Annotated in this window: 46 protein-coding genes, 3 tRNA genes and 4 pseudogenes; 23 read left to right on the top strand and 30 right to left on the bottom strand. The window is 51.1% G+C overall.

Annotation, left to right across the window (positions count from 1 at the left end; translation table 11 throughout):
- Positions 1-48: 48 nt before the first annotated feature.
- A pseudogene (locus NQ012_RS07910) lies at positions 49-453 on the top strand (acyl-CoA thioesterase); the annotation flags it as partial.
- Between the two features lie 107 nt (positions 454-560).
- On the opposite strand, the gene NQ012_RS07905 reads toward NQ012_RS07910, so the two are convergent.
- Together NQ012_RS07905 and NQ012_RS07900 are read right to left on the bottom strand one after the other, a co-directional pair.
- Positions 561-635 (bottom strand) — tRNA-Glu (locus tag NQ012_RS07905).
- A 14-nt stretch (positions 636-649) separates the two neighbouring features.
- Positions 650-726: transfer RNA gene (locus NQ012_RS07900), tRNA-Arg, on the bottom strand.
- 103 nt (positions 727-829) lie between these two features.
- Between NQ012_RS07900 and NQ012_RS07895 the strand changes: the two genes are divergently transcribed.
- From NQ012_RS07895 to NQ012_RS07870, 6 genes and pseudogenes are all read left to right on the top strand, one after another.
- Entirely contained in the window at positions 830-2,227 is a 1,398-nt protein-coding gene (locus tag NQ012_RS07895; RefSeq protein WP_257067059.1) for an exonuclease domain-containing protein, read from the top strand.
- A 156-nt stretch (positions 2,228-2,383) separates the two neighbouring features.
- Entirely contained in the window at positions 2,384-3,175 is a 792-nt protein-coding gene (locus NQ012_RS07890; protein ID WP_257067058.1) for a Cof-type HAD-IIB family hydrolase, read from the top strand.
- Positions 3,176-3,520: 345 nt separating this feature from the next.
- The gene (locus NQ012_RS07885) at positions 3,521-4,840 is read left to right on the top strand and encodes an MFS transporter (RefSeq protein ID WP_257067057.1); all 1,320 of its coding nucleotides are present in this window, start codon (positions 3,521-3,523) and stop codon (positions 4,838-4,840) included.
- An 83-nt stretch (positions 4,841-4,923) separates the two neighbouring features.
- Positions 4,924-5,066: pseudogene (locus NQ012_RS07880) on the top strand (lipoprotein signal peptidase).
- A gap of 47 nt (positions 5,067-5,113) precedes the next feature.
- Entirely contained in the window at positions 5,114-6,568 is a 1,455-nt protein-coding gene (locus NQ012_RS07875) for an oligopeptide:H+ symporter (RefSeq protein ID WP_257067056.1), read from the top strand.
- Between the two features lie 52 nt (positions 6,569-6,620).
- Positions 6,621-8,411, top strand: coding sequence for an aminopeptidase P family protein (locus NQ012_RS07870; protein WP_257067055.1), 1,791 nt, complete (start codon positions 6,621-6,623; stop codon positions 8,409-8,411).
- Positions 8,412-8,736: 325 nt separating this feature from the next.
- Here NQ012_RS07870 and NQ012_RS07865 read toward each other — a convergent pair whose 3' ends face one another.
- Positions 8,737-10,524: a 2-isopropylmalate synthase gene (locus tag NQ012_RS07865; protein WP_257067054.1), complete on the bottom strand. Its 1,788-nt coding sequence runs from the start codon at positions 10,522-10,524 to the stop codon at positions 8,737-8,739.
- Between the two features lie 280 nt (positions 10,525-10,804).
- On the opposite strand from NQ012_RS07865, the gene NQ012_RS07860 reads away from it, so the two are divergent.
- Entirely contained in the window at positions 10,805-11,635 is an 831-nt protein-coding gene (locus tag NQ012_RS07860; RefSeq protein WP_257067053.1) for an integrase core domain-containing protein, read from the top strand.
- Here the strand turns inward: NQ012_RS07860 and NQ012_RS07855 are convergent.
- The 13 genes and pseudogenes from NQ012_RS07855 to wecB form a co-directional block, all read right to left on the bottom strand.
- Positions 11,626-11,769, bottom strand: a pseudogene (locus NQ012_RS07855) (lipoprotein signal peptidase). The gene NQ012_RS07860 and the pseudogene NQ012_RS07855 overlap by 10 nt on opposite strands.
- A 37-nt stretch (positions 11,770-11,806) precedes the next feature.
- Positions 11,807-12,631: a crotonase/enoyl-CoA hydratase family protein gene (locus NQ012_RS07850; RefSeq protein ID WP_257067052.1), complete on the bottom strand. Its 825-nt coding sequence runs from the start codon at positions 12,629-12,631 to the stop codon at positions 11,807-11,809.
- A 248-nt stretch (positions 12,632-12,879) separates the two neighbouring features.
- Complete coding sequence (locus NQ012_RS07845; RefSeq protein ID WP_257067051.1) at positions 12,880-13,236, bottom strand: SpoIIAA family protein; 357 nt, start codon at positions 13,234-13,236, stop codon at positions 12,880-12,882.
- 17 nt (positions 13,237-13,253) lie between these two features.
- On the bottom strand, positions 13,254-14,147 hold the full coding sequence (locus tag NQ012_RS07840) for a DMT family transporter (RefSeq protein ID WP_257067050.1): 894 nt from the start codon (positions 14,145-14,147) through the stop codon (positions 13,254-13,256).
- 234 nt (positions 14,148-14,381) lie between these two features.
- Positions 14,382-15,638, bottom strand: a complete 1,257-nt coding sequence (locus NQ012_RS07835) for a capsule biosynthesis protein (protein WP_257067049.1) — start codon at positions 15,636-15,638, stop codon at positions 14,382-14,384.
- A gap of 292 nt (positions 15,639-15,930) precedes the next feature.
- Positions 15,931-17,982: a capsular polysaccharide biosynthesis protein gene (locus NQ012_RS07830; protein ID WP_445013495.1), complete on the bottom strand. Its 2,052-nt coding sequence runs from the start codon at positions 17,980-17,982 to the stop codon at positions 15,931-15,933.
- Positions 17,983-18,073: 91 nt separating this feature from the next.
- Entirely contained in the window at positions 18,074-19,054 is a 981-nt protein-coding gene (locus NQ012_RS07825) for a CgeB family protein (protein ID WP_257067047.1), read from the bottom strand.
- Positions 19,051-20,199, bottom strand: a complete 1,149-nt coding sequence (locus NQ012_RS07820) for a DUF6270 domain-containing protein (protein ID WP_257067046.1) — start codon at positions 20,197-20,199, stop codon at positions 19,051-19,053. The genes NQ012_RS07825 and NQ012_RS07820 overlap by 4 nt, the downstream gene beginning before the upstream one ends.
- A gap of 25 nt (positions 20,200-20,224) precedes the next feature.
- A complete protein-coding gene (locus tag NQ012_RS07815; RefSeq protein ID WP_257067045.1) occupies positions 20,225-21,415 on the bottom strand; it encodes a putative rhamnosyl transferase in 1,191 nt (396 codons plus the stop codon).
- A 23-nt stretch (positions 21,416-21,438) separates the two neighbouring features.
- A complete protein-coding gene (locus NQ012_RS07810) occupies positions 21,439-23,805 on the bottom strand; it encodes a glycosyltransferase (RefSeq protein WP_257067044.1) in 2,367 nt (788 codons plus the stop codon).
- Positions 23,802-25,862, bottom strand: coding sequence for a CgeB family protein (locus NQ012_RS07805; RefSeq protein ID WP_257067043.1), 2,061 nt, complete (start codon positions 25,860-25,862; stop codon positions 23,802-23,804). Before NQ012_RS07805 ends, NQ012_RS07810 begins: the two co-directional genes overlap by 4 nt.
- Before the next feature lie 157 nt (positions 25,863-26,019).
- Positions 26,020-27,288: a UDP-N-acetyl-D-mannosamine dehydrogenase gene (gene wecC / locus NQ012_RS07800; protein WP_257067042.1), complete on the bottom strand. Its 1,269-nt coding sequence runs from the start codon at positions 27,286-27,288 to the stop codon at positions 26,020-26,022.
- A 19-nt stretch (positions 27,289-27,307) separates the two neighbouring features.
- Entirely contained in the window at positions 27,308-28,555 is a 1,248-nt protein-coding gene (gene wecB, locus NQ012_RS07795; protein ID WP_373566645.1) for a non-hydrolyzing UDP-N-acetylglucosamine 2-epimerase, read from the bottom strand.
- Between the two features lie 241 nt (positions 28,556-28,796).
- Here wecB and NQ012_RS07790 point away from each other — a divergent pair, with 241 nt between their 5' ends.
- From NQ012_RS07790 to NQ012_RS07775, 4 genes are read left to right on the top strand one after another with little or no spacing between them, the layout of a single operon-like run.
- Positions 28,797-29,966 carry a polysaccharide biosynthesis/export family protein gene (locus NQ012_RS07790; protein ID WP_257067041.1) on the top strand — a complete coding sequence of 390 codons (1,170 nt, stop codon included), beginning with the start codon at positions 28,797-28,799 and terminating at the stop codon, positions 29,964-29,966.
- 15 nt (positions 29,967-29,981) lie between these two features.
- Positions 29,982-31,187 carry a capsule biosynthesis protein gene (locus NQ012_RS07785; RefSeq protein WP_257067040.1) on the top strand — a complete coding sequence of 402 codons (1,206 nt, stop codon included), beginning with the start codon at positions 29,982-29,984 and terminating at the stop codon, positions 31,185-31,187.
- Positions 31,187-31,984, top strand: coding sequence for an ABC transporter permease (locus tag NQ012_RS07780; RefSeq protein ID WP_257067039.1), 798 nt, complete (start codon positions 31,187-31,189; stop codon positions 31,982-31,984). The genes NQ012_RS07785 and NQ012_RS07780 overlap by 1 nt, the downstream gene beginning before the upstream one ends.
- Complete coding sequence (locus NQ012_RS07775; protein WP_257067038.1) at positions 31,981-32,631, top strand: ABC transporter ATP-binding protein; 651 nt, start codon at positions 31,981-31,983, stop codon at positions 32,629-32,631. Before NQ012_RS07780 ends, NQ012_RS07775 begins: the two co-directional genes overlap by 4 nt.
- 245 nt (positions 32,632-32,876) lie before the next feature.
- Here NQ012_RS07775 and groL read toward each other — a convergent pair whose 3' ends face one another.
- From groL to NQ012_RS07760, 3 genes are all read right to left on the bottom strand, one after another.
- On the bottom strand, positions 32,877-34,517 hold the full coding sequence (gene groL / locus NQ012_RS07770) for a chaperonin GroEL (RefSeq protein ID WP_257067036.1): 1,641 nt from the start codon (positions 34,515-34,517) through the stop codon (positions 32,877-32,879).
- A gap of 85 nt (positions 34,518-34,602) precedes the next feature.
- Positions 34,603-34,890, bottom strand: a complete 288-nt coding sequence (gene groES / locus NQ012_RS07765) for a co-chaperone GroES (RefSeq protein ID WP_257067034.1) — start codon at positions 34,888-34,890, stop codon at positions 34,603-34,605.
- Positions 34,891-35,168: 278 nt separating this feature from the next.
- Positions 35,169-35,789, bottom strand: a complete 621-nt coding sequence (locus tag NQ012_RS07760) for an isochorismatase family protein (protein ID WP_257067033.1) — start codon at positions 35,787-35,789, stop codon at positions 35,169-35,171.
- 352 nt (positions 35,790-36,141) lie between these two features.
- Between NQ012_RS07760 and NQ012_RS07755 the strand changes: the two genes are divergently transcribed.
- The 7 genes from NQ012_RS07755 (at position 36,142) to NQ012_RS07725 (ending at position 42,138) form a co-directional block, all read left to right on the top strand.
- Positions 36,142-36,217, top strand: a tRNA-Phe gene (locus tag NQ012_RS07755).
- Between the two features lie 272 nt (positions 36,218-36,489).
- Positions 36,490-38,169 (top strand): type IV-A pilus assembly ATPase PilB, encoded by a 1,680-nt coding sequence (gene pilB, locus NQ012_RS07750; RefSeq protein WP_257067032.1) that lies wholly within the window; start codon positions 36,490-36,492, stop codon positions 38,167-38,169.
- 162 nt (positions 38,170-38,331) lie between these two features.
- Entirely contained in the window at positions 38,332-39,570 is a 1,239-nt protein-coding gene (locus NQ012_RS07745) for a type II secretion system F family protein (RefSeq protein WP_257067031.1), read from the top strand.
- 1 nt (position 39,571) lies between these two features.
- Positions 39,572-40,435 carry a prepilin peptidase gene (locus tag NQ012_RS07740; RefSeq protein ID WP_257067030.1) on the top strand — a complete coding sequence of 288 codons (864 nt, stop codon included), beginning with the start codon at positions 39,572-39,574 and terminating at the stop codon, positions 40,433-40,435.
- A 113-nt stretch (positions 40,436-40,548) separates the two neighbouring features.
- Positions 40,549-41,169 carry a dephospho-CoA kinase gene (gene coaE / locus NQ012_RS07735; RefSeq protein ID WP_257067029.1) on the top strand — a complete coding sequence of 207 codons (621 nt, stop codon included), beginning with the start codon at positions 40,549-40,551 and terminating at the stop codon, positions 41,167-41,169.
- The gene (gene zapD, locus NQ012_RS07730; protein ID WP_257067028.1) at positions 41,166-41,924 is read left to right on the top strand and encodes a cell division protein ZapD; all 759 of its coding nucleotides are present in this window, start codon (positions 41,166-41,168) and stop codon (positions 41,922-41,924) included. Before coaE ends, zapD begins: the two co-directional genes overlap by 4 nt.
- Positions 41,925-41,934: 10 nt before the next feature.
- On the top strand, positions 41,935-42,138 hold the full coding sequence (locus tag NQ012_RS07725; RefSeq protein ID WP_257067027.1) for a DNA gyrase inhibitor YacG: 204 nt from the start codon (positions 41,935-41,937) through the stop codon (positions 42,136-42,138).
- Positions 42,139-42,718: 580 nt separating this feature from the next.
- Here NQ012_RS07725 and hemW read toward each other — a convergent pair.
- From hemW to NQ012_RS07710, 3 genes are all read right to left on the bottom strand, one after another.
- Entirely contained in the window at positions 42,719-43,912 is a 1,194-nt protein-coding gene (gene hemW / locus NQ012_RS07720) for a radical SAM family heme chaperone HemW (RefSeq protein ID WP_257067026.1), read from the bottom strand.
- Positions 43,913-44,052: 140 nt separating this feature from the next.
- Positions 44,053-44,658 carry an RdgB/HAM1 family non-canonical purine NTP pyrophosphatase gene (gene rdgB, locus NQ012_RS07715; RefSeq protein ID WP_257067025.1) on the bottom strand — a complete coding sequence of 202 codons (606 nt, stop codon included), beginning with the start codon at positions 44,656-44,658 and terminating at the stop codon, positions 44,053-44,055.
- The gene (locus NQ012_RS07710) at positions 44,651-44,890 is read right to left on the bottom strand and encodes an NGO_0222 family membrane protein (protein ID WP_257067024.1); all 240 of its coding nucleotides are present in this window, start codon (positions 44,888-44,890) and stop codon (positions 44,651-44,653) included. The genes rdgB and NQ012_RS07710 overlap by 8 nt, the downstream gene beginning before the upstream one ends.
- Before the next feature lie 276 nt (positions 44,891-45,166).
- On the opposite strand from NQ012_RS07710, the gene rnhA reads away from it, so the two are divergent.
- A complete protein-coding gene (gene rnhA / locus NQ012_RS07705; RefSeq protein WP_257067023.1) occupies positions 45,167-45,625 on the top strand; it encodes a ribonuclease HI in 459 nt (152 codons plus the stop codon).
- A 178-nt stretch (positions 45,626-45,803) separates the two neighbouring features.
- Here rnhA and NQ012_RS07700 read toward each other — a convergent pair whose 3' ends face one another.
- The 5 genes from NQ012_RS07700 to clpP form a co-directional block, all read right to left on the bottom strand.
- A complete protein-coding gene (locus NQ012_RS07700) occupies positions 45,804-46,622 on the bottom strand; it encodes an outer membrane beta-barrel protein (protein ID WP_257067022.1) in 819 nt (272 codons plus the stop codon).
- A gap of 176 nt (positions 46,623-46,798) precedes the next feature.
- On the bottom strand, positions 46,799-47,275 hold the full coding sequence (locus NQ012_RS07695; RefSeq protein WP_257067021.1) for a pyridoxamine 5'-phosphate oxidase family protein: 477 nt from the start codon (positions 47,273-47,275) through the stop codon (positions 46,799-46,801).
- Positions 47,276-47,530: 255 nt separating this feature from the next.
- Entirely contained in the window at positions 47,531-48,949 is a 1,419-nt protein-coding gene (locus NQ012_RS07690) for a sodium:proton antiporter (protein WP_257067020.1), read from the bottom strand.
- A 353-nt stretch (positions 48,950-49,302) separates the two neighbouring features.
- On the bottom strand, positions 49,303-50,847 hold the full coding sequence (gene murJ / locus NQ012_RS07685; protein ID WP_257067019.1) for a murein biosynthesis integral membrane protein MurJ: 1,545 nt from the start codon (positions 50,845-50,847) through the stop codon (positions 49,303-49,305).
- A 262-nt stretch (positions 50,848-51,109) separates the two neighbouring features.
- Positions 51,110-51,736 carry an ATP-dependent Clp endopeptidase proteolytic subunit ClpP gene (gene clpP, locus NQ012_RS07680; protein WP_257067018.1) on the bottom strand — a complete coding sequence of 209 codons (627 nt, stop codon included), beginning with the start codon at positions 51,734-51,736 and terminating at the stop codon, positions 51,110-51,112.
- Positions 51,737-51,759: 23 nt separating this feature from the next.
- Here clpP and NQ012_RS07675 point away from each other — a divergent pair.
- Positions 51,760-51,866: pseudogene (locus NQ012_RS07675) on the top strand (IS5/IS1182 family transposase); the annotation flags it as partial.
- A 69-nt stretch (positions 51,867-51,935) separates the two neighbouring features.
- Here NQ012_RS07675 and tig read toward each other — a convergent pair.
- Together tig and NQ012_RS07665 are read right to left on the bottom strand one after the other, a co-directional pair.
- Positions 51,936-53,246: a trigger factor gene (tig, locus tag NQ012_RS07670; protein ID WP_257067016.1), complete on the bottom strand. Its 1,311-nt coding sequence runs from the start codon at positions 53,244-53,246 to the stop codon at positions 51,936-51,938.
- A 243-nt stretch (positions 53,247-53,489) separates the two neighbouring features.
- Positions 53,490-54,617 carry a PilT/PilU family type 4a pilus ATPase gene (locus NQ012_RS07665; RefSeq protein WP_257067015.1) on the bottom strand — a complete coding sequence of 376 codons (1,128 nt, stop codon included), beginning with the start codon at positions 54,615-54,617 and terminating at the stop codon, positions 53,490-53,492.
- 333 nt (positions 54,618-54,950) lie between these two features.
- Between NQ012_RS07665 and NQ012_RS07660 the strand changes: the two genes are divergently transcribed.
- Complete coding sequence (locus NQ012_RS07660; protein ID WP_257067014.1) at positions 54,951-55,664, top strand: 5'-methylthioadenosine/adenosylhomocysteine nucleosidase; 714 nt, start codon at positions 54,951-54,953, stop codon at positions 55,662-55,664.
- A gap of 176 nt (positions 55,665-55,840) precedes the next feature.
- Positions 55,841-57,310: an anion permease gene (locus NQ012_RS07655; protein ID WP_257067013.1), complete on the top strand. Its 1,470-nt coding sequence runs from the start codon at positions 55,841-55,843 to the stop codon at positions 57,308-57,310.
- Positions 57,311-57,521: 211 nt separating this feature from the next.
- Here NQ012_RS07655 and NQ012_RS07650 read toward each other — a convergent pair.
- Positions 57,522-57,671 (bottom strand): integrase core domain-containing protein (locus tag NQ012_RS07650; RefSeq protein ID WP_257065795.1); only part of this gene is annotated, 150 nt, incomplete at its 5' end.

Genomic DNA, 57,671 nt, shown 5'->3' with positions numbered 1-57,671 from the left:
GCCGGTTGGCAATGGTTTCAAGCTGTTATTTTTGTTTGGAGGGTTTTTATGCCGCGCATCAATCTGCCTTTGCCTGAAAAGGTTTTGTTCCGCACCGGCCTCACGGTGCAAATCGGCGATATCAATTACGGCAACCATCTGGCCAATGATGCGGTGTTGCGTTTGTGCCATGAGTGCCGTATGCGCTGGCTTGCGCGGCACGGTTTCAGCGAGCTGGATGCAGGCGGGGCAGGCTTGATTATGGCGGATGCGGCGGTTCAGTATTTGGCGCAGGCGCATCACGGCGATGAGCTGGCGGTGGAAATGGGCGCAGACGACATCGGCCGCAGCGGCTTTGCGTTGCTTTACCACATCAGCCGCGAAAGCGACGGCCGCAGTATTGCCAAAGTGCAAACGGGTATGGTGTGCTTCGATTATGCCGCGCAGAAAGTCTGCCGTTTGCCGGAAAGGTTGGGGAAGATATGCAGGCCGTCTGAAAAACGGGTTCAGACGGCCTGTTTGGTAATGAATGTGAATGAAAAAACAAAGCCCTTGAAATCTTCAAGGGCTTTGTTTTTATATGGCACGCCCACGGGGAATCGAACCCCGGTTACCGCCGTGAAAGGGCGATGTCCTAACCGCTAGACGATGGGCGCGGATAAATAAACTGTGGCGCACCCGGAGCGATTCGAACGCCCGACCCTCTGGTTCGTAGCCAGATACTCTATCCAACTGAGCTACGGGTGCGTGAAAGATGCGTATTATAGGAATCACGGTTAATGCTGTCAAGCAGCACCCGGCGAAAAAGTGTAGAATGGCGGCCTGTTATTTGAATTTAATCGGAAATATGATGGCGCAAGCCTCTGATCGTTGGCCGCTGTTGGCGGCGTGTTTCGGCCGTTTGGGCGTGTCGGTGGCCGTGGTGGACATCGAATCGACGGGCGGCAATCTGTTTGAAGACCGCATTACCGAGGTGGCGTTGCTGCGCTTTGAAAACGGCAGGGCAGAGCGGCACGAATGGTTGGTGAACCCGCAGCAGCCGCTTTCGGCGTTTATTACCCGTTTAACCGGCATCAGTAATGAGATGGTGGCCGGTGCGCCGCTATTTGCCGACTTGGCGGCCGAATTGCTGCCGCTGTTGCGCGGCTCGCTGCTGGTGGCGCACAACAGCCGTTTCGACTACACCTTTCTGTGCCACGAATTCCGGCGTGCGGGCGTGGATTTCGCCGCGCCGGCTTTGTGCAGCGTGCAATTGTCGCGCCGCCTTTATCCGCAGTTTCACAAGCATAATCTCGACAGCATCATCGAGCGTTTCGGTATTCGGGCGGAAAGCCGCCACCGTGCGATGACCGATGTGTTGGCGTTGGCCGATTTTTTGGAGGCCAGCTTGGCGGAGAAGGGCGGCGAATGGGAAAACCACTGCCGCGCGCTGATGAATCCGAAGCTGCCGCCGGCTTGGTTGGGGGCGGATTTGGCGGAGCAGGTTTATGCGCTGCCCGATACGCCGGGCGTGTCGGTTTGGCTTGACGGCAGGGGGTGTGCGCTGGATATCCGCGTGCATGAAAAGGCGTTTGCCGAAGTGGCGGCGATGCTGCATCTTAAAAAGAACCAGCCGTTTGTGTTGGAAACCGGCAGCCTGCGTTTTATACCGGCGTTGGGGGCGCTTCATGCGCTGTGGCTGAAAGCGCAACTGGCACAACAATACGGCATCAGGCCGTCTGAAAGCGCCAACCGTTATTTAACGGTTCAGTTTGCGCCCGACGAGCAGGCGCGTTTGCAGGCGCGGGTGGTGCCGCTGGCGGAAGGCAGCAGGCGGCAGCCGCCCAACGGTTTGTTTATACACAAAAAAGCCGCCAAACGCGCGCTGGCGGAGTGGGCGCAGGCGCACGGCTTGTGCCCGTCGTCGCTCGATATTCTGCCGCAAACCCATGCCAAAGGCGTGCCGTGTCCTGTGCAGGAAGTGGGGCGTTGCGACGGCGGCTGTGCCACGGCGGACGGCATCGAAGTGCAAAACCGCCGTATCTCTTCGTTGGCGCACAATCTGCCGGTGGCGGATTGGGGCAGGGCGCGTAAAATCGAAATCGTGGAAAGCGACAATCTGTCGGGGCGGTCGGTGGTGTTGCATTGCGAAGGCGGTGCGCTGGCGCTGCCCGACGGGCAATGGTATTTCGACGAAACCCTGCCGCCGCTGTTGAAAGCCAAATTCAAGCAGGGTAAGGCGGCGGTGAGGGTGTTGGAGGCCGTCTGAAAAAGGTTGGCCGGCTTTCAGACGGCCTTCAGTTATTTTGCAAAGGCTCAGGCCTTATCCGCACGATTGTTGCCCGATATCAAACGGGTGCGGTGCGTATCGGGGCAAACTGGCGGTTTCCGGCGGTTTGCCGGAACCCATTCAGAAAGAAACGCTATGCAAACTCCCAAAATCATCTTTTTCGACATTGACGACACGCTTTACCGCAAATACACCGACACGCTTCGTCCGTCGGTGGCCGAAGCCATGAAAGCGTTGAAGGCGCGCGGCATTCTCACCGCCATCGCCACCGGCCGCCCGTATGCCGCGATGCCCGCCAAAGTGCGCGCCGTGGTGGAAGAAGCGGGCATGGATCTGCTGCTCACCATTAACGGCCAGTTTATCCGCTACCGCGGCGAAGTGCTGCAAAAATGCCCGTTGGAAACCGCTAAGGTGGATGCGATGTGCGCCTATTTCGACCGCGAGGGTATTCCCTATGCGTTTGTGGCCGACCACACCATCGCCGTTTCCGAACCTGTGCCTACGGTGGAGGAAGCGATGGCGCATATTCTGCCCGACCACCCGGTGGACAAGGAATTTTACCGCCGCAACGAAGTGTTTCAGATGCTTGGTTTTTATGCGGACGACCGCGAAGCGGAAGTGGCGGCCGAAGCGGCGAAACACGGCTACAAAACCGTGCGCTGGCACGAATTGGCGGTGGATATGCTCGATGCACAAGGTTCGAAGGCGCGCGGTATCCGCACGGCGGTGGCCGAGCTGGGCATTGATATGCAGGACGTGATGGCTTTCGGCGACGGTTTGAACGATATCGAGATGATGAAAGCCGTGGGTTTCGGCGTGGCGATGGGCAACGGTCATCCCGATTTGAAAGCCGAGGCGGACTATATCTGCCCGACAGTAGAGGAAGACGGTGTGTATAACGGATTGAAAGCGTTGGGTATTATCTGATTTTCGTCCCGCTGCGGTCGTGTTGTGGGTGTTTGAAAAACTGCTAAGGGTTTGGCACAGATAAGGCCGTCTGAAACCGTATTTTCAGACGGCTTTATTTTTGCCGATATTTGCAAAACTCATTGAGGCCGTCTGAAATGTTTGATTCCGTCATTATCGGGCTTGCCCCGGGTATCTGTTATTTCTTTTGCAGCAAAAAGATGCTCGGGTCAAGCCCGAGCATGACGCAGGGGTTTTAAGATGCTGAAAGGAATTTTGCAAAGGTCTTTGGCTGTAAGCGGTTGCGGTTCGGTTTGGATATGGGAAAATGTTTGCCGCACACAAGCCAAATTAAGGGAAGGGATCATGGATATTCTCTCGCGCCTGCAAAACCTGCCTGTGGGCAGGTTTCACTATAAATTGTTGGTGTTAATCGGTTTGGGCTGGCTGTTTGACGCCATGGATACCGGCATGGTGTCGTTTGTGCTGGCCACTTTGGGCGAAGAGTGGCAACTGTCGCCCGCAGGGTTGGGCTGGATTGTCAGCACCGGCTTTATCGGCATGGCGCTGGGTGCGGTGTTGAGCGGCAGGATGGCCGACCGCATCGGGCGCAAAAACGTGTTTGCCGGCACCATGCTGCTGTATAGCGTGGCAACGGGTTTGTGCGCGGTGTCGTGGGATTTGGCCAGCCTGCTGTTTTTCCGCTTTTGGGTGGGCTTTGGCTTGGGCGGGCAGCTTCCCGTGGCGGTGTCGCTGGTGAGCGAATATGCGCCGCCGAAAGTGCGCGGGCGGTTTATCGTGCTCCTTGAGAGTTTTTGGGGGCTGGGCTGGCTGGCGGCGGCGCTGGTGTCGTATTTTTTCATTCCGCAATACGGCTGGCACAGCGCGTTTTTAATCGGTGCGCTGCCGGTGTTTTATGCGTTTTATGTGTGGAAAAAACTGCCCGAATCGGTGCCTTATCTGATTCATAAAGGCAGAGTGCGGGAAGCCCATGAAATCGTGTGCGCCTTAGAGCGCGAAGCGGGGCTGCCGGCGGTTCAAACGGCCGAAGTGGCGGGCGTGGAAACCCGCGAAAACGTGCGTTTCGCACAGCTTTGGCAGCCGCCGTTTGCCCGGCGCACGCTGATGCTGTGGCTGATTTGGTTTGGCATTGTGTTTTCGTATTACGGCATTTTTACTTGGCTGCCCAAGTTGCTGGTGGAACAGGGTTATACGGTGGTGAAAACCTTTGAGTATGTGTTGGTGATGATTCTGGCGCAGCTGCCGGGCTATTTCGCCGCCGCCGTGCTGGTGGAAAAAATCGGCCGTAAAGCCACGCTGGCGGGCTTTCTGTTTGCCTGTGCGGTGTGCGCCTATTTCTTCGGCCACAGCGCATCGGCGGCGGAGGTGATTTTTTGGGGCTGCTGGATGTCGTTTTTCAACCTGGGTGCATGGGGCGTGCTTTATACCTACACGCCCGAACTTTATCCGGTGCGTTTCCGCGCATTCGGCTCGGGTTGGGCGGGCGCGGTGGGGCGCATCGGCGGTATCGTGGCGCCGATGGCAGTAGCGGCGATGATGGGCGGCGAAAACGGTTTCGGGCGGATTTTCGTGATGTTTACCGCCGTGCTGGTGGCGGTGGCGGCGGTGATTGTGCTGCTGGGAGAGGAAACCAAAGGCCGCAGCTTGGAAGACATCAGCGGTTAGGTTTTTCAGACGGCCCCGTTTAACGGAAAAACGAATTGTTCCGTATATGCGTTATCTGTTAAATTACAGTAAAACAGAGACCTTTGCAAAACCCTCATCTGTGGCGCATTTCTGCGTTGTGCGCTGCTCGCTCGCTTGCCTATCGTGTGATATGTCTGCGCTCGCTGTGCTGCTACGCCTTGAACTGCATCCACATCTGAGGGTTTTGCAAAGGTCTCAACAATAACAATTAAGTTGGTTTTGTTTCACGATACAACCGCTTTGAGGAGAAAAATGATGGGTAAACCTTTAGAGAGCGAACGCAAGTTTTTCGGGCACCCGTGGCAGCTTTCCTCGCTGTTTCAGATTGAGCTGTGGGAGCGCTTTTCGTTTTACGGCATGCAGGGCATCCTGCTGATTTATCTGTATTATCAAACCACCGAAGGCGGTTTGGGCATCGATAAGGCGGTGGCGGGCGGTATCGTCGGCGCTTACGGCGGCAGCGTTTACCTTTCCACCATTTTGGGCGGTTGGCTGGCCGACCGTTTGTGGGGCGCGGAGCGCACGCTGTTTTATTCGGGCATTATGGTGATGGCGGGGCATATCGCGCTGGCCGTGATTCCGGGCTTGGCTGGTTTGCTGTGCGGTTTGGTGCTGATTGCGCTGGGCAGCGGCGGCGTGAAAGCGTCGGCCAGCTCGATGGTAGGCTCGCTGTATGAAAGCGAAGAATTGCGCCCGCTGCGTGATGCCGGTTTCTCGATTTTTTATATTTCCATCAATATCGGCGGTTTTTTAGGCCCGCTGCTGACCGGCCTGCTGCAAAACCGGTTGGGCTTTCATTACGGCTTCGGCGCGGCGGCGGTGGGCATGGCGTTCGGCCTGCTGCAATATGCGCGCGGACGCAAATCGCTGCCGCCCACGCCTGCGCCGTATCCGCTGCCCGCAGGCCAAGGCAAAACGGTGGCCGCTGTGGCGGCGGCTTTGGTTGCGGCCTTGTCGGTTTCGGTGTGGGCCGGATGGCTGAATTTGGATAATTTCTCGAAAGTGCTGCTGGGTACCGTGATTCTGGCCACTTTGATTTATTTCGTGCGCCTGCTCGGCGGCTCGGGCGTGGAAGCGCAAAACAAGCGCTACATCACCGCCTATATCCCGCTGTTTGCGGTGATCTGCATTTTTTGGGCGCTGTGGTTTCAGGTGTTTACGTCGGTTACGGTGTATTTCGACGAAACGGCCAACCGCAACATCGGCGGTTTCACCATTCCCGTATCGTGGAAAGATTCGCTGCAAAGCCTGTGGGTGGTGCTGTTTTCCGGCCTGATGGCGGCGATGTGGACGAAAATGGGCGAAAAGCAGCCGAAAACGCCGTTGAAATTCGCATTATCGGTGATGGTGCTGGGCGCATCGTATTGGTGTTTCGTGCCGTTTATCGCATCGGGCGCGGTGATGCCGCTGGCAGTGTTTGCGCTGGTGATTTTGGGTATCACCATCGCCGAGTTACTGATTTCGCCGATTTCACTGTCGCTGGCTACCAAAATTGCGCCGTCCCACTTCAAAACCCAAATGGTGGCGTTGAATTTTTTGGCCCTGTCGCTGGGGTTTACGCTGGGCGGTTTGCTGTTTAAAGAATATTTTTCGGTGGAAACCGCCGCTTCGTTTTACCGTTTGATCGGCACGGCAGGTTTGACAACGGGCGCGGCGCTGCTGGCGTTGGTGCCGGTGCTGAACCGCCTGCTCAAAGGCGTGGATTGATGCGCACCGCAGATTAATTGTAGAAAATATCATTTCCCGGAGAATGTTAAGTATGAATACGCCTTCCCAACGTTTGGCCGCCTTGCGCCAAGCCATGAGCGCGCAAGCGTTCGATGCGTGGATTATCCCCTCGGCCGACCCGCATTTGTCGGAATACCTGCCGCAGCACTGGCAGGCGCGGGTGTATGTTTCCGGCTTTACCGGCTCGGTTGGCACGCTGGTGGTGAAAAAAGACAGCGCCGATTTGTGGGCGGACAGCCGCTATTGGGAACAGGCCGCGCAGCAGCTTGCCGGCAGCGGCATCGCCCTGCAAAAGCTCGGTTTCGGCAAAACCCATGTGGAAGATTTGGCCGAAAGCCTGCCTGAAAACGCCCGCGTAGGCGTGGCGCCCGATATGCTGTCGCTGGCTGCCAAGCGCCAGTTGGAAAGCGCGTTTGCGGCAAAAAACATCAGCTTGGTTCACAGCAGCGATATTCTCGCCGCCATTTGGGAAAATCGCGCCGCCTTGCCGCAATCGCCGGTTTACCCACATGATGCCGCCTTTGTGAGCGAAAGTGCTGCGGCAAAACTGGCGCGGGTGCGCGCGGCCATGCAAGAAAAAGGTGCCGATTACCACCTGATTTCTTCGTTGGACGACACCGCCTGGCTTACCAACCTGCGCGGCAGCGACGTACCGTTTAATCCCGTGTTTTTGTCTTACCTGCTGATCGGACAAAATCAGGCCACGCTGTTTGTGGCGCCCGAAGCCTTAACGCCTGCCGCCCGCGCCGTGTTGGCCGAAGCCGGCATCGGCACCGCTGCTTATCATGAAGCGGCGGCGGCCTTGTCGCAGATTGGCGGCAGCCTGCTGCTCGATCCCGCCAAAACGGCGGTAAGCACCTTAGCGCAACTGCCCGACAGCGTGCGGTTGGTGGAAAGCATCAACCCCTCAACCCTGTTCAAATCCATCAAATCCGCCGCCGACATTGCCCATATCCGCGAAACCATGCGCCAAGACGGCGCGGCCTTGTGCGGATTTTTCGCCGAATTGGAGCAGAAGCTGGCAAACGGCGAAACCGTTACCGAGCTGGACATCGATACCCTGCTGCTGGCGCACCGCAGCCGCCGCCCGCATTTTATCTCACCCAGCTTCAACACCATCGCCGGCTACAATGCCAACGGCGCGCTGCCGCATTACAGCGCCACGCCCGAGGCCAACGCCGTCATCAGCGGCAACGGCCTCTTGCTGATTGATTCGGGCGGCCAATATCAGGGCGGCACCACCGACATTACCCGCGTGATGCCTGTCGGCACGCCTACCGCCGCGCAAAAACGCGATTTCACGCTGGTGCTCAAAGCCCATATCGCGCTGGCGCAGGCGGTGTTTCCCGAAAATATTCCCGCACCGATAATCGACGCCATCTGCCGCGCGCCCATGTGGCAGGCGCAATGCGACTACGGCCACGGCACGGGGCACGGCGTGGGCTACTTCCTCAATGTGCACGAAGGGCCGCAGGTGATTTCCTACCACGCCGCCCCCAACCCCAATCACGCCATGAAAGCGGGTATGTTCAGCTCCAACGAACCCGGCCTTTACCGCCCGCAGCAATGGGGCATACGCATTGAAAACCTGGTGGTCAACCAACCGGTGGAAAACCCCGCCGAAACCGCGTTCGGCAGCTTTTTGTGTTTTGAAACCGTTACCCTGTGCCCGATCGACACCCGCTTGGTGGACACGGCATTGATGACGGCCGCCGAAACCGAGTGGCTGAACCGCTACCACGCTGAAGTGCGCGAAAAACTGCTGCCGCTGGTGGAAGGCGCAGCGCGTGTGTGGTTGGAAGAGCGCACCGCTGCGGTTTGAGCCGCTTGTTGAATCTCTGCATAACGTTAAAGGCCGTCTGAAAGCAAGTTGAAGGCTTTCAGACGGCCTGAAACCTTTGTGTCATACTCGGGCTTGACCCGAGCATCTTTCTGTTTCAAAAGAAATAACAGATAGTCGGCTCAAGCCCGAGTATGACGGAATACAAGCATTTTTCAGGAACGAATCGACTTTTTGCAAAGGTCTCGGCCTGAACAACTTGCAAAAGTATCAGAGTGCAAACATTTTCAAGGTTGAACCGGCATTTTATAAAACAACAGGCCGTCTGAAACGTTTCAGACGGCCTGTTTTCAATATGCCTTCACACTCAAATATCGCCTTGTGCTTTCACTTTTTCGGCGCTGAATTCCAGTTTGCTTAAGGCCGAAAGATAGGCTTTGGCGGTGGCGACCAACACATCGGTGTCGGCACCCTGGCCGTTCACCACACGGTTGCCGCGTGCGAGGCGCACGGAGGTTTCCCCTTGGCTTTCGGTGCCTTCAGTTACGGCGTTTACCGAATAAATTTGCAGGGTGGCGCCGCTGTTCACCACGCTTTCGATGGCTTTGAAAATGGCGTCAACGGGGCCTGAGCCGGTGGCTTCGGCCTGTTTTTCTTCGCCTTTCACGCTGAATACGATTTGTGCGCGCGGCTCTTCGCCGGTTTCGGTGGTGATGCGCTGCGAAACGAATTTATAGGCATCTTGGGCGAGGCTGTGCATTTCGTCGGAAACCAGCGCGTGCAGGTCTTCGTCGAAAATTTCGCGTTTTTTGTCGGCCAACTCTTTGAAGCGGGCGAAAGCGGCGTTTAAGGCTTCTTCGCTGCCCAGTTCGATGCCCAAATCGGCAAGTTTGGTTTTAAAGGCGTTGCGGCCGGAAAGTTTGCCCAAGCTCAGGCGGTTGGCTGCCCAGCCCACCGATTCGGCCGACATGATTTCGTAGGTTTCGCGGTGTTTGAGCACGCCGTCTTGGTGGATGCCCGATTCGTGCGCGAAAGCGTTGGCGCCGACGATGGCTTTGTTGGGTTGCACGGGATAGCCGGTTACGGTGGACACGAGTTTGGAAGAGGGCACGATTTGAGTGGTGTCGATGCCGGTTTCCAAACCGAAAACGTCGTTACGGGTTTTCAGAGCCATCACGATTTCTTCGATGGATGCGTTGCCTGCCCGTTCGCCCAAGCCGTTTACGGTGCATTCTACCTGGCGTGCGCCGCCTTTCAATGCGGCCAGCGAGTTGGCGACGGCCAGCCCCAAATCGTTGTGGCAGTGTGCCGACCACACGACTTTGCCGCTGCCGGGGGTTTTGGCAATCAGCTCGCGGAAAAATTCTTCGGTTTTGTGGGGAATCGAATAGCCGACGGTGTCGGGGATATTGATGGTGGTGGCGCCTGCTTCGATTACGGCACCGCAGATTTCTGCCAAAAAGCCGATTTCGGAACGCAGTGCGTCTTCACACGAAAATTCGACGTCGTCGGTATATTCTTTGGCGATTTTCACGGCCTTAACGGCGGCTTCCACCACTTTGGCCGGCTTCATTTTCAGCTTGTGCTCCATGTGGATGGGGCTGGTGGCGATAAAGGTGTGGATGCGGCGGTTGGCGGCGGGGGCAACGGCTTCGCCTGCTTTGCGGATGTCATTTTCAACCGCGCGCGCCAGCGTGCAGACGGTGGCGCGGGTGAGCGTTTTGGCGATTTCGTTCACGGCTTCGAAGTCACCGGGGCTGGCGGCGGCGAAACCGGCTTCGATTACATCAACGCCCAGCTTTTCCAATTGGCGGGCGATGCGGATTTTTTCTTCTTTGGTCATGGCGGCACCGGGCGACTGTTCGCCGTCGCGCAGGGTGGTGTCGAAAATGATAACGCGGTTGTTTTGTGGCATGGTTTGTTTCTCCAACGAGGTTTGTTGCTGTAAAAAGGCGTTCAAATCCAAAGGACGGCCTTGTGCTTCGGCCAGGGCGGTGAGTTTTTGCAGTTGTGCCAGCGGCAGCGAACCGCGGGTGCGCCATTTGTAGATGGCCGCCGTGCTCGCCGCATTTTCGGGATCGTGCGCTTTCAGGGCTTCGGCCAGTGCGTTTACGCCGCCGAAATAGGCGATTAAACGGTCGATGTCTAATTGCATGGGATGCCTTTGTCTAATTTTGTTTCGGTAGGGGTGGATATGGCGGTGATTATACATAAATCAGACAAAACGGCAATAAATTATGAAAAATTTGTTTTTGTCCGGATATTTTTATAAGTTTTAAGACTTTTTGTCTAATTTGCTTTTTTTGGGTTAGTTAACTAGATATTTTTTGGGATGCGGAAGCCGTTTAAAGGCCGTCTGAAAATATTTCGGTTTTCAGACGCCTGAGATGTAGGAAAAGCTAGCGTTGTTTACAGTATTTGAAAGACAATACTGCATGAACATCCATAAAAATACCCGGCTAACCCCGCATAACCGCCAGGCCATTTGGCGCGCTTATACACAAGACAAAATCAGTGTAACTTCGTTGGCACAACAATACCGTGTCAGCAGAGTAACGATTTACCGCATACTCAAAGCTGCCCGGTTGCGGCTGCCCACCCCGCAAAAAAGCACCAACAACCGCTTTAAACAAGCCAAATACGGCATGAAACGCCTGGCTAAAGTTGAGCGGGAAATCGAAGAGAAACTCAAAAAACAGGCAAAGCGTTACAACAAATCCTATCCCGGCGAAATGGTTCATTTCGATACCAAACGGCTGCCTTTGCTACAAAACCAAAAAGCAACCGACCCTCGGGATTATCTGTTTGTTGCCATTGATGATTTTTCCCGTGAGCCGTATGCTGCAATATTGCCGGACCGTACAGCAGCCGGCGCAGCCAAATTTCTTTTGCGCGATGTGACAGATTGTTGTCCCTATACCATCGAATGCGCCTATTCCGACAACGGTGTCGAATATCGCGGCAATGCGGGGCACCCGTTTGGCATTGCCTGTGTGCAAAACAACATAAGCCAAAAATTCACCCGTGTTGCCCGGCCGCAAACCAATGGTAAAGCCGAGCGGGTTATCCGTACCTTAATGGAAATGCGGCATGACAAGCATCCGTTTAAGGATTCGGCACACCGGCAAAAAGAGTTATGTCGTTTTGTTAACTTTTATAACACCGTCAAGCCCCACAAGAGCCTGAAAGGCGACACCCCTTTTGAGGTTTTACAGGCTTCATTCTCAACCTGTTGTGTAAACAACCCGACCTTTTCCTACACCTGAGACCTTTGCAAAACCTCCAGATGTGGATGCAGTTCAAGGCGTAGCAGCGCAGCGAGCGCAGACATAACATGAAGTTAGGCAAGCGAGTGAGCAGCGCACAACGCAGAAATGCGCCGCAGATGGGGGTTTTGCAAAGGTCTCGGGGTCTCTGTAAAGGTTTCAAGCGGTGCATTATCCGGCGAATTTATTGCCCTGTTTGTGCAGCAGGTGCGACATAACCTGTAAATCGCGCTCGGTCAGGTTGAGTGCGGCATCGACCCAGATGGTGGTAATGTCTAACAGCTCCTGATAGGAAACGGGGTTGCAGTAATCTTTCACCCGGCGCATGGCGCGGTAGCTGTTGGGTGATTTTTCGGCACGTTCGATATAGCGCAGCACTTCCTGCCGCCCTTCGCCTTTTTCGGCCAGAATGTCCACCACGCCCATTTCGTAAAGTTGCTCGGCAGTATAGATTTCACCGCCCATCATCATTTTTTCGGCTACGCTGCCGCCCGCTTTGCGTGACAGCATGGAATAAGCCCCCATGCCGGGAAAAAGGTTGAACAGCACTTCGGGCAGCCCCATGCGCACACCTTTTTCGGCTATTAGCACGTTGCCTGCCAGCGCGCCCTCGAAACCGCCGCCCAGCGCGTCGCCCTCAACCAGATTGATGGTGGTCAGCTCGCGGCTAAGATGGGTCATCACTTCGTATAATACTTTGATGCAGTCGGCGGCATAGGCCATCAGGGTGTCGCGGTCGCGGCGCACGATCGCCTGTGCGAACAGCCGTAAATCGCCGCCGAGGTTATACACGCCCGGCACGCCGGAAGTGCCGACGATATAGCGGTATTCGCGGCCGCCTGCATCGATTTCGGCACGTACGTCGCCGAAATACGCCAGCAGGCTGTGCAGCAGCGTTTGCGTGAAGCACGGCACGGGTTGCGCCGCCATCGCCACCCAGGCGGCTTTGTGTTGCGGGTCATACGCAACCTGAAGGTGCGGGTAAGTTTTATCCATACGGTTTCCTTTGTTTTTGACGGCCATAATGGCCTGCCTAACAGTTACTGATGTTTCGTAACGGCAAAAGTTCCGGCCTATCTTGCAGGGCATTATGGTAAAGCAGTTTAAGAAAAAGTACGCACGTCATACTCGGGTCAAGCCCGAGTATGACGGAGCGGGGTTACTAAGCAAGTAGTTTTGCTATAAAAAGGCCGTCTGAAACCATAATCCGGTGTTTCAGACGGCCTGTTGTTTTTGAAGGCGGGTTATGCCGGTTGCGCTTCCTGCAACCAAGCCTGTGCGGATGCGGCATCATCGAAATATTTCGGGTGCTGCTGGGTGATCAGGCTGGAGAGACGGGTGCCGAGTTTGATCCAAACATCGTCAACCACGATGGCGATGCGGCCGAAATCGTTTTCGTGTTCGCGCATGAATTTGAGCTGTTCCACCGCCATATCGATGGTGAAATCTTTCAGCATGGTTAAATCAAGCAGCATATCGGGGCGGTGGACTTTCTGTGTGCATTCCAAAGCGGCGCGCTCGAATTCGTAGAAATCTTCCAGCGTAAATTCGTTATACAGCGCCACATTCAAACCGTAGGCCTGCTCTCTGATGGAAATCATGATGACACTCCTTAGTGTTATGGGGATTTTCGCCGCCACCACGACGGCTTCATGCTGCTTAAAATACCGCTTGCCACAATAATACCCATTCCCAGCGCTTCCTGCCAGCTGATTTTGTCGCCCAAAAACCAAACGCCGGCCAGCGACGAAAACACCACTGTTAAATAGGAAAGCGAGGCCACGGTAAATTTGTTGCCGACCTTGTAGGCACGGGTCAGGCACAGTTGGGCCACCAGCGCCGAAGCGCCGATGCCGATCAGATAGGGCAGGGCGGCGGCGGTTAGCGGGTGCCAGCCGGTAAGGCTTGCCCACACCGCCGATAAGGCCATGCCCACCAGCGAAAGGTAAAACACCACCCGCCAGCCCGGCTCGCCCAAGAGCGAAAGTTCGCGTACCTGCAAATAGGCCCAACCGGCGAGCAGGCCGCCGCACAAACCCACTAAAGCGGCCAGCTCCTGCCCGCTTCGGAAAGAGGGGTTGAGCAACAGCACCACGCCGCCGAAGCCCAGCAGCAACACCGCCAGCGTGTAGGCCGACACCCGTTCTTTCAACACCACAAACGATAACACCGCCAAAAAAATCGAAGAGGTGTAGCCCAGCGTTACGCCGGTTGCCAGCGGCAGGTGCATCACGGCATAGAAAATGCAAAACATGCCCAGTGTGCCGGAAACGCTGCGGTTTAAGTGTGCGCGCCAATGCGGCGTGGCAAAGGTTTTGCCTTGCATTTTGGCGGTGATGCCGAGAAACAGCGCGGCAAAGCCCATGCGCCAGAAAACCAGCTCGCCTGCGCCGAAACCGAAGGTTTGCGCAGCGGCTTTCACCCAGAAATTCATCAGGGTGAAGCCGACGGCGGCGATAATCATCCAGCCTGAGCCGAGCCGGTCCGGGGAAGCGGGAGCAGGGGAAACCATGTATTAAAAAGGGTAAGGTTAAGGCAGAATCTTATGGTGGTTTGAAAGCGGCGGGTTTAGGCCGTCTGAAATGCCCAAACGGCGCTTGGATGCTTCGGGCATCTAAAAAATTCAAAACTGCGTCATACTCGTGCCTGGCCTGAGTATGATGAAAATCTGGTATTTCAGACGGCCTAAACTACACCGATTGCGGATTGTGCGGCTGTTACCGGTATTTTGTAAAGAAGAAATAACTTACGGTGCGGGTGTTCCGCCGCCGCCGATTTCGGGAAAGCGCACTTCGCTGTAAAAACTGCCGTTAATCTGGGTGGTGTTGATGTGATACATACGGTAGGCATGAAACAAACCTTCGTCGGGCGGCACAGGGTGTTTCCAAAACTCGGCCAAGCTGCCCTGAAAGGTGATGCCGGGAATATCGTAGCTGGCGCGGCCGATGATTTTAACCGGCATTCCGTGAATCAGCGCAGAGAGGCCGCTGGTGCTGTTGAGCGTAACCATGCCGGCGCCGTAGCGCAGGAAAACGGGCAGCGGTGCGTCATGCACATAAAAAATACGCCCTTTGAGCTTGGGGTGTTGTTGGAGAAAGCGGTTGATGTCTTTGCGGTAGTCGGTAAAGCCCCTGTCCATCGGGTGGTGTTTCACAATCAGGTTGGTATCGTCGGGCGCGTGGGCGGCAAACGAAGTGAGAATATGCAGCAAAAAGTTTTGCACCGACGAAAAATCGCTGTGTATGCGCACTTGGCTGTCGTTAAACACTTGCAGCGGCAGAATATAAAACCGGCCGTATTTGCCGCTTTCCACTTCGCGGCCGAAGTTGTGGTCTTGCAGCATATAAACGGCACGTTTGATGCCGGAGCGCGCCCAAGCGCCGATGTAGTGTGTGAGGCTGTTGATGCGGTGGTGGATATAGTGGGGATAGCGGTTGCGGTGGCGGTTGGCTGCGGCGTAATAACACACCGCGCATTTGGCCATGGGCAGAAAGCCGCCGGGCACGGCGGGCGGTTCGCTGTATTCCTGCTGCCGCAGTTTCGGAAAGGCCGTCTGAAAAAAGGCGGCATCGCGCGGCAGCGGCGAAAAAGCGTTTACGCCGTTTTGTTCCAGCGTGATATAAAACGGGCGGAAATAGCCTTCTTCAAACGCCCAGAAATTCAGGCCGTAATCTTCGGCCACCTGTTTGGCGGCGATGTGGTAGGGGCGGGAATCGCCGAAGCACACAACGGCATCGATAAGGTTTTCCTGCACGAATGATGCCAAAAAGGCGGGAAATGCCTGATAAGTGTCGCGATAGGCAAAGGTGCGGGGGATATGCAGCGGGTAAAACGTTTCGTCGCCGTAGTTAAAATTCAATTTAAAAACGGTTTTGTGATGATGCTCGACAAGCCATTGCGAGAATGTTTTGAAAAACGGCCCGATCGGCCCCTGCAACAGCAAGATGCGCGAATTTTTGCCGACCAGCTCTTCCAGCGAGCTGGGAATAAACGTGTTTTCCATGCGGTTTGTTTATTGTTGTGAATACGTGAACGGTGTTTGCGCGCTTGGTATGCGGTGTTTTCAGACGGCCTGAATGCTTATTTCCGTCATACTCATTCCCGTCATACTCGGGTCAAGCCCGAGTATGACGGAGAATAAACATTTCAGACGGCCTCAATAACTTACAAACATCTCAGGCCGTCTGAAAAAAAATTGCAGCCATTTATGCCGCCGTTTCTGCGAAAGGCAGCAAATCTCCCAAGGCGCTATTTTACCTGATTTATTGTTTGTTAAATAACTATAAATATATATTTTATTTCATTAACACGCGAAGCTGTTTGAGCTTGCCCCATTGCTTGGCGGCGAAGCTTTTTTTCAGCGGCGCGCCGCCCTGCCGTTGCGCTTTCTGCCGGCGCAGAATGTCCACGGCGGTTTGCGCATCAACCGAACGGCGGGTTTCGGGGCAAACATAATCGGGGTAATAAACCAGTGTGCCCGCCACCAGCTGCCACAAGGCCAGTTTGCGCGTGCGGCGGGGAATTGGCAGGTGGTCGTGCGTTAAACCCCAGCCCGCATAAAAAGGCAGGCCGTAGCAATGCACGGTTTTGCCGCGCAGCAGGGCTTCGAAGCCCGAAAGCGAAGTGAGGGTATGCACTTCGTGGGCGTGTTGCAGGCAGGTAGTGATATCGCATTCGGTAACGGTTTGGTCGGCATAGCGTGCGGCCTCTTCGGGGGCAATATGGCCGGTGCGGTTGCCGCTCACCACATCAGGATGCGGTTTGTAAATAATGTAGGCATCGGGGTTTAGCCCGCGCACTTTTTTCAATAAATCCAAATTTTTGCGGATTTCGGGCGAGCCGTGGCGTATCGAGGCATCGTCTTCAACCTGGCCGGGCACCAGCAGCACCCTGCCCGCATCGGGCGGAATAGCCAGCGCGCCGCCGCCGACATTGTATTTGCTGATGCCGGCTTCGGTGAGCGCGGTTTGCAGCAACGAGGCCGTCTGAAAATCCTGTTCGGTAAACGTTTGGTTTTGCAGGATATATTCTAATCGCGAGGGCTTTTCTGCGCTGAAATAAATGCCCATATCGTCGCAAACCAGCGAAAGCGGCGGCACCAGATTCGAGCCTAAGCCCACCGAGCGGATAAAGCCGTCTTCCATATGCAAAACAGGCAGGCCGCGCTCGGCGGCAAAATCCAGCAATTCGCGTCTACCGTAGCCCCACACCAACAGCCGCGCATCGGCAGGCAGCGGCATTTCACGCAGTTTTTTCAGCGACGAAACAAAATGCAGGCGGCAGGCAGGAACATTGAAAAACGGCTTCATCACCGCCCGTTTCCACAACGACATGCCCACACAGTAAAGATTGCCGCGCAGTTTTTCGTTGCGGCGGCGTTCGGCGGCCAGATAACCGATCACATCAAACACCGTACCCGCTCCGCCCGTGTTGGGGTTGATATAGCGGCTGTATTGCAGATAGGCGGCCGCAAAAAGCTGCATCAGCGAGCGCGGCGCACGGCGGCCCTGCTGCCGCAAGGTTTTCACGCCCGCATGGCGGTCGTCGGTAACCCCCCAGCCCGCATACCACGGCAGCCCGAACACCGCCACCGGCTTGCCCAGCAGCAAAGCCTCGAAGCCCATCTGCGAAGTAACGCAATATACTTTGTCTGCCTGCGCGAGCAACGACAGCGGGTTGACATCGGCTGCCAGCAGGTGCACGTTTTCCGTTTGCGGCAAATCAGTGAGATAGCCGCGCTTTTTACCGCTCAACACATCGGGGTGGGTTTTTACCCAGATTTCGGCATCGGGGTTTTCGGCTAAGGCCGTCTGAAACATTTGTGCAAACGTTTGCTCGTCGGCTCCGCCAAATTTCACCGCCATATCGCCGTAGGTTTGGTCGATAACCAACACGGTTTCTTTTTCAGACGGCCTGAGACATTTATTTTTGTCATACTCGGGCTTGACCCGAGTATCCCGCTTTGTATCTGCTTCGTTTAATTTGCCATACGCAGATTCAGGCACGCACGCGGTGCCGGAATGCCCGGCCTGAAACAAATCCCACGAAAAATCAGGCGCATGGTTATATTTCGACAAGCCATGGGCAACGATTAATTTAGCCGCTTGTTCGGCATCGGCCAAAGTTTCAGACGGCATCTGATCCGCCGCCAAAACCAACGCTTCCAAACGGGAAGGGCGGGTGGTGTCGTAATAAATACCCAAATCATCCGCCACCATAGAAAACGGCGGCCAGCCAGCCACGCCCAAACCGGGCGAGCGCAGAAAGCCGTCTTCAAGATACACAATAGGTTTTTTTAAAAACGAACGTATCCAATATTCCCGTTTGGCATGTTTCTTGCCCCACAATAGAAATTTTCCTTCAACCTGTTTGGCAGGGTGAAGGAAAACATGCAGGGATTTTTGTTGGCGCCACAGCCCGAAGCTTGAAAAAAACATTTTATTTTGTCGCAGCAATAACAGATTGTATTTTTTCTAAAAATTTCTGCCAGGTGAAGTTGTTCAAAACAAAATCCGCCCCCGCTTTGGCCATTTCCAAATCATTTTCAGACGGCCCGTGCTTCAAACGTTCAAACAAAGCCACAGCTTCATCTTCATTGTTTACGATATGGCAATAATCTTTAAACAACCTATCCATCGCCATGCCGGGAGTGGAAACCAAAATGCCGCCGCAGGCCAAAATTTCCACCACCCGCCGTGAAAACATAGTGGGCGAATCTTCAATCGTGTTTACATTCAGCGACACTGCAAAATGGCGGTAGATATCGGCGGTTTGCGCATAATCTAAAGCCGGCATAATTTTCAGGCCGAATTCCTGCCCTGGATAACGGTAGTTGCTTGATTTTCTGTCTGAATTGCGGTCGAAAACCGTAACCGGCAAACCCACCTTCAAAGCCGCAGAAAACAACATTTCCTGACGTTCGCGGCGTTTGCCGTGGATATGCCTGCTGAAACTGCCGACAAAATTCGCCTCCAATTGCCGGAAGTTAAACCCTTGATAGTTATGAATACGGGGCTGGACGGGAAACATCGCCACATCAACCGTGGTTGAAGCAGGCACAACCGCCCGATACCACTCCACACAATTTTCATCCACAGTAAAAATATGGTCGAAATGTTTGGCAGAATCGATAAAGCGGTCGAAATGAACCGAATCTTCTTTATTCCAAAAAACGGTGGGAATCCCCTTATCTTTTGCGGCCTGAACCAAACGCACCAGTTTTTCGTTGGTACGTTTGGGGTGGTCGGGATAGGAGGCGATTTTGAATTTCCAGCGGTTTTTATAGCCGCTCCAGGCGGACTCGACCAATAAGATTGCATTATGGTTTTTATTGAGAGAAAACCAACTGCTCTTTATTGCCGTATTTTCACCCTGTAGAGATGTTTGGGTTAATGTGTCGCTGATCAGGTAGATCTTCATTTATCAACCTTATTGATCTCTGCTTCCAAGATTACATTTTTTCCTTTTGGATAAAATTCTTGAATGGAAAAAAATGCACGTGTATTGGCCGGTATTCTGAATTTAATCTCGCGGTTATATACAGTATAAGGTTGGGTGCCTATATATTTGAAATGGCCAATTTCTTCAAAATCGGAATAGGCATATTTTTGTTCGGAATACCATTCAGATTGTTCCGGCTCATATCTCAGCGTATGCAGTAAATCTTTTTCACCGGCCATTTTATTTGCAGCAAACGCAATATCAATACTCACTATGCAGTCGTGCTCACCGCCTTGAAAAATTAAAGGTTGATATACCGAATCATTTTTTCTTTTAATCGGCAGCGTGTCGAAACCAAGCGGTAAATAATCAGTATAAACAATATTGTTTTCCAATGCCTTTTGATAGGTTTTCAGACGGCCTATATAGTCTAGAAAATACAGATACAGCGGTTTGGCGTAGTGATAAGGCTGAAGCCCCCATTTGTGGTCGGAATCTGCTTTAAACAGCTCTTGGGGATATTCTAATATCTTGATGCCCCCTGTTTTTTCTATATAGGAGTAAAGTTCTTTTAACCAGCGGTTGTTTTCATCAATCCAAGATTGGTATAAGTCTGAAACAACTTGTCCGCCAGAGCTGGTTTGGTTGGTCCAAAATACCTTGTTTAAAATAATTTTATGCAAAAATTGATGCTTTTTTGCCAAATCGATAAAGTTATCCCATCCCTTTTTCCAACGTTCAAGAAATTCATCGCTGTTAGGAATAAGTACCCTACCGGGTTTATCAAAAATACAGTTATTCGAGAACTCCGGAGAGAGTGTAAATACTTCTTCCTTATCGGAAACAAAAATATTAAAACGCTCATCGATCAAATCGATAATCAGCCAATCAAATTCGCTATGCGTTAAGGCATGAGCCGTTTGTTTTAATAAATCGTTTTCTACCATCCGTTGTTGAAATGATGACGGTATGTTTGATAAGTCTATATCTTTAACGGATTGATTGTGAAAAGTGCTGGCAAAAGAGGTTCGTGCCAAATAAGAGATGATGTTATAGAAATTTCCTTCATCTAATGAGAAAGCGTCTCTGCTAACACAAGAGCCTAAAATAAAAATATTTTTCATCTTTTTAACCAAATACACTAATTATTTAACTAAGCAAATTAATTGATTTTATTTCAGCTTCTTTAATTCTGTTATCCCATATTGTTATTTTTAACTTTTTTATTTTCATAGGTTTATCTAGTGAAAATGAAAACTCTCCTTTAGACAAACCTGCTGATACAGATATATATTTATACCATCCAATCTCAGGGTTATTAGACCGAGTCATTCCTTGTATATTACTTGAGGAGTCCTCAGGGAATATTGATAATACAAATGCTTTAGAGGAAGATATTGATTTTTCTGTGTGCAATTCATATTCACAATCAAACACAATGTCTTCAATATTGTTTTTGATTTCAAAAGTGGAATATTTATTAGACAACATAAGGTTATTTATATTACAAACTAATTTTTGATTAGTTAAGAAATCATTAACATCTTTAAGTAAATAAGGAAAATTTTCACTAATAATGCCAGATGATTTTACTTTTGGATATTTCATTAAATCAGACTCGATAGTATTAGTCTTATTGCTTGAGTCATTTGAAAAGCGATAATTAGTATCTTGCTGAGCATGATGCGTATGAATATACATAAATTCACGAGAATCAACTATTACAGGATAATTTTCATCTAAATTATGGTGGCTATGTATAACAGGTAGTTCAACTTTTCCATCAATGTAAGTTCCAATATAAGCTTGACCAATTGCAATAAATCTCTGTTTACATTCTCTAAAATCTATAAAATGATTTTCTTTGTAATAACCAGTAAATCCTTTGCCAAAAGAAACAGCCATATTTCTGAATGCTAAATTATTATACTTGGATAATGACTTTAAAAAATTTATAGATAATAAATCATCATCATCTAAGCGAAAAAATGCAATACATCCGTTAGGTTTATTTTTTAAAACTGGATAAATGGGATTAACCTTATTTTTATCTGCTTCATGTAAATATATAAATGGATAGTTTTTTTGTAAATCAAACAATATTTTCTTCCATTTTTCAGGCATAATCGAAGAGTATGAGACTATATGATTATAATCAAATTCCCCTTTCATTTTTGCTAGCATTGGAACAGAAATCTCGCTAAAAATTCTAGCTCTAATAGCCATGCGCTCATCTGAAAACAGATGAGCGATGTATTCTTCTTCTGTAAAATTAGACACATTCCAAGCATTACTTCCCGGAATGTATAAGCTAAATCTGGTTTGTCCAATAAAATACATATTAACCTCTATAGTAGTAATAGTTAAAATTTGATTAAATTAACATTTGTTAATTCAATATCAGCATCTTTTTGCCATAAAACAAATCTTAATTGCTCAACCATATTATTTTTAGATAATGTTATTTCTAAAAAATGATTTTGTCCGCCGGCTGTTGTATTCAGATATTTATACAGACCGATTTCTTTGAGATCAGATAGCTTAAATCCTGATACGGGTTCTGTATTGGCCGATTTAAGGGCAACCAAAGCAGCATTAACTTTGGTGTTGGCAGAAAGCTGTAGGCTGTATTCCAAGATTAATTTACAGTTGCTTTGTGCTTCTTTAGGTAGTTTGATAACAATACCTTCGGCAGTGAGCTTGCGATTGCTAATTTCTACAAGGCATTTACGATTTGCTGTATCGTCCTCTCTTGGTGCAGGTGCAGTCGGGAAAAGGGTTGCAGAAATGCGGAACTGTCGCCGAAGCTGCTTGACAAAGGCTTCTACTGAGTAACGCTCTTGAATCATTTCCAAGCCTTGCTGATTATAGCGGTTGAATTTATTTAATGTGTTTTGGGCATGGATATGTTCTGTCATTAGCTCAAGTGAGTCGAATATATATTTTTTGGGATAGATATACTCTACGCCGTTCCAATTCAACAATATGCCTTGGTTCCCCGAAGAAAAGCCATCTGCTGGTGCAATATGGAAGCTTTCCGGGATTTCCTCGTTATCGCTTGTGGATAAGATAAAGCCGATATTTTTTAATTCTGTTTTAACGTTAACCCAACCTTTAACGATAACGTGTTTCTGTAAATTGTGTTGCTTAATAAATTGTTTACATTCGTTGAAATAAGTCATTTCTGTTGGATTGCTTTTTACCCAAGGTAATTCTTCCGGCATTTTCCCGTAAACGTATAAGCGGTATTTTTTGTCTTTGTTAATAAGATTCTTCAATAATTTCAGTGCATTTAGATAGCCTTTTCTTGAAGGTAGGATACCGATGATCCCGAGGTTGAAGAGCTTTTCTTCACTTTCGGAACGATCGTAATCATTACTATCCAAATAATTGGGCAGCAGGCAGGCTTGTGAGCGGGAAATGCGGGTATATTCCACCAATTTTTCAAAGAAATAGAGTGATACGGCAAACACACGGTTGACTTTTGTGAAGTCTATTTGTTTGAACCAAGAAGTTGTCAGTTCAAAACGGTGCATGCGGATAAAGAGCTTTTGGTTCTCTTTAATCCGCTGGCTATACCATACGGCGTTGCCCAGCATCCATTCGCAAAACACGATCTCGGCCCATTGTAAACATTTTTCGCTGTGCTGCTCGTTGTGGGTATTGTGTCCAGACCATTCATCTATCTGAATTTGATAGAATTTTTCCAACTCCGGTAAAACGGGTTTGATAAATTTCAAATCATAGCCGGCTATGACTAACCTGAGTTTAATAGCTTCGAGAAAACCTTGGTAATTGCTATTGTAAATTTCGTTTAATACGCTTTTAATACGCGTATTGTAGTTAAAGCTATTTATTAACCGTTTGTTTTTATTTATAAACTTAGAAAATTCGATGAAGTCGTTTTCGCTAATGTCAAAGCGGTTATAGGTAATCATGGATTGGATTGCTGTTTGCAAGCCAACTTGCAGGCGGGCTGTATAATAATCTACGCCTTGCTTGGCGAGCTTCTCTTGGGCAGTTTGCCAAACAGTTAAATGGTTTTTTAGTTCGCGGGAGCCATAGCTTTGCGTTGAAGAGGCTTCTTCATTGATTTTTTTGTTATAAATAAATGTCGGGTGATCGATATAGACAATACGGTTAGCAACAGATAATACGTCAGCCAAATAAATCGTATCCTCCCCCATTCTGAGATCAGAATGCCATTTGACTTGGTGTTTTTTTAGTAAGCTGCGTTTAATCAGGCTGGGTACGGTTGTGCTTTGCTTTCGAATAATGGTTTCAATTATTTCATTTTTACTTAAGTTATCAATATTTTCTAAAATTCGATTGGCAGGAAAATGTTTGTTGCCATCATTCACAATAAGATAACCGCGCACAATATCTGCATTCTGCTGTTTGGCAGCCTGCATATGTATGTTCAATGTATCACTAAAAATTTCATCATCACAATCAAGGAAAAAAATATATTCACCGACTGCATGCGATATACCGAGATTGCGGGGTTCGGAGGGTGAGCCGCTATTTTGGTTCATTTTCAGCACTTTCCAATTGGGATGTTGTGCTGCCTGCTCGGTTAGATATGCCAATGTGCCGTCTTTGGAGCAATCATCTACAAAAATAACTTCATATTGTGAGTCTGGATAATCAATATTTTTTAGAGATGCGATGCAGGCCTCTACCTTACCAATAGCATTGTAACAGGGAATAATGACACTAATATTCATCATTCACTCTCCTGTTTGTTGATGTAGTAAATGGGATAATCTACTGTTTGGTTAAAGTAAGTTATAGCTTCAGTGAATTTTTGTGCAGATGCAAAAATATGGTTCATTTTCATTTTAGGTTCAAATATATATTTTTGTTTTCTATGAGCGTTAAGTGCGATGTAGTCGTCCGAAACATAACTGCTATGCAATAGGGCTTTTTCAATAGTGGTATGCTCCAAGGCTTTTAAACTGTCGGTTAGAGCAAAATAAGGCGTTTCTAAATATTTAGAACGCTCATTTCCATAACGTTTCACATAAGACTCAGCAAGTATATTGATTTTCTGATAGTTGAGCTCCGAATAAAGCTTGGCAGCATCTAAATCAGAAATTGCATCAGTCAATACGGCAAGCAGGCGATATTTATCATCACGGAACTTTTGTTGAAATATGCGGATTTCTTCTTGCAGTTGTTCTGTATTTGATACTTTTACAGTTAGGGTGATTTTTTCTTGTTCTTTATCATAAATAATTCCTACAGTATTTAAGATACTTTCAAAGCGTTTTTGATAAGTGTGGTTTGCCAAAACATTATTCAGATTCTCCTCTCTAATTTGCTCAATTTCCTGATGGGTTAAAGCTTTCAGGCGGCTCGGCTCCGTATCTAGAAAAAGCACATTATTGCCAAATATTTTTTCCATTCCTTTGGAATAGTTCGACAATACCAAAGTGTTGCTAGACATCAACTCAAATACCCGTCTGGCGAACATTGTTTCGGAATCTACTACAGTATTCAAATTCAGACCGAACAGACTGGATTTATAAATACGGCTGGTTTCCTTATTGGAAACACTTGGTTTTTCATATTTCCGATATTGTTCGGGAATTAAGTGGTTTGGATCATTGTCGTTATAGTATCGATTATAAAATTCCAGCTCATAACCGTTGCCGATTAAGCTATCAAACAATTTGTGCATTGTTTTGGAACGTTCAATATGGTTAGCATACCAACTCCCTGCGAACACTATCTTTTCTGTACGTGGGGTTTCAGGGTTGTCGATAGGGTTGAAAACTGCCGGATTGGTTGCAAACGGCAAAGCATATACATTTTCAAGGCCGTATTCCTGTTTGTATTGTTCTACACACTCTTGGGCGGTTGTAAAGACAAAATCAAACAGGCAGGCTGTTTTTACAAAATCATGGACACGGTCGGGATAATGAGTCGGATCTTCTTTATTCCAAAATATGGTTGGAATACCGTGTGTATTACAGTAATCTAAGATTTCAAGTAATTCATTACGGTTTTCCTTTGGAAAATTTACGCTGGCATAAATTTTCCCTTTCCAAGGTCTGTTAACACTATCTGTACCGCTCCAGGCGGATTCACAAAAAAACAAGTCGGGTTTCTGCTGCGCAAAAACCATTTTCCAATTACTTGGTGTAATAATTAGTGGCGTAAATTCGTCTTTGAATGAATTGAAGCTGAACTCGTCTAAAATGATGGCAACTTTCAGTTCTTTAGCTTTTTTATGGGGGAAGTTGCGTTTCAATGCTTTACGTTTTTTTGTGGGTGCGTTACTTACTGATGTTGCTCTAATATCCTGTTGCTCCACGGGAGAGGAGGGAGCATGCACCAAAGCGTCGAATGTATCATCAATTGGCTTTTTAGCCCCCAGATGCTTAAACCATTCCATACATTTTTTTTCAAAAAATGTATGTGGATTTTTTTTTGCCTTGCGGTTTAAATATTGTATGTAAATTGATAATAGGGCATTTGGGGTAATGAAGTTACGAATGGGGTTTTTAAAAAAATCTAGTATTAGGCGACCAAATTGATAAGCAATCGTTTGGTTATTTTTATCTTGAAAGCGCTGAGTTAATAACAGTTGGTATTTGCTTTTTTCTACACGTAAATGATATAGCTCGTCTTGTAATTGATTGATTTTTTTTTCTTGTTCTTCTTGAATACTGTTTGAGAATTCTGTAAACAATTTAACAGTTTTTTCAAGCTGTGTATCATTGAGTTGTATATTTTCCTGATGGAAACGGCTTTTTAAATTATCTAAATCTATTTTATTCATATGGGTAACTTAACTATATATAGAATAATTTTGTTTTTGCTGCCATAGTTTTATGGATTGGGGAATTCATCAAGGGATAAGATGCTGATACCTGCTCGAAAGCCAATCCATAAAACTTATTTAGAAATCATCTGAACCTAGCATTTAAATCTGATGCTTACAAAATACCTTTTGTATCTACAATAACCGCATCCACAGAGGCCGTCTGAATCGTTTTAAATTCTTTGTGGTCAACCAAAACCACCAAAACATCGGCTTCTTCCAATACTTTGTCCAGTTTGGCGTGGCGGATATTTTTGGCTGCAAGTTTGGCAGGCAAGGTTTCAACGTTCGGCTCAACCGCCAAAATCTGATTGGGATATTTCTCTGCCAGTTGTTCGGTAATCTTTAAGGCAGGGCTTTCGCGCAAGTCGTCGATATCGGGTTTGAATGCTAATCCCAAGCAGGCGATTTTGATGTCGGCTATGGTTTTGCCGGGGTTTTTCTGCAAAGCTTCAATTACTGCGCCGTTGATTTTGCCGATAACCCATTCGGGCTTGCCATCGTTTACCAGGCGTGCGGTGTGGATCAGTTTGGCTAAATCAGGTGTTTTGTTAACGATAAACCACGGATCGACGGCAATGCAGTGGCCTCCTACACCGCAGCCCGGTTGCAGGATGTTGACACGGGGGTGGCGGTTGGCGAGCGAAATCAATTCCCACACGTTGATATCCAGTTTGTCGCAAATAATGGAAAGCTCGTTGGCAAAGGCGATGTTTACGTCGCGGAAAGAGTTTTCGGTTAGTTTGCACATTTCGGCTGTGCGGGCGTTGGTAATAATGCAGTCGCCTTTTACAAAAGTTTTATATAAGGCCACGGCTTGTTCCGAACATTTCGAGGTCATGCCACCGATAATGCGGTCGTTTTCAATCAATTCGCGCATTACTTGGCCGGGGAGAACGCGCTCGGGGCAGTGGGCGATCCGGATATCGGAATCTTCACCTTTTTGTTGGGGAAAGCTTAAGTCGGGACGTTCTGCGGCCAGCCAGGCAGACATTTGTTCGGTGGCGCAAACGGGTGAAGTGGATTCTAAAATCACTAAGTCGCCTTTTTTCAAAACCGGAGCAATGGCTTTGCTGGCTGCTTCGATGTAACTTAAATCGGGTTCGTAATCGTTGCCTTTAAACGGGGTGGGAACGGCGATTAAAAATGCTTCGGCAGGTTCAGGGGTTAAAGTGGCTTTGAGTGTACCGTTGGTAACACACTGGTGTACGGCGGTATCCAAGTCGGGTTCGACAATGTGGATTTTGCCTTGGTTGATGGTATCTACGGCGTGTTGGTTGACATCTACACCGATGACTTTCACGCCGTGACCGGCAAAAGCAGCGGCGGTGGGCAGGCCGATATAGCCTAAGCCGATAACGGAAATGGTTTGAAAAGTTTGCATTGCGCTTTCCTTATTAAAATTAAATTGCGAGTTGTTGTTCGGTTGCCGGTTGTTCGGTAAATACCGATAAAATTTGGTCTACGGCCGTTCCGTTTCCATAGGGGTTGTGTGCTCCGGCCATCTTTTCGTATTCGGTGGCATCGGTTAACAGCAGGCCCACTTGTTCGATAATGGTTTCTTGGGAGGTGCCGACCAGTTTGACGGTGCCTGCCGCCACGGCTTCGGGTCGCTCTGTTGTGTCACGCATCACCAGCACGGGTTTGCCTAAAGAAGGGGCTTCTTCTTGAATGCCGCCGGAGTCGGTAAGAATCAGGTGAGACATTCTCATCAGATAAACAAAAGCTAAATAATCTAAAGGCTCTATCAGATGAACATTGTGTTTGCCTGTAAGCAGGCGGTTAACGGGTTCGCGCACGTTCGGATTCAGATGGACGGGATAAACAAACTGCACGTCGGCGTGTTGGTCTGCCAACTTTGAAATGGCTTGGCAGATGTTTTCAAAGCCTTCTCCGAAGTTTTCTCTGCGGTGCCCGGTAATCAGCACGATTTTGCCGCTGCCTAAAAAAGCGAATTGCCCGGCATATTGCTGCATCAATTCTTTTTTGCTGTCGATTTTGTGGCAGGCTAGAAACAGGGCGTCGATAACGGTGTTGCCGGTTACATATATTCCTGTGGACGCAACACCTTCGCGAAGCAGGTTGCTTTTGGTGCTTTCGGTAGGCGCAAAATGATATTTGGCGATAGCACCGGTAAGTTTGCGGTTGCCTTCTTCAGGCCAGGGGGAATAGATATCGTTGGTGCGCAACCCCGCTTCAACATGGGCGATATCGATTTGGTTGTAATAAGCAGCTAAAGCAGTTGCCAGGGTGGTGGCAGTATCGCCGTGCACAAAAACAACATCGGGTTTGTAGTCGTCTAAAACGGGTTGGATTTTTTCTAAAATGGCGGAGTTTACGGTAGACAGCGTTTGTTTGCTGCTCATGATGTCCAAATCATAGTCGGGCACAATGTCGAACAATTCCAACACTTGGTCGAGCATTTGGCGGTGTTGGGCGGTTACGCAGACGCGGAAGTCTGCGTTTCTTTTTTTCAAACCCTCAACCAAAGGAGCCATTTTGATGGCTTCGGGGCGGGTGCCGAATACGATCAGCAGTTTTTTGACAGGTGCGCCTGAATGGAAGATTCCGTGGTGGGCGTTAAGGGGAAAGGGGTCGTTGAATGATGCAAATGTTAGAGTACTATCGGTGGTGTTATTGGTTTTTTCCACGGTTTAACCTTTCTTGTCGGGCAAGTAAAACGTTGGCATATGTTTTTGAATTGACTGCATTATAGTGCAATTTGTTATAGTTTTGAAAAATTTTGTTATCTTGTTTTTTATTTTTTTAGCAAATGATTGGTATTTTGTTAAAATATTTTCAGTTACTGTGCCGACAATGGTTGTAAAGTGATAAAATGCGGCGCTTGATTTTCAAGCGCATTTTGTTTTCTTTTGTAAAGAAAGTTTGTTGATGACTCGTTTTAAGCTGCTGAAAAGCTGTATTGTTTTATTGGTGTTGTCCGGATGTGGTAATTTGCCAACATCGGGGCCGAGCCGGACTAAGGTGATGGGTTTGCAACACCAGCAGGCGCAGGTGTCTGTGCCTGATGTTGCCGTGGTCGATATCGACGAGCGGGTGATTTCCGCGCTGTATTCTGCCGGAAAAGGGCAGTCGTTAGCCGATCTGGCAACGCGCCATTCGGGCTTTGCCGATGCGGTAGGCGCCGGCGATGTGTTGGAAATTACGCTGTGGGAAGCGGCACCGGCGGTGCTGTTCGGCGGGGCGCTGAATTCGGTTGGCTCGGGTTCTGCACAAATGGTAAGCCTGCCGCCGCAGGTGGTGGATACGAAGGGAATGGTTTCGGTGCCGTTTTTGGGCAATGTGGCGGTAAGCGGTAAAACGCCGGTCAGAATCCAGCAGGAAATCGTAGGCCGTCTGAAAAAAATGGCGAACCAGCCTCAGGCGATGGTGCGCGTGGCGCAGAATAATTCAAGCAATGTAACGGTAATCCGTGCGGGGCGCAGTATCCGTATGCCGCTTACCGGACACCATGAGCGCGTGTTGGATGCGGTGGCGGCTGTGGGCGGCACCGACAGCGGTGTGCAGGATATTTCCGTTCAGCTCACGCGCGGTAATACGGTGCGCACGGTTGCTTTGGAAACGGTAACGGCGGATGAGGCGCAAAATGTGGTGCTGCGTCCGGGCGATGTGCTGACTTTGTTGTCCAAGCCTTTGAGTTTCACGGCTTTGGGTGCGTTGGGGCGCAATCAGCAGGTGCCGTTTTCGGCCAAGGGTATGAATTTGGGTGAGGCCATCGGTGCGGTAGGCGGTTTGCAAGACCGGCGTTCTAATGCCGAGGGCGTGTTTGTGTTCCGCTACCAGCCTGTTTCTGCGCTGCCGCAGGGAGAGCAGGATAAGTGGCTGGGCAAGGGTTACGATTTGGCGATGGACGTGCCTACGGTTTACCGCATGGATCTGCTGGATCCGAATTCTTTGTTTTGGTTGCAGCGCTTTCCTGTGAAAGACAAGGATATTGTTTATGTGTCGAATGCGCCTGTGGCTGAAATTCAGAAATTCCTGCAATTTGTGTTCTCGCCGATTATTAGCGGTGTGAACAGTATTAATGATTTAGGTAATTAACCGGAAAGCGTGAAAATGTCTGAGCAAAAAGTGGATACGGAAAACACTCAAGTATCAGAAGAAGTGAAAAAAGCGGCCGCCGCTAAGGCGGCCTACTCGGCGGATGCGCCGCAAAAGGGCAAGAAATTTCGAGTGAAAAAATTCGGCAAACTGTTTTGGGTCACGGTGATTATTCCGACGGCTTGTTCGCTGGCTTATTTTTCGGCTTGGGCTTCAGACCGCTATGTGTCTGAATCGAGCTTCGTGGTGCGTTCGCCCAGTAACCAGACTTCGGTGAGCGGTTTGGGTGCGTTGCTGCAAAACGCGGGTTTTTCACGCGCGCAGGACGATACTTATACCGTGCGCGAATATATGGGTTCCCGTTCGGCGTTAACGGCTTTGGAAAAAGCGTTGCCGGTGCGTTCGTTTTATGAAAACAAGGGCGATATTTTCAGCCGCTTCAACGGTTTCGGTTTGTGGAATGCCAACGAGGCTTTTTATCAATACTACAAAGGCAAGGTCAATATTGCGTTTGACCCGGTTTCGGGTATTTCCACGCTGAGTGTGGAGTCGTTCGATGCGGCGGAATCACAGCAAATCAATGCGGCTTTATTGAGCCGGGGCGAAGAGTTGATTAACAAGCTGAATGCCCGTGCGCGCAAAGACACCATTGCACAGGCCGAGCAGAACGTTACAGTGGCAGAAGAGCGCGTTAAGACCGCTGCGGAAGATATGGCGGTTTACCGCACCAAAAACGGCATTTTCGATTTGAAAACCCAGTCGGAAGCGCAAATGGGCTTGGTGTCGAAGCTGCAAGACGAATTAATCGTGATTCAAACCCAGCTCGACCAGGTGCGTGCGGTAACACCTGAAAACCCGCAGATTTCAGGTTTGCAGGCGCGTGAAAAAAGCCTGAAACGCGAAATCAAACAACAGATGCAGATGATTTCGGGCGGGGGCGATAACTCGATTACTGCACAGGCGGCCGCTTACCAGCGCTTGTTTTTAGAAAACGAATTGGCAGAAAAACAATTGGCCGCAGCCATCGCCTCGTTGGAAAGTGCCAAGGCGGAAGCCGACCGCAAACAGCTTTATCTCGAAGTGGTGTCGCAGCCGAGCCGCCCCGATATGGCGTTGAAACCGCACCGGCTTTATAACATCATCGCCACTTTCTTTATCGGCCTGATGGTTTACGGCATCATCAGCCTGCTTGCGGCCAGCGTGAGAGAGCATAAAAATTGATGAAAGCCTTGCACGAAACTTCATTTAAAGAATCGCTGGCCATACAGGGGCGGGTAATTGGCGCGTTGCTGATGCGCGAAATCATCACCCGCTACGGGCGCAACAATATCGGTTTTCTGTGGCTGTTTGTTGAACCGCTGCTGATGACGGCGTTTATTGTGGGTATGTGGAAGTTTTTGCGAGCCGACCAGATTTCATCGCTGAATATCGTGGCGTTTGCGTTGACCGGCTATCCGATGGCAATGATGTGGCGCAATGCTTCTAACCGCGCCATCGGTGCGATTTCCGCCAATATGAGCCTGCTTTACCACCGCAACGTGCGGGTGTTGGACACGATTTTTTCGCGCGTTCTGCTCGAAGTGGCGGGTGCAACGGTGGCGCAAATCGTTATTGTTGCCATATTGGTTGCTGTGCGCTGGGTTGAAATGCCTGCCGATATTTTCTATATGTTGCTGGCCTGGGTGTTGATGGCTTTGTTTGCACTGGGCTTGGGGCTGGTGGTGTGTTCGGTTGCGTTTAAATTTGACGCTTTCGGCAAACTTTGGAACACGGCGAGCTTTGTGATGCTGCCGCTTTCGGGGGCGTTTTTCTTCGTATCGTCGCTGCCGCAGCAGGCGCAGGAATATGTGTTGTGGATTCCGATGGTGCACGGCACGGAAATGTTCCGCCACGGCTATTTCGGCAGCTCTGCGATAACGATGGGAAACCCGTGGTATCTGCTGCTGTGTGATTTGGTGTTGCTGTTTATCGGCTTGGCAATGGTGGCCAAATTCAGCAAAGGGGTGGAGCCACAATGATTTCCGTTGAACACGTTTATAAACAATACCAAACCCGCAACGGAATGCGGACGGTGTTGAACGATATCAATTTTTCATTGGCCAAAGGTGAAAAAATCGGCATTCTCGGCCGCAACGGCGCGGGCAAGTCCACTTTAATCCGCTTGATGAGCGGAGTAGAGCCGCCGACCAAGGGCGAAATCAAACGCACTATGAGCATTTCGTGGCCGCTGGCATTTTCCGGCGCATTTCAGGGCAGCCTCACGGGCATGGACAATCTGCGCTTTATCTGCCGTATTTATAATGTCGATATGGATTATGTGAAAGCGTTTACCGAAGAATTTTCAGAGCTGGGACAATATCTTTATGAGCCGGTGAAACGTTATTCTTCGGGTATGAAGGCGCGGCTGGCTTTTGCGCTGTCGCTGGCGGTGGAGTTTGATTGTTATCTGATTGACGAAGTGATTGCCGTGGGCGACTCGCGCTTTTCAGAGAAATGCCGTTACGAATTGTTTGAAAAGCGCCGCGACCGTTCGATTATTCTGGTGTCGCACAGCCCCAGCGCAATGAAACAGTATTGCGATAATGCGATGGTGTTGGAAGCAGGGCATTTGCACCGGTTTGATAATATGGATGAAGCGTATCAATATTACAACGCTCAAATGTAGGCTAAAGGCCGTCTGAAAATGTTTTCAGACGGCCTTTAGGTATTTCGAGCTGTATGGTTAAACCACTTACTTAGCATTAGTAATAGTGCCGTTATATTCGGTTTAAGCCCGAGTATGACGCTCGTAGTTTGTGATCTTTGACTTGTTGCCTTGTGCCGAAAATTAAGTGGACTCACTATATAAAATACCCGCACGATTTGCATCGTACGGGTATTTGAATAGTACAACTATGTTTTCAGACGGCCTTACATCATGCCCATGCCGCCCATACCACCCATGCCGCCCATATCGGGAACCGCGGACTTGTCTTCGGGGATTTCGGCAATCATGCAGTCGGTGGTCAGCATCAGGCCGGCAATAGAGGCGGCGTGTTGCAGCGCCGAGCGGGTTACTTTGGCGGGATCGAGTACGCCCATTTCCAGCATATCGCCGTAGGTGTCGTTGCCGGCGTTATAGCCGTAGTTGCCTTTGCCTTCCAGCACTTTATTCACCACCACGCTCGGCTCGCCGCCGGCGTTTTTCACGATTTGGCGCAGCGGAGATTCTACTGCGCGCAAAACGATTTGCACGCCTGCGTCTTGGTCGGCGTTGGAAGTTTCCACTTTAGACAAGGCCGCACGGGCACGCAGCAGGGCTACGCCGCCGCCGGCCACGATGCCTTCTTCCACTGCGGCGCGGGTTGCGTGCAGGGCGTCGTCAACTCGGTCTTTTTTCTCTTTCATTTCCACTTCAGTGGCCGCGCCGACTTTAATCACGGCCACGCCGCCGGCCAGTTTGGCTACGCGCTCTTGCAGTTTTTCTTTGTCGTAATCGCTGGTGGCGGTTTCGATTTGCTGGCGGATTTCGGCTACGCGGGCGTCAATCAGGGCAGCATCGCCGAAGCCGTCGATAATGGTGGTGTTTTCTTTGCCGATTTCGATGCGTTTGGCTTGGCCCAAATCTTCAAGCGTGGCTTTTTCCAAAGACAGGCCCACTTCTTCGGCAATTACGGTGCCGCCGGTGAGAATGGCGATGTCTTGCAGCATGGCTTTGCGGCGGTCGCCGAAGCCGGGCGCTTTAACGGCAACGGTTTTCAGAATGCCGCGCAGGTTGTTCACCACTAAGGTTGCCAGTGCTTCGCCTTCCACGTCTTCGGCGATAATCAAGAGCGGGCGGCTGGTTTTGGCGATTTGCTCCAATACCGGCAGCAAGTCACGGATGTTGCTGATTTTTTTGTCAAACAGCAGCACGAAGGGATTGTCGAGGGCAGCGATTTGTTTTTCCGGCTCGTTGATGAAATAGGGCGACAGGTAGCCGCGGTCGAACTGCATGCCTTCCACCACATCCAGCTCGTTTTCCAGCGATTTGCCGTCTTCAACGGTGATCACGCCTTCTTTGCCCACTTTTTCCATTGCTTCGGCGATGATGGCGCCGACTTGTTCGTCGGAGTTGGCGGAAATGGCGCCCACTTGGGCGATTTCTTTAGAAGTGTCGCAGGGTTTGGCAATGTTTTTCAGCTCTTCCACCAAAGCGGCCACGGCTTTGTCGATGCCGCGCTTCAGGTCGGTGGGGTTCATGCCTGCGGTAACGTATTTCATGCCTTCGGCCACGATGGCTTGCGCCAGAACGGTGGCGGTGGTGGTGCCGTCGCCGGCTACGTCGTTGGTTTTGGACGCCACTTCTTTCACCATTTGCGCGCCCATGTTTTCGAATTTGTCTTTCAATTCGATTTCTTTGGCCACGGTTACGCCGTCTTTAGTGATGTGCGGGCCGCCGAAAGCGCGGTCGAGCACAACGTTGCGGCCTTTTGGGCCTAAGGTTACTTTTACTGCATCGGCCAATACGTTTACGCCTTTAACCATTTTCTGGCGGACTTCATTGCCGAACTGTACGTCTTTTGCTGCCATAATCTATATGCTCCAGTTAATTGAATTAAAATAGGTTTTTCTTTGTTTGGCCGTCTGAAAACATTTTCAGACGGCCTTTGGCCTTTTATTCTACGATGCCGAAAATATCTTCTTCGCGCATTACCAACAGCTCTTCGCCGTCGGCTTTCACGGTTTGGCCGCTGTATTTGCCGAAGATGATTTTGTCGCCGACTTTCACGTCAAGCGGGCGGCGGTTGCCGTCGCGGTCGATTTTACCCGCGCCGACGGCGATTACTTCGCCCATATCGGGTTTTTCGGCGGCGGCACCCGGCAATACGATGCCTGATGCGGTTTTTTCTTCAGCTTCCAAGCGTTTAACGACTACACGGTCGTGCAGGGGGCGGATAGTCATGCGTATGCTCCAAAATAGATAATAAAAACAAATGCCTGAATATAAGGCTGTTAAGAAAAGAAATACTGCACGGCAAACGTGTGCGCAGTATTTTGTTTTGAACGAAAGGCAAAATAGGGCTGGGTGCGGTAAATTCAAGCCCTCGAGTACCATTTTTGCTAAAAATATTGTTTCAGACGGCCGTCTGAAAACAATGGTAAAGGTTTGTTCCTTATTAAAAGGGAAAGCAGCTTGTTATCGAAACGAAGCTGCTTTAACGGCCGGATACAGGCAAAGGTTTAAGCCAGCAGGGCGGGAATATCGTCGGTGTGGTGCACAATCAGGGCGCCGGCCTTTTCCATATTGCGGATGGCTTGATGTTCTTCTTTAGCATTCAGGCTGCGACAGGCATCTAAATTAACAATCACGCGCCATTTTCCATACCAGCAAAGCTGCAACACGGTTGCCTGTACACAATATTCGGTTGCCAGCCCGCCGACAATCAAGGTTTTTGCATTACGGCTGGCCAGCCATTCTATCAGGCCGGTGCTGATGTTTTCAGACATATCGTGAAAACAGGCGCCGAAAGTGTGGGTGTGGCTTTCCAGCCCGATATGCACCAGAAAATGATAGTTGTCGGGCAAAGGCAGGCCGGGAAGGTTTTCATAACCTTCGGTGCCCAAAACCGCATGGCTGACCCAATCGTCGGCGTTTTCCAGCGGCAGATAGTGTTCTTGGTTGTCGATCTGCCACGGCTCGTGCGGGCTGTGGGCATCTTTGGTTAATACCCGGTAATGCGCCCAAGCCGCTTGGCGGTTGAGGTGGGGAACAATAGAAAGCGCACCCGGTACGGGAAGCTCGTTCGGGCAGAGTTCTGAAAACGTTTTCTGCGGATGTATATCGATGGCGACAATGCTCATAAAAATCCCTATTTGGCGAAAAGAGAATCACACACGGCGTGGTGTTTGTCATTATTTGGATGTCGTGGCAGTTTAACTTTCAAGAAATTGATTATTTTAGATAAATAAGAAAATTCGTGATAATCAAACTTTATCCACATAGGATATTCGGTTTATATTACAGATAATCGGTGTTTTGAGCAAAAATATTTGCAATAAATAAACAGCCTCGGCATATTTGTGCATGCTGTAAACAACAATGCCGGTTTTATTTTTAGGAAAAATAGCCGCTTAGCTTGAAACGGCGCACTTTTTTAACAAAATGCTTGCGCCGTATGGCGGATTCTGTTTTAATACGCATCTCTTCAGGCACGGCCAGATAGCTCAGTTGGTAGAGCAACGGATTGAAAATCCGTGTGTCGGCGGTTCGATCCCGCCTCTGGCCACCATTTACCGCAATGATGCGGTTATTTTTTTATCTGTTGTTTTTACGCCGAATAAATATTAAATAGAATATATTTCAACGCAGGCCGGGTAGGTTTACCCGGCCTGTTCGCTTATAATGGCACTGTTTTTACCGGGATAGTTTTATCGGGTATGAAACAGCATTGCGGGTTTTATGTCGGGCGGCAAATCACCATATGATGCCGTATAATGGCATATTTAATAATAATGGCAATTGTCTGTGTATCATGCAGGCAGTCAAGCAGGAATAAAAAAAATGAGCGTCGGTATATTAAGAGTATTGGTGCAAAGTCAAATTGTCGATGCCGCACAAGTCGAGCGGTATCAAAGCGTATTAAAAAGCAATAAGTCCATTCTTCCCATGTTGTTTGAAGAGGGCGTGATTACACCTAAAGCGCTGGGGGAGTTATTGGCGCGGGTGTTCAGCTATCCGCTGCTGGATTTGCGTCACTATCCGCGCAGCAATATCCTTTCTGATGTGCTTTCAGAAGAGCAGATGCTGCAAAACCGCTGTATTCCGATTTTTCAGCGGGGTAGGAAAGTTTATTTTGCGGTGTCTGACCCTACCCAGATTCAAAATTTCCAAAAAATCGCTTTTGCTTCAGGTATATCGGTTGATTTAGTGGTGGTGTGCGACGACCAGTTGAGCACTTTGCTCGAGTGGTTGGGGCAGCGGTCTACTTCTATTTTGAACGAAATGAGCAAGGAGCATGATGCGTCCGCTTCTGCGCAAGCGCTATACATCGATAATGAAGAGGCGGAAGACGGGCCGATTCCGCGCTTTATCCACAAAACGCTTTCCGATGCATTGAATGCCGGTGCATCCGATATCCATTTCGAATTTTATGAACAGATGGCACGGGTGCGCTTCCGTGTGGACGGTCAGCTTCGGGAAGTGGTGCAGCCGCCGGTGGCGGTGCGCGGCCAGCTGGCCTCGCGCATCAAAGTGATGGCGCGTTTGGACATTTCGGAAAAGCGTGTGCCGCAGGACGGCCGCATTCAAATTGCTTTCCACAAGCATGGCCGTCCGATTGACTTCCGCGTCAGCACGCTGCCCACTTTGTTCGGTGAAAAAGTGGTGATGCGTATTTTGAATTCGGATGCCGGTTCGCTCAATATCGACCAACTCGGTTTCGAACCTTTCCAAAAAGAAATGCTGCTCGAGGCTATTCACCGCCCTTACGGCATGGTATTGGTAACCGGCCCCACCGGCTCGGGTAAAACCGTGTCGCTTTATACCTGCTTGAACATTCTGAATACCGAAAGTGTAAATATCGCCACGGCAGAAGACCCCGCGGAAATCAATCTGCCCGGTATCAACCAGGTTAATGTGAATGACAAGCAGGGGCTAACCTTTGCGGCCGCACTGAAGTCGTTTCTGCGCCAAGACCCGGATATCATCATGGTGGGTGAGATTCGTGATTTGGAAACCGCGGATATTGCCATTAAGGCTGCGCAAACGGGCCACATGGTATTTTCCACCCTGCACACCAATAACGCTCCGGCCACTTTGTCGCGTATGCTGAATATGGGGGTGGCACCTTTCAATATCGCCAGTTCGGTCAGCCTGATTATGGCGCAACGTCTGCTGCGCCGTTTATGCCCGGCATGTAAAACACCGATGGAGCGCCCGCCGGTGCCTGCCTTGAAAAAAGCCGGTTTTACAGATGAAGATCTGGCTAAAGATTGGACGATGTATCGTGCGGTCGGATGCGATAGCTGTCGTGGAAAAGGCTACAAAGGCCGTGCCGGCGTGTATGAGGTGATGCCGATTACCGAAGAAATGCAACGGGTGATTATGAATAACGGCACCGAAGTAGATATTATGAGTATGGCCTATAAAGAAGGTATGGTGGATTTGCGCCGTGCCGGTTTGTTGAAAGTGATGCAGGGGATTACTTCTTTAGAAGAAGTTTTGGCTCACACTAACGATTGATTATATTGATTATTAAGAAACTGTTGGCAATCAATTTTGCGTTAACTTTGCAAGTTTGTTGTTCTATCTTGTTTTGTGCCCACCGTTTGTATCGAAACAAGGAGAACAAGCCGCTTGCCAACAGTTTCTAAAAAACAGTTTGATTATTTTAAGGGGTAAAACATGATTAAAAGTAATATTAGCAGCCGCTCGGCCAAAAAAGATAAAGGTGTGCGTTTCTCTTTTGAAGGCAGGAACATAGATACCGAACAAATGGTGCGCGGGGAGGTGGTGGCCAAAAACGAAGAAGAAGCACGCAAAAAGTTACAGCGGCGCGGCATCAAGCCGTTACGCGTGAGCAAAGTTAAAGCGGTACGCAAAAAGCGGATCACCCAAGAAGACATTACCGTATTCACCCGCCAGCTCGCCACTATGATGAAAGCCGGTTTGCCTTTGATGCAGGCGTTTGAAATCGTGGCGCGCGGCCACTCTAACCCTTCCATGACGCAAATGCTGATGCAGGTGCGCGCCGATGTGGAGCAGGGCAGCGCATTGGGCAAGGCATTCTCCAAACATCCCAAATATTTCGACCGTTTTTACTGCAATCTGATTGCCGCCGGTGAGGCGGGCGGTGTACTTGAATCATTGCTGGATAAATTGGCGGTATATAAAGAAAAAACCCAAGCCATCAAAAAGAAAGTGAAAAGCGCACTTACTTACCCGATTGCCATTGTGGTGGTGGCTGTAGTGCTGGTGTTTATCATGATGGTGTTCGTGTTGCCGGAGTTCGGTAAAGTATATAGCAGCATGGGGGCGGAGTTGCCCGGGCTAACCCAAATCGTAATGAACATGTCGGACTTGATGGTGAAATATGCCTGGGTAATTGTGGTTGGTACCATTGCGGTCGGTTTCGGCCTGTATCAGTGGTATAAAAGATCGCCCATGCTACAAAAACGGGTTGATGCGGCTTTGCTCAAATTGCCGATTTTCGGTGATATTGTGCGCAAGGCCACGATTGCACGCTGGGCACGCACTACTGCCACATTGTTTACCGCGGGCGTGCCTTTGGTGGAAGTGTTGGATTCGGTATCCGGTGCGGCGGGCAATATTCTTTATGAAGAAGCCACGCAAGATATTCGTGCTAAAGTTACTCAGGGTTTGTCGCTGACTTCCAGTATGCAGGGCACCGATATGTTCCCCAATATGGTGTTGCAGATGGCTGCCATCGGCGAAGAATCAGGTTCGCTGGACGATATGCTGAATAAAGCCGCCGAATTCTATGAAGATGAAGTGGATAATGCCGTTGCCCAGCTTTCGTCGTTGATGGAGCCGATTATCATGGTGGTGCTCGGTTCGATTATCGGTGTGATTCTGGTAGCGATGTATCTGCCCCTGTTCAACCTGGGTAATGTGGTGGGCTGATATGCTGGATTTTCTTCAAGAGCTGGCACCTTTTGCGGTGCCTTTGGCAGCTTTGTTCGGCTTGCTGACAGGCAGTTTTTTAAATGTGGTGATTTACCGCGTGCCGGTGATGATGGAGCGCGGATGGACGGTATTTGCCAAAGAGCACCTGGGTTTGGCGCTTACGGCCGAAGAACAGCAGCCTTTCAATCTGATTAAACCGGACTCCCGTTGTCCGAAGTGTCATGCTCCGGTCAAACCCTGGCAAAATATTCCGGTGATCAGCTATTTGTTGTTGGGCGGAAAGTGCGGAAGCTGCAAAACCCCGATCAGCAAGCGTTATCCTTTGGTAGAGTTGTTAACCGGCATATTGTTTGCCGCAGTGGCGTGGCAATACGGTTGGACTGTGGTTACTTTGGGTGGTGTGGTGCTGACCGCCATGCTGATTGCCTTAACCTTTATCGATGCCGATACACAATACCTGCCTGATCAATTGACCCTGCCGTTGGTGTGGTTGGGTTTGCTGTTTAATTTGAACGGCGCATTTGTGCCGCTTACTTCAGCCGTGTTGGGTGCGGTGTGCGGATATATGAGCCTGTGGCTGTTGTGTTATATTTATAAACTGCTCACCGGCAAAATAGGTATGGGCGGCGGCGACTTCAAGCTGTTGGCGGCGCTGGGCGCATGGTTGGGAGTAGGCGTATTGCCCGTATTGGTATTTATGGCCGCCCTTATCGGTGTGGTTGCTGCGCTGGTGATGCGGGTGGCCAAGGGCCAGCAGTTTGCATTCGGCCCAAGTTTGGCCGTGGCCGGCTGGCTGATTTTCATTGCCAACGATAAAATCACCGCTGCGGTGAAATGGTGGTTGGGCGCTTCCGGGTTTTAAGGCGGTTTGCAATATCGCGCGAAGCCTGATCTTGAAAGAAGAGCCGCACCGCCGGAAGGCTGGAGGATACGCCGGCAGGCAGAAAGCCCGGGCGGCTCGGAGGTGCTTGGAACATGACATATTGGGTAGGACTGACCGGAGGAATCGGCAGCGGCAAATCACAGGCCGCTGCCGAATTTGCCCGTTTGGGGGTGCCGGTGATTGATGCCGATGCGGTCAGCCGCAGCTTAACGGCGGATCACGGTGCGGCTTTGCCTGAAATACGGGCAAGGCTCGGCGACGAATTATTTGATACGGAAGGCCGTCTGAACCGTGCCGCATTGCGGGACAGAGTGTTCAGACGGCCTCAGGCCAAGCAGGTTTTGGAAAGTATCATGCACCCCCTGATTTTGGCGGAAATCCGGCGGCGGCAAAGTGCGGCAGATCAGGTTTACGGTGTAATCGATATTCCGCTTTTGATCGAGCAGCCAGTATTTTCCGTGTTGGCCGACCGTATTTTGGTGGTGGACGTTTCAGAAGCAACCCAAATCGATCGGGTGCAAAGCCGCAGCGGGCTTGATACCGGAGAAATCAAGCGGATCATGGCTTCGCAGGCGTGCCGCAGGGAGCGCTTACTCGCAGCCGATGATGTTTTGCCTAACGAAGGCACGTTGGCGGAGTTAGCGGTTAAGGTGCAACGTCTGCACCGTTATTACCGGGCTTATTTTTCCCGTTTTTCGAGAGCAAACCCATGATCCGTTTCGAGCACCCGCTTTCCGAGCGGGTACGCAGTTTTTTACGCATCGAACATTTGTTCAACCGTTTCCAAACCGAAAGTATGCGGAGGGAAGACAGCCCGTGGCCGCATCATTTGGCATTGTTTACGCTGTTTGAAATTATGGAATGTGCCGGCCGCGCAGAGTTGAAGCTGGATATTTTGCAGGAATTGGAACGGCAGCGGCAGTTTGCGGCAGCCGGCCGGATTCGGGATGCGCAGGCTGTTTTATCGGCACAGTTGCAGGCGGTGGCCGAAAACTTGCAGGGAATCAAACAGAAATTCGGCCAGCATCTGCGCGAAAACGATTGGTTGATGGCCATTAAACAGCGTATGCTGGTGGCCGGCGGCACCAGCCCGTTTGATTTGCCCGCCTATTATTTCTGGCAGCGGCAGCCGCATGAGCACCGTTTGGCCGATTTGCAGAAATGGGCGGCCACCTTGCTGCCGACCCAAGAAGCGGTCGGTATGCTGCTGGCTATCTTGCGCGGCAATACCGCTGCCGTCGATTGCGTGGCGCAGAAAGGCAGTTATCAAAGCAGCAGTTTGGCGCAAAGCATCCATATGCTGACCATCGAAGTAGGTATGCAGTACCGGGCCTTGCCTGAGATTTCGGCCAACAAATACGTTACCCATATCCGTTTTTTGGAGGCTTCGCAGGAACACGCCCGCGGTAGGCAGGTAACGGGCGATGTGCCGTTCAAACTGATGATGTGCAGTTTCGACCCGATTTAAAGGGGATTTTATGACCGAAAAAAACACATGGGTGAAATGCCCTACCTGCCGTACATTAACCGAATGGTCTGCCGATAATCCTTTCCGGCCGTTTTGCAGCGAGCGCTGCAAACTGATCGATTTGGGCGCTTGGGCCAATGAGGATTATGCGGTGGCAGCACAGGAAGAAGAATGGCTGCTGCCCGACGAACCGGGGCTGGGCAGAAAACATTGATCAGGGTTTGATTTTCCGCTATTTTTAGGCGGCTCAGATTGGTTTGGTTTTGTATGGCTCGGTGCTTTCGCAAAACTTGGTCGGGGCTGGCAAAGTTTTTCTTTATTAACCGGTTAATCATAAAATCTAAGAGGCCGTCTGAAATTGTTCAGACGGCCTGAAATTTTTGTAAGTTCAAAAAGATCAAAAATCGGCTAAAGGGGAGTTTAACGGAAAAACTTATTTTTGCCGTAAGGCGGCAAGCCGCAGACAGCACAAGTAGTACGGAACCGATTCTGTTGCGGCTTCAGCGGCTGACAAAATCGTTCTCTTCGAGTTAGGGCACGGTAATGCCGTGGCAGAAATGAAGTTTTTTCGCTATGGATTGGTAGCAACCGATCCAAATGCCTATTGAGCCGAAACCCCCACGGGGATTCACAAACCGAAGTCTTTGCAAAATTCAAAAAAGTATCACAAAAAATTTAGCTACCGTCATACTCGGGCTTGATTAAGCATCTGTTATCTATTTAAAAAATAATAACATGCTTGGATCGGGTTCGAATGTGAGGTTTTAAAATGCGATATGAATTCTGCAAAGGCATCAAATAATGGAAAAGCCTTTATAAAAGCATTGCAGCAAATCGTTGAGAAACCGCCGCCCGGTTTCAGACGGCCTGAAATAAAGCGGGTCGTTGTCCAGCAAGCCTTTGGTTTGGGCGGCCCGGATTTGGGCGGCGATTTTGGCGGCGGGCACGCCGGTGCGTTCTTGCAGCCATGCGGCGGGCACGCCGTCGGTTAAACGCAGGGCATTCATCATGAATTCAAACGGCAAATCTTCCGCTGCAACGGTTTGGCGCTCGATGCCGTCTGAAACCTTGCCGTGCATGGCGGCCAGATAATCGTTGGGGTGGCGGCGGCGCACGGTGCGTTCGATGCGGGCGGGGTAGGAAATCTTGCCGTGTGCGCCGGCGCCGATGCCGATGTAGTCGCCGAACTGCCAATAATTGAGGTTGTGGCGGCAGGCATGGCCGGGGCGGGAAAAGGCCGAGGTTTCGTAGTGTGCGAAGCCTGCCTCTGCCAGCGCGCCGTGTACGGCTTCTTCGATGTCGAGCGCGGCTTCGTCTTGCGGCAGGCCGGGCGGCGGGGTGTGGCCGAACGGGGTGTTCGGCTCCATCGTGAGGTGGTAGGCGCTGATGTGGCCGGCACCCGAAGCGATAGCGGTTTGAATGTCGTGTAAGGCCGTCTGAACGGTTTGGTTCGGCAGGGCGTACATCAGGTCGATATTCACCCGTTCGAATAGGTTCAGTGCGGTTTCAACGGCTGTTAAGGCTTCGCGGTGGTTGTGGATACGCCCCAAACTTTGCAGCGCGGCATCGTCGAAACTCTGCACGCCGATGGAAAGGCGCGTGATGCCCGCGTCTTTAAACCCTTGGAACTTCTCTTTTTCAAACGTGCCGGGGTTGGCTTCGAGCGTGATTTCGGCCTGCGGTTGCAGCTTTACCAGCGAACGCACGCCGTTAAGCAGGCGGTTTATCGAGGCTGCCTGAAACAGGCTGGGCGTGCCGCCGCCGATAAACACGGTTTCCACCGCACGCCCCCAAACGTTGGGCAGTTCGCTTTGCAAATCGGTGAGCAGCGCGTCGATGTAAGCGTCTTCGGGCAGGCCGTTTTTGGCTTGGTGGGAATTGAAGTCGCAATAAGGGCATTTGCGCACGCACCACGGGATATGGATATAGAGCGACAAGGGCGGCAGGGCGGTGAGATGGCCGGGGCGGGGAAAATTGATGGCGGTCATGGGGTTGGTAAAGTTTGCGGGAGTCGGTTGTCAAACGGTGTTTTCAGACGGCCCGAAGGCTTGGCAAAATACTTTGCAACCGCTTGAGTTTTGCCGGCGTTATTCATATGTTCGGAAGCTGTTTCGCAAGGCCATAGCCTTTAAGGCTGCGGATACAGCAAATCGATTTTCTTTTCCAGCCCGGCCAAGGCCAGGCCGCGGTGGCTGATGCGGTTTTTGGTTTCGGGGTCCAGCTCGGCGGCGGTGCGGCCTAACTCGGGCAGGAAGAAATGCGGATCGTAGCCGAAACCGTTGCTGCCGGCGGGCTTATCCTGCCACACGCCGCGCCAGATGCCTTCGGCAATCAGCGGCTGCGGATCGTTTTCGTGGCGCACCAGCGCCAGCACGCAAACGTAGTAACAGTTTTTGTCGGCTTTGCCGGCCAGTTCGGCGGAAAGTTTGGCGTTGTTGGCGGCGTCGGATTTCGGATTTTCGCCCGCGAAGCGTGCCGAATAAATGCCGGGCGCGCCGCCTAAGGCTTGGGCGCAGATACCGCTGTCGTCGGCCAGTGCGGGTTTGCCGCTGTATTTGCTGGCGTGGCGGGCTTTGGCGATGGCGTTTTCGATAAAGGTAAGGTGCGGTTCGGGGCACTCGGGCACGTTGAAGCGGGACTGCGGCAGCACTTCGATGCGGCGTTGGGCGAACCAGCGCGAAAATTCTTTCAGCTTGCCAGCGTTACCGCTGGCTAAAACGATTTGGTCAAACATGACGGTTTTCCTGCGGTTTGGCTGCCGAAGCGGCTTTTTCGCGCGCGGTTTGGCGGGCGTAGAGTGCGAGGCAGGCAATCTGCCCGAACACGGCGGCGAAGGCGAACAGGAAGGCGGCAACGGCAAACTGTTTGCTTCCGACCGAAAGCAGCCAGCTTCCCAGCAGCACCAAAGCCATAAATAAAACAGTGAAGAAGGCGATACCGAGCAGGTAGGTTTTGCGGGCGTTCATCAGAATCGGCAGATTGGTTTCTAAAGATGCGCATCATAACACAGGCCGTCTGAAAAAATGTTTCAGGAGACCTTTGCAAAACCCCCAGATGTGGATGCAGTTCAAGGCGTAGCAGCGCAGCGAGCACAGACATAACATGGAGTTAGGCAAGCGAGCGAGCAGTACCCTAAAGGGCATAAACGCACAACGCAGAAATGCGCCGCAGATGAGGGTTTTGCAAAGGTCTCTTCAGACGGCCTGTGTTATGATGCGCTCTATTTTCAACCGGAAAAAGCCATGGACAAAACCGTTTACCTCTACACCGACGGCGCCTGCAAAGGCAACCCCGGCGCGGGCGGCTGGGGCGTGCTGCTGCGTTACGGCGCGCACGAAAAAGAGCTTTTCGGCGGCGAGGCCGAAACCACCAACAATCGCATGGAGCTGACGGCCGTTATCGAAGGGTTGAAGGCTTTAAAACGCCGCAGCAGCGTGGAAATCTGCACCGATTCGCAATATGTGAAAAACGGTATGGAAAGCTGGATACACGGTTGGAAGAAAAACGGCTGGAAAACCGCCGCCAAGCAGCCGGTGAAAAACGAAGATTTGTGGCGCGAACTCGACCGCTTGGTTCATTTGCACGACGTTACATGGGCATGGGTGAAAGGCCATGCGGGGCATGCGGAAAACGAACGCGCCGACGAGCTGGCCAACCTCGGTGCGGCACGGTTTGCAAAGGGTGCCGGAAACGGCGCTTGATACGGCGGGGCAAACAACCGGGGCTTTCAGATGGCCTGTATAAATATAGTGAATTCACTTACTCCCGTACAAGGCAGCAAGCCGCAGACAGTAAAATAGTACGACAAGGCGCAGCAACGCCGTAATGGGGTAAGTGAATTCACTATAGGCCGTCTGAAAGCCCCGGTTTGCAGGCAGCTTAGAAGCTGTATTGCAGTTTTACGCCGGCTTCGTGGGTGTAGTTTTTGGGTTCGCGCGAACTCCACAGCCGGCCGTCGTCGTCAACCGAATAAATACGCTCGGAATCCGGCACTTTCCAACCGCGGTAGAACGGGCCGACGCTGAGTTTGGAATCATTGGCAAAACGTTTGGACACCGGCACTTCCAGTTCTATGCCCCGGCCGCCGCTTTGTTTGAATTTATTGGCGTAGCCGTTGTGGTAGCTATGCTGGCGGCCGTGCAACATATGGTTATAGGCCACTTTGGGATTGATTTCGAAAGAGCGGGGCAGTTTGATGTCCAAACCCGCGCCGATGCGGGCGTAAAGGGTTTGGTTTTTGCGGTCGTAGTCATATTGGTTTACGCGGCTGCCCAAGTCTTTCAGGGTGCGGTGGCCCAAGCCGGTTTCGAGCACCAAATCCAGTTTTTCGTTTAAGGGCTGTGTGTATTCGTAAGAAACCCTGATGTCGTAAGCGCGGCGGGGCACGTTTTTAATCACCGCCTCGCCGTAATATGAGTCTTCCATATATTGGCCGGTATAGTCGGATTCACCGTGCGAATAGCGGCCTTCGATTTTGGCGGCATGGCGGTCGTTAAACGAATATTTGATGCCGCCGTTGAGCGACCAAAGGTTGCCGCGCTCCTGCATCAGGCGCTCGGTGCCGTTTGTGTATTCGCGGTAGGTTTCGCGGTAATACTCGCTGCCGACGGTAAATTCGACAGGGCGTTTGGCTTGAGCGGCAGAAACCAAACCTACCGATAAAACGGCGGCTAAAGCAACGGCAACTTTTTTCTTCATTTATGATGCTCCCGGAAAAGTTGTTTGATATGGAATCAGAATGGAATACTTTATTATACTAAATGCATAATAAATATTTAGAGTTGATATCCGTTAAAAAGTTTCCGTGTTGCTCGGGCGCAAAAAAATCGCCCCACGAGGGGGCGCAAAAGGAACACAAACCACTACCAAAACTGTTACAAGGCAAATGCTTCTATTGTTTGTTTTGCCGGATACAAAGCCTTCATCAAGTCGGAAGGCGAAAGCGTAAAATCTCTATTATCATCAACCGTTAAGCGGCCTTGCTGCGGGGTGAGCTCCAACAGGCATGGGCATTCGGTTTGGCAGAATGCCGCTTGGCCGGGTTGGCTGCGGCGTTGCAGGGCGGCTGCGGCGCGGCAGTATAAACTGTCTTTTTTCTTAAGCCTGCGGGCGCTGGCAACCCAGCTCAGGCGGGTGGCGGCATCTTCGGCTTCAATCAGCAGAATGCCGGTTTCCGGTTCGCTTTGCGGGTTTTCGGGCAGCCAAACATAATATCTGCCGTTGAGGGTAACGAATACCGCATCGTGGATTTCGGGGCAACCGCTGCATTCGGTGGCTAAAAGTGTGTGTACGGCTTTTTGGTGCAGCCTCAGAATATCCAGAGAAACTTGCTTGAAAATGCTTTCGGGCATTTCGTTCTCCTTTCGTTGCTGTTGTTTGCCGAACCGTTGGATTGCATTATACGCAAAACCGGCTATTTTGCAAATGATAATTGTTATTATTAAATATTAATTTAATAAGATATTGTTTTAAATTGGAATTAATTTTCAAAATATGCTGAAAAAATCGAGTAAAAACGCTAAACGGGTAAAATAACTGCTGCTTGCTGTAAATCGAAGGCCGTCTGAATGGTTTTTCAGACGGCCTCATGGCAAACACGGACGGTTTTAAAACAACTGCCACACAAAGAAGATAAAGGTATGCAGTATGAACAGCGGGGCGAGTATACCGAACGACCAAGCCATATAGCCGAAAAAGCTGGGCATGGGTACTTTGCGCTGCTCGGCGATTGCCTTCACCATAAAGTTGGGTGCGTTGCCGATGTAGCTGAGTGCGCCCATAAACACCGAACCCATCGACACCGCCAACAGGGTGTGGAACAGGTGGCCGGTCATTAAAGCTTGGGCGTCGCCGCCGGCCATGTTGAAAAATACCAGATAGGTGGGGGCATTGTCTAAAAAGGCGGATAAGAGGCCGGTCATCCAAAAATACATCGCGTTAACGGGCTGGCCGCTGCTGTCGTGCACCAGCGAAATCAAGCCTGCAAACGCGCCTTTTTCGCCGGCCTGCAAAATGGCGATTACCGGTGCGATGGTGATGAAGATGCCCAAAAAGAGCTTGCCCACTTCGAGTATCGGCTCCCAGTTGAATTCGTTACCCGCGCGCACCTGCTTGGGGGTGATGGCAAGCGAAATACCTGCCAAAACCAACAGTGCCGCATCGCGCAGCAGGTTGGGCAATAGATAGGGCGTGCCCAAAATATCGATGCCGGGGTGCTGCGGTTTCCACAAACCCGACATCAGCACGGCGGATACCACGCCGGCAAGCAGCAGGAAATTCCATTTGCCGAACAGTTGCAGCGGGCTGTCGGGCGACGGGTCTTGCGGCAGAACCTCGTCTTCTTGGGCGAAATAGTGGCGGTCGAGAAAGTAAAACAGGGTGAGCAGAATGGCGGAACTCAACGCCACGGGCACCAGCATGTGCTGCACCGTCCAGCCGAAATCCACGCCTTTCAAAAAGCCCAAAAACAGCGGCGGGTCGCCCAGCGGCGTGAGGCCGCCGCCGATATTGGCCACCAGAAAGATAAAGAACACCACCACATGCACGCGGTGTTTGCGGTTGTCGTTGGCTTTCAGAAGCGGGCGGATCAGCAGCATGGCTGCGCCGGTGGTACCCATTATCGAGGCCAGTACCGTGCCGATGGCCAGAATCGTGGTGTTCAGGCGCGGGCTGCCGTGCAGGTTACCCCACACCAAAATGCCGCCCGAAATGGTGTAGAGTGCAAACAGCAGAATGATAAACGGGATATATTCGGCCACCAGCGCATGGGCGACCGTATGGGCGGTTGCGCCGAAGCCGAATACGATGGTGAACGGCACCAAAAACAAAAACGTCAGCAAGGCGGTGATCTTGCCGAAGTGGTGATGCCAGGTGATGGCAAACAACAACGGGCCGGTGGCGATGGAGAGTAAGATCAAAACAAACGGTATGCCCCATAACAGGCTCAAACTTGCGCCGTCGAGCGAGGCGGCAGCGGCGGGCAGCGGCGCGAGCAGCAGGGGGAGCAGTGCGATTGGTGAACGCATCTTGTTTCCTTATGGTAGTGGGTCGAGATACGCGGCCGGTTAGAGCACAGCCGCGCGCGGCCGAAACCAAAGGCTTCGTAATGGTTGGCAAATTGTAAATGAAACTTAGCAGAAGTGTCAGCCTTTCATGCAATGAAACTCGGATAAAACGAAGCAGAGAGGCCGTCTGAAATGTTTCAGACGGCCTCTTTGGTATTTGTTTTTATTATAGAAAAATTAAGCGGCTTAATTTAAATTCAAATGGCATTGAAATTTTGTAAAGATTGGAACAAGGCGGAAAACAGGCGGCAGGGGCCGTCTGAAAACAGATTTTGTCAACAATTTGGTTTATATCTCAGCAGCAGGCCGCTCCGTTATTTTTCCGAACGTTTGAAATGGTGCGGGCGGAATCCCAGCAGGCCCAGCGACACGAAATACAGCACGCCGCCCAAAGCCACCAATCCCAAAAGCTGTGCGGCTTTCTGCCAGCCGGCCACATTAACCCATTGCAACGGCAGGTAAGTTTGCGCCTGCGCCAGCCACAAACCGCCGCCCATCACCACCAGCGCAACCGCGAGTTTGGCGAGAAACGCCGCCCAGCCCGCGCCGGGTTGGTAAATGTTATGCTTGCGCAGCAGGTAATACAGCAGCCCTGCGTTCAAACACGCGCCCAAACCGATGGCGAGCGCCAAGCCGGTATGCTTTAGCGGGCCGATGAAAACCAAGTTCATCAGTTGGGTGCAAACCAGCGTGAATACGGCGATTTTCACCGGCGTTTTAATGTTTTGGCGTGCATAAAAACCGGGTGCCAGCACCTTAATCATAATCAGGCCGATTAAGCCGAACGAATAGGCAATCAGCGCGTTTTGCGTCATCAGTGCATCGTTGAGCGTGAATTCTTTATACAGAAACAGTGTGGCGATGAGCGGGAACGACAGCACGGCCAGCCCCACCGCCGCCGGCATGGCCAGCAGCATACACAGGCGCAGACCCCAGTCGAGCAGGCCGGAAAACGCTTGCGGGTTGTCGCTGGCGGCATGTTTCGACAATGTGGGCAACAGAATCGTGCCCAGCGCCGCACCGAGCACGCCGGTGGGCAGTTCCATCAGGCGGTCGGCGTAATACATCCACGACACGCTGCCGGATTGCAGAAACGAGGCGAAAATGGTGTTGATAACCAGCGAAATCTGCGCCACGCTCACGCCCAAAACCGCAGGCGCCATTTGTTTCATCACACGGTTGACCGCCGCATCTTTCATATTGAGCTTCGGCAGTTTTAAGAAACCCAGTTTCGCCAGCCACGGCAGTTGGAAGCCCAATTGCAGCAGGCCGCCCACAAACACCGCCCACGCCAGCGCCATCACCGGCGGGTCGAAATAGGGCACGAAAAACAGCGCGAACACGATAAACGACACGTTCAGCAGGGTGGGCGTTATGGCGGGAATGCTGAACTTATGATAGGTGTTGAGTATCGAGCTGACAAAAGAAGAAAGAGAAATCAACAAGATATAGGGAAAGGTGATGCGCAGCAGCTCAACGGAAAGTTGGAATTTATCGGCTTCTTTAACAAAGCCCGGCGCGGAAGCGTAAATCACCCACGGTGCGGCGAGAATGCCGGCGGCGGTAACGATAACCAGAATAAACGACAACATACCCGCCACATGGCGGATAAATTCGCGTGTGGCTTCTTCGGAACGGGTTTGCCGGTATTCGGCCAGAATCGGCACGAACGCCTGCGCGAACGCACCTTCGGCGAATATCCGCCGCAACAGGTTGGGCAGTTTGAACGCCACGAAAAACGCGTCCGTGGCCATGCCTGCGCCGAAGGTGCGGGCGATAATCGTATCGCGCACAAAGCCAAGTATGCGCGACACCATGGTTAAACTGCCGACTTTCGCCAGCGCGCCGAGTAGGTTCATGATGATTTCTTAAGGGGGATAAAAAGAATTGCGGCCGTCTGAAAAGTATCTGCCGGGCAGCCAGTATAGTTAAACCACTTACTTGATAACAGTTCCGTCATGCTCGGGCTTGACCCGGGCATCTCATGTTAGTGAAATTTAAGATACTCGGGTCAAGCCCGAGTATGACGAGTGTACTTTTTATTAAGCTGGTTGACTATAACTGCATGTTTTCGGTTTCAGACGGCCTGCTTGGATAGCGGCCGTCTGAAAAAGCCTTCCTTTACGGTGTGGTGATGCCGGCGCGGTCGGTTAACACTTGGTCGATCAGGCCGTATTCCTGTGCTTCTTCCGCCGACATATAGTTATCGCGGTCGGTGTCGCGTTCTACCTTGGCCAAGTCCTGACCGCTGTGTTGTGCCAGCAGGCGGTTGAGTTTGTCTTTCAGTTTCAAAAGCTCGCGGGCGTGGATTTCGATGTCGGAAGCCTGACCGCCCAAGCCGCCGCTGATCAGCGGCTGGTGTATCATCACGCGGCTGTTGGGCAGGGCGAAGCGTTTGCCTTTGGTGCCTGCCGACAGCAGAAACGCCCCCATGCTGGCGGCCTGGCCCAAGCACAAGGTGGAAACGTCGGGTTTGATGAAATTCATGGTGTCGTAAATCGACATGCCCGCGGTTACCGAACCGCCGGGCGAGTTGATATACAGAAAAATATCTTTATCGGGGTTTTCGCTTTCCAAAAACAGCAGTTGCGCCACCACCAGATTGGCGCTGTCGTCGTTTACCGGCCCCACCAGAAACACGATGCGCTCTTTGAGCAGGCGCGAATAAATGTCGAAAGCGCGCTCGCCGCGGCCGCTTTGTTCGATAACGGTGGGCACCAGGTAGCCGTTGCGGATATCGGGAATCATCTTGTTCTCCTTATCGGAATATTCAGTATAGCGGGTTAAATTTAAAATAGGACAAGGCACCGAGACGCAGACAGTACAGATAGTACGGCAAGGCGAGGTAACGCCGTACTATTTTAAATTTAACCCGCTATAAAAAGCACCAAAGCGCGGAAGGCTGCTTCGGTGCTTAATTGCGGGTTTCAGACGGCCTCAAGCGCAGTTAGGCCTGTGCGCCCATCACTTCGTCGAAAGACAAAACTTTTTCGTTTACTTTGGCTTTGCCCAATACGAATTCTACCACGTTGGCTTCAACGGCCAGAGAAGTGGGGCCTTGCAGGCGCTGTTTGTCGGCGAAATACCAGTCGATAACTTCCTGCGGGTCTTCGTAGCTTTCGGCGAAATCGCTTACCACGGCTTTGATTTGCTCTTCGGTCGGCTCCAGTTTGTTGTCGTCGACCAGTTTGGCCAAAATCAGACCCAAAGCCACGCGGCGTTCGGCCTGCTCCTTGAACATATCGGCAGGCAGGTTCAGGTTGGCGGCATCGGCCATGCCTTGGTTGACGAAATTCTGTTTCATTTCGTCGGCCAAGCGGGCGGCTTCGTCGTCAACCAACACTTTGGGCAGTTGCACTTCGGTGGCTTTCAGCAGGGCTTCCATCACCGAATCTTTGGTTTGGCTCTCGGTGCGGCGCGCCACTTCGCGGGCCACGTTTTTGCGTACTTCTTCTCGCATTTTGGCTACGTCGCCGTCGGCGATGCCCAAGGCTTTGGCGAATTGCTCGTCCACTTCGGGCAGGGTAGGGGCGGATACGTTTTTCAGGCCGATGGTGAACACGGCGGTTTTACCGGCCACGTCTTTGCCGTGGTAGTCTTCGGGGAAAGTTACTTCAACGTCTTTGCTTTCGCCTTCTTTCAGACCCAATACGCCGGCTTCGAATTCGGGCAGCATTTGGCCGTTACCCAAAACGAAGGGGTAGTTTTGCGCGCTGCCGCCGTCGAACGGGGTGCCGTCGATTTTGCCTTCGAAGTCGATGATAACGCGGTCGCCGTTTTGGGCTTCGCGCTCGACGTGGTCGAAGCGGGTGCGCTGTTTGCGCAGGATTTCAACGGTTTTGTCCACTTCGGCATCGCCCACTTCGGCGGTTACTTTCTCTACTTCCTGGGCAGACAAATCGCCTACGGTGATTTCGGGGAACACTTCGAACACGGCGGCGATTTTGAAGCTGTTTTCGTCGTCTTGCTCTTCGATGCCTTCAAAGCGGGGGAAGCCGGCCACTTTCAGGTTTTGGGCGACGGCAACGTCGTAGAATGCTTTTTGCACAAGCTCGTTGAGCACATCGTTTTGCACGCTTGCGCCATACATGGAAGCCACCATTTTCAGCGGCGCTTTGCCCGGGCGGAAACCGTCGATTTTCACGCGGCGTTGGGTTTGCTGCAAGCGTTTGTCGGTTTCTGCGTTGATTTCGCTCCACGGCAGAGACAACACTACTTTGCGTTCCAGATTTTCTAAAGTTTCTACAGTTACGCTCATCGTAAGCCCTTATTGAATATATGTTTGTTTGTTAATCAACGAAACGGGCAGGGTGCGCCCGTTTGGATGTTCGGAAATCGGAAGTGAAATTCAGCTGGCAAGTATATCACACACGGGGTGGGGTTAAAATAGCGGGGCGGTGAATTTGCGGCTGCGGACGTTTGAGGCCGTCTGAAAAGAACAGGGCGTTTTTTCAGACGGCCTTTGCAGTGTTTGCCCGTTGGTGCGGATGCGGCAAACGGGTTAAATCAGCTCCAGATCCGGCCCGGCGTTTTGTGCACGGCGGCTGCGCAGTTGGATGTCGAGACGCAGGTCGTGGGCGGAGTCGGCGTTTTTGATGGCGTCTTGAAAGCTGATATGGCCGTTTTCATACAGCTCGTATAAGGCCTGGTCGAAGGTTTGCATGCCCATGCTCTGCGATTTTTTCATGATTTCTTTAATCGAGTGCACGTCGCCGCTGTGAATCAGTTCGGCAATCAGCGGTGAGTTGAGCAGCACTTCCACGGCGGCTACGCGGCCTTTGCCGCCTTCGCGCGGAATCAGGCGTTGCGAGATGAAGGCTTGCAGGTTGAGCGAAAGGTCGGTAAGCAGCTGCACGCGGCGCTCTTCGGGGAAGAAGTTGATGATGCGGTCGAGCGCCTGGTTGGTGCTGTTGGCGTGCAGGGTGGCCATGCACAGGTGGCCGGTTTCGGCAAAGGCGATGGCGTAGTCCATGGTTTCGCGGTCGCGGATTTCGCCGATTAGTATCACGTCGGGCGCTTGGCGGAGGGTGTTTTTAAGGGCGGCAAACCAGTTTTCGGTGTCCACGCCCACTTCGCGCTGGGTGATGATGCAGTTTTTGTGCTGGTGCACGAATTCGATGGGGTCTTCGATGGTGATGATGTGGTCGTGGCTGTTTTCGTTGCGGTAGTCGATCATCGAGGCCAGCGAGGTGGATTTGCCCGAACCGGTGCCGCCCACGAAAATTACCAGGCCGCGTTTCTGCATGGCGATTTTCTGTAAAACGGGCGGCAGGTTGAGTGTTTCAAATTTTGGGATGTTGCTGGTGATGGTGCGGAACACGAGGGCGGTGGCGCCGCGCTGAACCATGGCGTTGACGCGGAAACGGCTGGTGTCGGGCAGGCTGATGGCGAAGTTGCACTCGTTGGTGTTCATGAATTCGTCCATCTGTTTGGGCGACATAATCGAAAAGGCGATTTCCATGCAGCGCTCGGGCGTGAGCGGCGTTTCGGTGATGCGCGTGATTTTGCCGTCGAGCTTCATGGCCGGCGGAAAGTTGGCGGTGATGAAAAGGTCGGAGCCTTTGTATTTGTTGAGTGTTTTCAGTAATGAATAGATTTCTTCTTTGGCCGGCAGCGGATTCTCGTTCATTTTTATCCCTTTAATTCTGTGTGAGCTTTAGGGCGTGCCGTCGACAGCATTGCGGCGGTATTTTTTGGTTAAAATCCGCACCTGTGCGTTAGGTAGCGAAGCGGACTTGCGAAGCTAAAATGCTCGCAAGATGTCCAATCTTGCTGTGCTTTTTGCCTTGCATCTGCGGATTTTCCCTCGAAAAACCGCTTCACAAACCTGTCGACGACACGCCCTGTTAAATTTCGTAATTATAGCAAATTTCAGACGGCATGAAGCGGGTAATCGGCGCAGTAGTGCCGTGCGGCGTTCGTCGGTATAATGCGCTGCCTTACCCCTTTGAAAGAGAAGAAAATGTCCGAAAAACAAGTATGCAACACCGTGGCGGTTATCGGTGCGATGGAGCAGGAAATCGAGCTGTTGAAAAACAGCATGGAGCATGCCGTTACCGAAACGTTCGGCAGGTTTACGGTTCACCGCGGCACGTTGGGCGGCAAAAAGATGGTGCTGGCGTTGAGCGGCATCGGCAAGGCCAATGCGGCGGCGGTTACGGCGCTGGTGGCCGGGCATTTTTCGCCTGACTGCGTGATCAACACCGGCAGCGCGGGCGGTATCGGTGCAGGCTTGAAAGTGGGTGATGTGGTTATCGGCACGCAGGTGGCGCACCACGATGTGGACGTTACCGCCTTCGGTTACGCTTTGGGGCAGGTGCCGCAGCTGCCCGCCGTTTTCGAGAGCGATGCGGCTTTGGCGGAGGCGGCCGTTGCGGCGGCTGCGGCGTTTGAGGGTGCGGCGGTGTATCGCGGCTTAATCGTGAGCGGCGACCAGTTTGTGCACAGCAGCGAAAAAACGGCGTTTATCCGCCGCAATTTTGCAGGCGCGCAGGCGGTGGAAATGGAAGCGGCGGCCATTGCGCAGACCTGTTTTCAATTGAACGTGCCGTTTGTGGTGGTGCGTGCGGTGTCGGATGCGGCGGACGAAAAAGCCGACATCAGTTTCGACGAATTTTTGCAGACGGCATCGGTTAATTCCGCCCGCATGGTGATGGACATTGTTAGCAGTTTGTAAATATATTCATATAGATAAAAGGCCGTCTGAAAGTTTCAGACGGCCTTTGGTGTTATAAAATATTTGAAAAGAATATTTTTCAAATATAATTTGCGTCTAATCAAGCAGAATAAAGTGAATAGTGCTAAGATTTCAACACTTAAACTTTTTTTACCTGCATTAATGAGGAACAAACAATGAGCGATAAACTCGGCTTCAAACCGCTGCCTGCTGCGATTGCGGTGGGCTTGGCGCTGTTGATTTGGTTTGTGGTGCCCGTGCCCGAAGGTGTTACGCCGCAGGCTTGGCATCTGCTGGCGATGTTTGTGGGCGTGATTGCGGCGATTATCGGCAAAGCCATGCCGATCGGCGCGCTTTCCATGGTGGCGATTATGTTGGTGGCGCTGACCGGCGTAACCGCCGAGAAGCCCGCCGATGCAATTAAAGATGCGTTGAGCAGCTTTGCCAACCCGTTGATCTGGTTGATCGGTGTGGCGATTATGATTTCGCGCGGCATTCTCAAAACCGGCTTGGGCGCACGCATCGGCTATTATTTTATTTCGCTGTTCGGCAAAAAAACCATGGGCATCGGTTACAGCCTGGCGCTTTCCGAACTGCTGCTGGCACCGGTTACGCCGAGCAACACCGCGCGCGGCGGCGGCATTATCCACCCGGTGATGAAAGCGATTGCCTCAAGCTACGATTCCGACCCGGAAAAAGGCACACAGGGCCGTATCGGCAAATATCTGGCGCTGGTGAACTACCACAGCAATCCGATTACTTCGGCGATGTTTATCACCGCCACCGCGCCCAACCCGCTGGTGGTGGACATTATTGCCAAAGCCACCAATTCCGATATCCATTTGAGCTGGGGCACTTGGGCGCTGGCGATGCTGCTGCCGGGCTTGGCCGCGCTGGTGCTGATGCCGCTAGTGCTGTATTTCATTTATCCGCCCGAAATCAAAGAAACGCCCAATGCGGCGCAGTTTGCCAAAGAAAAACTGGCCGAGCAGGGGCCGATGAACCGCGGCGAAAAAATCATGCTGGCGATTTTCGCCGTGCTGCTGATTTTATGGGCCGGCATTCCGGCGATGATTTTCGGCAAAGCCTTCGCCGTTGACGCCACCACCACCGCCTTTATCGGCTTGAGCCTGCTGCTGCTCTCGGGTGTGCTCACTTGGGACGACGTGTTGAAGGAAAAAAGCGCATGGGACACGGTTACCTGGTTTGCCGCACTGGTGATGATGGCCACTTTCTTAAACAAACTCGGCCTGATCACTTGGTTCTCCGGCGTGCTCGAAGGCGGTATCGCACACTTGGGCTTGGGCTGGGTGGGCGCATCGGCATTGCTGGTGTTGGCCTATATGTATGCCCACTATATGTTTGCCAGCACCACCGCCCATATCACCGCTATGCTCGGCGCCTTTTATGCTGCCGGCCTGTCGTTGGGCGCACCGCCGATGTTGTTCGCGCTGATTATGGCCGCCGCTTCCAGCATCATGATGACGCTTACCCACTATGCTACGGGCACATCGCCGGTGATTTTCGGCTCGGGTTACACCACGCTGGCCGAATGGTGGAAAGCCGGTTTTGTGATGAGCGTGGTTAATCTGCTGATTTTTGTGGTAATCGGCGGGATTTGGTGGAAAGTGTTGGGTTATTGGTAAGCCAAATCGAAACCGACCGGTTAAGATAAAACCATGCAGGCCGTCTGAAAGTGTTTTCAGACGGCCTGCGGTTTTTGTAGATGGTTAAAACAAATACTTAATAGCCGTAACCTTTGCAAAATTCAAAAGGAAATCATACAAAGTTTATTCACCGCCATTCCAACCTGTGCGGGAATGACGGTGATTTAGATGTAGGAAATGGTCGGGTTGTTTACACAACAGGTTGAGAAAAATAAGCCTGTAAAACCTCAAAAGGGGTGTCGCCTTTCAGGCTCTTGTGGGGCTTGACGGTGTTATAAAAGTTAACAAAACGACATAACTCTTTTTGCCGGTGTGCCGAATCCTTAAACGGATGCTTGTC

The organism is Neisseria dentiae (assembly GCF_024580525.1).
GTDB lineage: Bacteria > Pseudomonadota > Gammaproteobacteria > Burkholderiales > Neisseriaceae > Neisseria > Neisseria dentiae_A.
Note: the sequence above shows the minus strand (reverse complement) of the source record. Positions and strands in the feature narration are given on the sequence as shown.

Bases quoted from the DNA above. Each gene is read 5' to 3' on its own strand.
- NQ012_RS07895 (WP_257067059.1), top strand. From the start codon at position 830: ATGGCGCAAGCCTCTGATCGTTGGCCGCTGTTGGCGGCGTGTTTCGGC.
- NQ012_RS07890 (WP_257067058.1), top strand. From the start codon at position 2,384: ATGCAAACTCCCAAAATCATCTTTTTCGACATTGACGACACGCTTTAC.
- NQ012_RS07885 (WP_257067057.1), top strand. From the start codon at position 3,521: ATGGATATTCTCTCGCGCCTGCAAAACCTGCCTGTGGGCAGGTTTCAC.
- NQ012_RS07875 (WP_257067056.1), top strand. From the start codon at position 5,114: ATGATGGGTAAACCTTTAGAGAGCGAACGCAAGTTTTTCGGGCACCCG.
- NQ012_RS07870 (WP_257067055.1), top strand. From the start codon at position 6,621: ATGAATACGCCTTCCCAACGTTTGGCCGCCTTGCGCCAAGCCATGAGC.
- NQ012_RS07865 (WP_257067054.1), bottom strand. From the start codon at position 10,524: ATGCAATTAGACATCGACCGTTTAATCGCCTATTTCGGCGGCGTAAAC.
- NQ012_RS07860 (WP_257067053.1), top strand. From the start codon at position 10,805: ATGAACATCCATAAAAATACCCGGCTAACCCCGCATAACCGCCAGGCC.
- NQ012_RS07850 (WP_257067052.1), bottom strand. From the start codon at position 12,631: ATGGATAAAACTTACCCGCACCTTCAGGTTGCGTATGACCCGCAACAC.
- NQ012_RS07845 (WP_257067051.1), bottom strand. From the start codon at position 13,236: ATGATTTCCATCAGAGAGCAGGCCTACGGTTTGAATGTGGCGCTGTAT.
- NQ012_RS07840 (WP_257067050.1), bottom strand. From the start codon at position 14,147: ATGGTTTCCCCTGCTCCCGCTTCCCCGGACCGGCTCGGCTCAGGCTGG.
- NQ012_RS07835 (WP_257067049.1), bottom strand. From the start codon at position 15,638: ATGGAAAACACGTTTATTCCCAGCTCGCTGGAAGAGCTGGTCGGCAAA.
- NQ012_RS07825 (WP_257067047.1), bottom strand. From the start codon at position 19,054: ATGAAGATCTACCTGATCAGCGACACATTAACCCAAACATCTCTACAG.
- NQ012_RS07820 (WP_257067046.1), bottom strand. From the start codon at position 20,199: ATGAAAAATATTTTTATTTTAGGCTCTTGTGTTAGCAGAGACGCTTTC.
- NQ012_RS07815 (WP_257067045.1), bottom strand. From the start codon at position 21,415: ATGTATTTTATTGGACAAACCAGATTTAGCTTATACATTCCGGGAAGT.
- NQ012_RS07810 (WP_257067044.1), bottom strand. From the start codon at position 23,805: ATGATGAATATTAGTGTCATTATTCCCTGTTACAATGCTATTGGTAAG.
- NQ012_RS07805 (WP_257067043.1), bottom strand. From the start codon at position 25,862: ATGAATAAAATAGATTTAGATAATTTAAAAAGCCGTTTCCATCAGGAA.
- wecC (WP_257067042.1), bottom strand. From the start codon at position 27,288: ATGCAAACTTTTCAAACCATTTCCGTTATCGGCTTAGGCTATATCGGC.
- NQ012_RS07790 (WP_257067041.1), top strand. From the start codon at position 28,797: ATGACTCGTTTTAAGCTGCTGAAAAGCTGTATTGTTTTATTGGTGTTG.
- NQ012_RS07785 (WP_257067040.1), top strand. From the start codon at position 29,982: ATGTCTGAGCAAAAAGTGGATACGGAAAACACTCAAGTATCAGAAGAA.
- NQ012_RS07780 (WP_257067039.1), top strand. From the start codon at position 31,187: ATGAAAGCCTTGCACGAAACTTCATTTAAAGAATCGCTGGCCATACAG.
- NQ012_RS07775 (WP_257067038.1), top strand. From the start codon at position 31,981: ATGATTTCCGTTGAACACGTTTATAAACAATACCAAACCCGCAACGGA.
- groL (WP_257067036.1), bottom strand. From the start codon at position 34,517: ATGGCAGCAAAAGACGTACAGTTCGGCAATGAAGTCCGCCAGAAAATG.
- groES (WP_257067034.1), bottom strand. From the start codon at position 34,890: ATGACTATCCGCCCCCTGCACGACCGTGTAGTCGTTAAACGCTTGGAA.
- NQ012_RS07760 (WP_257067033.1), bottom strand. From the start codon at position 35,789: ATGAGCATTGTCGCCATCGATATACATCCGCAGAAAACGTTTTCAGAA.
- pilB (WP_257067032.1), top strand. From the start codon at position 36,490: ATGAGCGTCGGTATATTAAGAGTATTGGTGCAAAGTCAAATTGTCGAT.
- NQ012_RS07745 (WP_257067031.1), top strand. From the start codon at position 38,332: ATGATTAAAAGTAATATTAGCAGCCGCTCGGCCAAAAAAGATAAAGGT.
- NQ012_RS07740 (WP_257067030.1), top strand. From the start codon at position 39,572: ATGCTGGATTTTCTTCAAGAGCTGGCACCTTTTGCGGTGCCTTTGGCA.
- coaE (WP_257067029.1), top strand. From the start codon at position 40,549: ATGACATATTGGGTAGGACTGACCGGAGGAATCGGCAGCGGCAAATCA.
- zapD (WP_257067028.1), top strand. From the start codon at position 41,166: ATGATCCGTTTCGAGCACCCGCTTTCCGAGCGGGTACGCAGTTTTTTA.
- NQ012_RS07725 (WP_257067027.1), top strand. From the start codon at position 41,935: ATGACCGAAAAAAACACATGGGTGAAATGCCCTACCTGCCGTACATTA.
- hemW (WP_257067026.1), bottom strand. From the start codon at position 43,912: ATGACCGCCATCAATTTTCCCCGCCCCGGCCATCTCACCGCCCTGCCG.
- rdgB (WP_257067025.1), bottom strand. From the start codon at position 44,658: ATGTTTGACCAAATCGTTTTAGCCAGCGGTAACGCTGGCAAGCTGAAA.
- NQ012_RS07710 (WP_257067024.1), bottom strand. From the start codon at position 44,890: ATGAACGCCCGCAAAACCTACCTGCTCGGTATCGCCTTCTTCACTGTT.
- rnhA (WP_257067023.1), top strand. From the start codon at position 45,167: ATGGACAAAACCGTTTACCTCTACACCGACGGCGCCTGCAAAGGCAAC.
- NQ012_RS07700 (WP_257067022.1), bottom strand. From the start codon at position 46,622: ATGAAGAAAAAAGTTGCCGTTGCTTTAGCCGCCGTTTTATCGGTAGGT.
- NQ012_RS07695 (WP_257067021.1), bottom strand. From the start codon at position 47,275: ATGCCCGAAAGCATTTTCAAGCAAGTTTCTCTGGATATTCTGAGGCTG.
- NQ012_RS07690 (WP_257067020.1), bottom strand. From the start codon at position 48,949: ATGCGTTCACCAATCGCACTGCTCCCCCTGCTGCTCGCGCCGCTGCCC.
- murJ (WP_257067019.1), bottom strand. From the start codon at position 50,847: ATGAACCTACTCGGCGCGCTGGCGAAAGTCGGCAGTTTAACCATGGTG.
- clpP (WP_257067018.1), bottom strand. From the start codon at position 51,736: ATGATTCCCGATATCCGCAACGGCTACCTGGTGCCCACCGTTATCGAA.
- tig (WP_257067016.1), bottom strand. From the start codon at position 53,246: ATGAGCGTAACTGTAGAAACTTTAGAAAATCTGGAACGCAAAGTAGTG.
- NQ012_RS07665 (WP_257067015.1), bottom strand. From the start codon at position 54,617: ATGAACGAGAATCCGCTGCCGGCCAAAGAAGAAATCTATTCATTACTG.
- NQ012_RS07660 (WP_257067014.1), top strand. From the start codon at position 54,951: ATGTCCGAAAAACAAGTATGCAACACCGTGGCGGTTATCGGTGCGATG.
- NQ012_RS07655 (WP_257067013.1), top strand. From the start codon at position 55,841: ATGAGCGATAAACTCGGCTTCAAACCGCTGCCTGCTGCGATTGCGGTG.